This is a genomic window from Thermosynechococcus sp. JY1331, from assembly GCF_031583475.1.
Taxonomy (GTDB): domain Bacteria; phylum Cyanobacteriota; class Cyanobacteriia; order Thermosynechococcales; family Thermosynechococcaceae; genus Thermosynechococcus.
Genome location: NZ_CP134180.1, coordinates 2,565,856 through 2,623,526 on the forward strand (window position 1 = coordinate 2,565,856; position 57,671 = coordinate 2,623,526).

Annotated in this window: 46 protein-coding genes, 1 tRNA gene, 1 other RNA gene and 1 pseudogene (1 of these 49 running past the window's edge); 28 read left to right on the forward strand and 21 right to left on the reverse strand. The window is 53.2% G+C overall.

Annotated features, from left to right (window positions below; translation table 11 throughout):
- Positions 1-58: 58 nt before the first annotated feature.
- Genes pflA through RHJ31_RS12650 form a run of 5 tightly spaced genes read left to right on the forward strand, consistent with a single transcriptional unit; the run spans position 59 to position 5,661 of the window.
- A complete protein-coding gene (pflA, locus tag RHJ31_RS12630; RefSeq protein WP_206201054.1) occupies positions 59-823 on the forward strand; it encodes a pyruvate formate-lyase-activating protein in 765 nt (254 codons plus the stop codon).
- Between the two features lie 39 nt (positions 824-862).
- The gene (gene adhE, locus RHJ31_RS12635) at positions 863-3,520 is read left to right on the forward strand and encodes a bifunctional acetaldehyde-CoA/alcohol dehydrogenase (RefSeq protein WP_302676830.1); all 2,658 of its coding nucleotides are present in this window, start codon (positions 863-865) and stop codon (positions 3,518-3,520) included.
- Entirely contained in the window at positions 3,517-4,230 is a 714-nt protein-coding gene (locus tag RHJ31_RS12640; protein WP_302676831.1) for a lipoate--protein ligase family protein, read from the forward strand. The genes adhE and RHJ31_RS12640 overlap by 4 nt, the downstream gene beginning before the upstream one ends.
- Positions 4,231-4,262: 32 nt before the next feature.
- Positions 4,263-4,763: a hypothetical protein gene (locus RHJ31_RS12645; protein ID WP_302676832.1), complete on the forward strand. Its 501-nt coding sequence runs from the start codon at positions 4,263-4,265 to the stop codon at positions 4,761-4,763.
- A 10-nt stretch (positions 4,764-4,773) separates the two neighbouring features.
- Positions 4,774-5,661, forward strand: coding sequence for a hypothetical protein (locus tag RHJ31_RS12650; protein ID WP_302676834.1), 888 nt, complete (start codon positions 4,774-4,776; stop codon positions 5,659-5,661).
- A gap of 19 nt (positions 5,662-5,680) precedes the next feature.
- On the opposite strand, the gene nadA is transcribed toward RHJ31_RS12650, so the two are convergent.
- From nadA to ffs, 4 genes are all read right to left on the reverse strand, one after another.
- A complete protein-coding gene (gene nadA, locus RHJ31_RS12655; RefSeq protein WP_286625764.1) occupies positions 5,681-6,640 on the reverse strand; it encodes a quinolinate synthase NadA in 960 nt (319 codons plus the stop codon).
- 72 nt (positions 6,641-6,712) lie between these two features.
- On the reverse strand, positions 6,713-8,209 hold the full coding sequence (gene crtD / locus RHJ31_RS12660; protein ID WP_302676835.1) for a C-3',4' desaturase CrtD: 1,497 nt from the start codon (positions 8,207-8,209) through the stop codon (positions 6,713-6,715).
- 78 nt (positions 8,210-8,287) lie between these two features.
- Complete coding sequence (gene hisIE, locus RHJ31_RS12665; RefSeq protein WP_302676836.1) at positions 8,288-8,932, reverse strand: bifunctional phosphoribosyl-AMP cyclohydrolase/phosphoribosyl-ATP diphosphatase HisIE; 645 nt, start codon at positions 8,930-8,932, stop codon at positions 8,288-8,290.
- 23 nt (positions 8,933-8,955) lie between these two features.
- Positions 8,956-9,052, reverse strand: an RNA gene (gene ffs, locus RHJ31_RS12670) — signal recognition particle sRNA small type.
- 120 nt (positions 9,053-9,172) lie between these two features.
- Between ffs and RHJ31_RS12675 the strand changes: the two genes are divergently transcribed.
- The 6 genes from RHJ31_RS12675 to cobS all read left to right on the forward strand — a co-directional run bounded on the left by RHJ31_RS12675 (position 9,173) and on the right by cobS (position 18,428).
- The gene (locus RHJ31_RS12675) at positions 9,173-9,844 is read left to right on the forward strand and encodes a PHP domain-containing protein (RefSeq protein WP_302676837.1); all 672 of its coding nucleotides are present in this window, start codon (positions 9,173-9,175) and stop codon (positions 9,842-9,844) included.
- Entirely contained in the window at positions 9,841-10,080 is a 240-nt protein-coding gene (locus RHJ31_RS12680) for a hypothetical protein (RefSeq protein WP_206201046.1), read from the forward strand. The genes RHJ31_RS12675 and RHJ31_RS12680 overlap by 4 nt, the downstream gene beginning before the upstream one ends.
- Positions 10,081-10,180: 100 nt before the next feature.
- A complete protein-coding gene (locus RHJ31_RS12685; protein ID WP_302676838.1) occupies positions 10,181-13,261 on the forward strand; it encodes an FHA domain-containing protein in 3,081 nt (1,026 codons plus the stop codon).
- Between the two features lie 81 nt (positions 13,262-13,342).
- Positions 13,343-16,180, forward strand: a complete 2,838-nt coding sequence (gene polA, locus RHJ31_RS12690) for a DNA polymerase I (protein ID WP_302676839.1) — start codon at positions 13,343-13,345, stop codon at positions 16,178-16,180.
- Between the two features lie 8 nt (positions 16,181-16,188).
- Positions 16,189-17,700, forward strand: coding sequence for a pitrilysin family protein (locus RHJ31_RS12695; protein WP_225901639.1), 1,512 nt, complete (start codon positions 16,189-16,191; stop codon positions 17,698-17,700).
- Positions 17,697-18,428, forward strand: coding sequence for an adenosylcobinamide-GDP ribazoletransferase (cobS, locus tag RHJ31_RS12700; RefSeq protein ID WP_302676840.1), 732 nt, complete (start codon positions 17,697-17,699; stop codon positions 18,426-18,428). Before RHJ31_RS12695 ends, cobS begins: the two co-directional genes overlap by 4 nt.
- Here the strand turns inward: cobS and RHJ31_RS12705 are convergent.
- Both RHJ31_RS12705 and RHJ31_RS12710 read right to left on the reverse strand, forming a co-directional pair.
- Positions 18,359-19,072, reverse strand: a complete 714-nt coding sequence (locus RHJ31_RS12705) for a ComF family protein (protein WP_302676842.1) — start codon at positions 19,070-19,072, stop codon at positions 18,359-18,361. The genes cobS and RHJ31_RS12705 overlap by 70 nt on opposite strands.
- Positions 19,073-19,090: 18 nt before the next feature.
- On the reverse strand, positions 19,091-19,378 hold the full coding sequence (locus RHJ31_RS12710) for a Mo-dependent nitrogenase C-terminal domain-containing protein (protein WP_149820949.1): 288 nt from the start codon (positions 19,376-19,378) through the stop codon (positions 19,091-19,093).
- A 560-nt stretch (positions 19,379-19,938) separates the two neighbouring features.
- Here RHJ31_RS12710 and RHJ31_RS12715 point away from each other — a divergent pair.
- The gene (locus RHJ31_RS12715; RefSeq protein ID WP_302676844.1) at positions 19,939-20,829 is read left to right on the forward strand and encodes a universal stress protein; all 891 of its coding nucleotides are present in this window, start codon (positions 19,939-19,941) and stop codon (positions 20,827-20,829) included.
- A 56-nt stretch (positions 20,830-20,885) separates the two neighbouring features.
- On the opposite strand, the gene RHJ31_RS12720 is transcribed toward RHJ31_RS12715, so the two are convergent.
- The 4 genes from RHJ31_RS12720 to RHJ31_RS12735 form a co-directional block, all read right to left on the reverse strand.
- Positions 20,886-21,200, reverse strand: a complete 315-nt coding sequence (locus RHJ31_RS12720) for a DUF5132 domain-containing protein (protein WP_190278082.1) — start codon at positions 21,198-21,200, stop codon at positions 20,886-20,888.
- A gap of 131 nt (positions 21,201-21,331) precedes the next feature.
- The gene (locus RHJ31_RS12725) at positions 21,332-21,538 is read right to left on the reverse strand and encodes a glycogen debranching protein (RefSeq protein ID WP_206201038.1); all 207 of its coding nucleotides are present in this window, start codon (positions 21,536-21,538) and stop codon (positions 21,332-21,334) included.
- 81 nt (positions 21,539-21,619) lie between these two features.
- The gene (bioF, locus tag RHJ31_RS12730) at positions 21,620-22,795 is read right to left on the reverse strand and encodes an 8-amino-7-oxononanoate synthase (RefSeq protein ID WP_302676845.1); all 1,176 of its coding nucleotides are present in this window, start codon (positions 22,793-22,795) and stop codon (positions 21,620-21,622) included.
- Between the two features lie 35 nt (positions 22,796-22,830).
- Entirely contained in the window at positions 22,831-23,583 is a 753-nt protein-coding gene (locus RHJ31_RS12735) for a response regulator transcription factor (protein ID WP_206201036.1), read from the reverse strand.
- A gap of 232 nt (positions 23,584-23,815) precedes the next feature.
- Here RHJ31_RS12735 and RHJ31_RS12740 point away from each other — a divergent pair, with 232 nt between their 5' ends.
- Positions 23,816-26,797 (forward strand): FHA domain-containing protein, encoded by a 2,982-nt coding sequence (locus RHJ31_RS12740; protein WP_302676846.1) that lies wholly within the window; start codon positions 23,816-23,818, stop codon positions 26,795-26,797.
- On the opposite strand, the gene RHJ31_RS12745 is transcribed toward RHJ31_RS12740, so the two are convergent.
- On the reverse strand, positions 26,794-28,032 hold the full coding sequence (locus RHJ31_RS12745) for an aspartate aminotransferase family protein (protein WP_302676847.1): 1,239 nt from the start codon (positions 28,030-28,032) through the stop codon (positions 26,794-26,796). The genes RHJ31_RS12740 and RHJ31_RS12745 overlap by 4 nt on opposite strands.
- A gap of 156 nt (positions 28,033-28,188) precedes the next feature.
- On the opposite strand from RHJ31_RS12745, the gene nrdJ reads away from it, so the two are divergent.
- Positions 28,189-32,553 (forward strand): ribonucleoside-triphosphate reductase, adenosylcobalamin-dependent, encoded by a 4,365-nt coding sequence (nrdJ, locus tag RHJ31_RS12750; RefSeq protein WP_302676848.1) that lies wholly within the window; start codon positions 28,189-28,191, stop codon positions 32,551-32,553.
- A 37-nt stretch (positions 32,554-32,590) separates the two neighbouring features.
- On the opposite strand, the gene RHJ31_RS12755 is transcribed toward nrdJ, so the two are convergent.
- Positions 32,591-34,162, reverse strand: coding sequence for a serine/threonine-protein kinase (locus RHJ31_RS12755; protein ID WP_302676850.1), 1,572 nt, complete (start codon positions 34,160-34,162; stop codon positions 32,591-32,593).
- 358 nt (positions 34,163-34,520) lie between these two features.
- Here RHJ31_RS12755 and yqeK point away from each other — a divergent pair, with 358 nt between their 5' ends.
- Together yqeK and RHJ31_RS12765 are read left to right on the forward strand one after the other, a co-directional pair.
- Positions 34,521-35,171, forward strand: coding sequence for a bis(5'-nucleosyl)-tetraphosphatase (symmetrical) YqeK (yqeK, locus tag RHJ31_RS12760; RefSeq protein WP_149820967.1), 651 nt, complete (start codon positions 34,521-34,523; stop codon positions 35,169-35,171).
- Positions 35,172-35,216: 45 nt separating this feature from the next.
- Entirely contained in the window at positions 35,217-36,062 is an 846-nt protein-coding gene (locus RHJ31_RS12765) for an ABC transporter permease (protein WP_302676851.1), read from the forward strand.
- Here the strand turns inward: RHJ31_RS12765 and RHJ31_RS12770 are convergent.
- A complete protein-coding gene (locus RHJ31_RS12770) occupies positions 36,059-37,936 on the reverse strand; it encodes a caspase family protein (protein WP_302676852.1) in 1,878 nt (625 codons plus the stop codon). The two genes, RHJ31_RS12765 and RHJ31_RS12770, sit on opposite strands and share 4 nt — an antisense overlap.
- Positions 37,937-38,068: 132 nt before the next feature.
- Positions 38,069-38,707, reverse strand: a complete 639-nt coding sequence (phoU, locus tag RHJ31_RS12775; RefSeq protein WP_206201030.1) for a phosphate signaling complex protein PhoU — start codon at positions 38,705-38,707, stop codon at positions 38,069-38,071.
- 148 nt (positions 38,708-38,855) lie between these two features.
- Between phoU and RHJ31_RS12780 the strand changes: the two are divergent.
- Positions 38,856-39,662, forward strand: a pseudogene (locus RHJ31_RS12780) (IS630 family transposase).
- Between the two features lie 102 nt (positions 39,663-39,764).
- Here RHJ31_RS12780 and RHJ31_RS12785 read toward each other — a convergent pair.
- Complete coding sequence (locus RHJ31_RS12785) at positions 39,765-40,574, reverse strand: fumarylacetoacetate hydrolase family protein (RefSeq protein ID WP_302676853.1); 810 nt, start codon at positions 40,572-40,574, stop codon at positions 39,765-39,767.
- Between the two features lie 115 nt (positions 40,575-40,689).
- On the opposite strand from RHJ31_RS12785, the gene rpsF reads away from it, so the two are divergent.
- Genes rpsF through RHJ31_RS12800 form a run of 3 tightly spaced genes read left to right on the forward strand, consistent with a single transcriptional unit; the run spans position 40,690 to position 43,624 of the window.
- The gene (gene rpsF / locus RHJ31_RS12790; RefSeq protein WP_206201028.1) at positions 40,690-41,034 is read left to right on the forward strand and encodes a 30S ribosomal protein S6; all 345 of its coding nucleotides are present in this window, start codon (positions 40,690-40,692) and stop codon (positions 41,032-41,034) included.
- A 40-nt stretch (positions 41,035-41,074) separates the two neighbouring features.
- Positions 41,075-42,694, forward strand: a complete 1,620-nt coding sequence (locus RHJ31_RS12795; protein ID WP_206201027.1) for an ABC transporter substrate-binding protein — start codon at positions 41,075-41,077, stop codon at positions 42,692-42,694.
- 60 nt (positions 42,695-42,754) lie between these two features.
- Entirely contained in the window at positions 42,755-43,624 is an 870-nt protein-coding gene (locus RHJ31_RS12800) for an S-methyl-5'-thioadenosine phosphorylase (protein WP_302676854.1), read from the forward strand.
- On the opposite strand, the gene RHJ31_RS12805 is transcribed toward RHJ31_RS12800, so the two are convergent.
- The 5 genes from RHJ31_RS12805 to RHJ31_RS12825 form a co-directional block, all read right to left on the reverse strand.
- Positions 43,621-47,673, reverse strand: a complete 4,053-nt coding sequence (locus tag RHJ31_RS12805; RefSeq protein WP_302676855.1) for a GAF domain-containing protein — start codon at positions 47,671-47,673, stop codon at positions 43,621-43,623. The genes RHJ31_RS12800 and RHJ31_RS12805 overlap by 4 nt on opposite strands.
- A 199-nt stretch (positions 47,674-47,872) precedes the next feature.
- Complete coding sequence (petJ, locus tag RHJ31_RS12810; protein ID WP_302676856.1) at positions 47,873-48,211, reverse strand: cytochrome c6 PetJ; 339 nt, start codon at positions 48,209-48,211, stop codon at positions 47,873-47,875.
- Positions 48,212-48,310: 99 nt separating this feature from the next.
- Positions 48,311-48,838: a photosystem II cytochrome PsbV2 gene (psbV2, locus tag RHJ31_RS12815; RefSeq protein ID WP_206201023.1), complete on the reverse strand. Its 528-nt coding sequence runs from the start codon at positions 48,836-48,838 to the stop codon at positions 48,311-48,313.
- A 29-nt stretch (positions 48,839-48,867) separates the two neighbouring features.
- On the reverse strand, positions 48,868-49,359 hold the full coding sequence (psbV, locus tag RHJ31_RS12820) for a photosystem II cytochrome c-550 (protein ID WP_302676857.1): 492 nt from the start codon (positions 49,357-49,359) through the stop codon (positions 48,868-48,870).
- 21 nt (positions 49,360-49,380) lie between these two features.
- Entirely contained in the window at positions 49,381-49,587 is a 207-nt protein-coding gene (locus RHJ31_RS12825; RefSeq protein WP_206201021.1) for a translation initiation factor IF-2, read from the reverse strand.
- A 143-nt stretch (positions 49,588-49,730) separates the two neighbouring features.
- On the opposite strand from RHJ31_RS12825, the gene RHJ31_RS12830 reads away from it, so the two are divergent.
- The 5 genes from RHJ31_RS12830 (at position 49,731) to RHJ31_RS12850 (ending at position 54,564) form a co-directional block, all read left to right on the forward strand.
- Positions 49,731-51,020: a glucose-1-phosphate adenylyltransferase gene (locus RHJ31_RS12830; protein ID WP_302676858.1), complete on the forward strand. Its 1,290-nt coding sequence runs from the start codon at positions 49,731-49,733 to the stop codon at positions 51,018-51,020.
- Positions 51,021-51,213: 193 nt separating this feature from the next.
- Positions 51,214-52,398 (forward strand): NAD(P)H-quinone oxidoreductase subunit H, encoded by a 1,185-nt coding sequence (locus tag RHJ31_RS12835; RefSeq protein WP_149820368.1) that lies wholly within the window; start codon positions 51,214-51,216, stop codon positions 52,396-52,398.
- Between the two features lie 29 nt (positions 52,399-52,427).
- Positions 52,428-53,012: a peroxiredoxin family protein gene (locus RHJ31_RS12840; RefSeq protein ID WP_302676859.1), complete on the forward strand. Its 585-nt coding sequence runs from the start codon at positions 52,428-52,430 to the stop codon at positions 53,010-53,012.
- Positions 53,013-53,050: 38 nt separating this feature from the next.
- Positions 53,051-53,124: transfer RNA gene (locus tag RHJ31_RS12845), tRNA-Arg, on the forward strand.
- A 51-nt stretch (positions 53,125-53,175) separates the two neighbouring features.
- Positions 53,176-54,564, forward strand: coding sequence for a GTP-binding protein (locus RHJ31_RS12850; RefSeq protein WP_302676860.1), 1,389 nt, complete (start codon positions 53,176-53,178; stop codon positions 54,562-54,564).
- A 1-nt stretch (position 54,565) separates the two neighbouring features.
- Here RHJ31_RS12850 and RHJ31_RS12855 read toward each other — a convergent pair whose 3' ends face one another.
- On the reverse strand, positions 54,566-55,423 hold the full coding sequence (locus tag RHJ31_RS12855; RefSeq protein WP_302676861.1) for a hypothetical protein: 858 nt from the start codon (positions 55,421-55,423) through the stop codon (positions 54,566-54,568).
- Positions 55,424-55,542: 119 nt separating this feature from the next.
- Between RHJ31_RS12855 and RHJ31_RS12860 the strand changes: the two genes are divergently transcribed.
- The 3 genes from RHJ31_RS12860 to RHJ31_RS12870 all read left to right on the forward strand — a co-directional run.
- Positions 55,543-56,505: an IS4 family transposase gene (locus tag RHJ31_RS12860; protein WP_310828478.1), complete on the forward strand. Its 963-nt coding sequence runs from the start codon at positions 55,543-55,545 to the stop codon at positions 56,503-56,505.
- A gap of 11 nt (positions 56,506-56,516) precedes the next feature.
- Complete coding sequence (locus tag RHJ31_RS12865; RefSeq protein ID WP_310445822.1) at positions 56,517-56,726, forward strand: hypothetical protein; 210 nt, start codon at positions 56,517-56,519, stop codon at positions 56,724-56,726.
- A 133-nt stretch (positions 56,727-56,859) separates the two neighbouring features.
- Positions 56,860-57,671 carry the 5' portion of an AAA family ATPase gene (locus RHJ31_RS12870; protein ID WP_302676864.1) on the forward strand. It continues 535 nt past the right edge of the window, so the window shows 812 of its 1,347 coding nt (coding positions 1-812); the start codon lies at positions 56,860-56,862; its stop codon lies off the right edge, out of view.

Below are 57,671 nucleotides of genomic sequence, written 5' to 3' on the forward strand. Positions count from 1 at the left end.
AAGTTCTCTTTAAATCCATAAACGCTATCTCAAGCAATCTGTTGTCACCGAGGTTTCAATGATGGTTTCCATACTCCCTGAAAAACAACCCGAAAAACAAAAGGTGACAGGTTACATTCACTCCGTTGAGACCTGTGGCACGGTAGATGGCCCCGGCATTCGCTATGTGATTTTTACCCAAGGGTGTCCACTGCGCTGTCTGTACTGCCACAATCCCGACTGCCGCGAACCCCATCAGGGCAAGCTCGTAACCGTGGATGAACTGATTGCCGATATTCAGCATTACCAATCCTATCTGCGCCAAGGGGGCGTAACGGTTAGTGGCGGCGAACCACTGATGCAGCCGGAGTTTGTGCGTGAAATTTTTGAGCGCTGCCACGAATTAGGATTGCACACCGCCCTAGATACGTCGGGCTATGTGGTCTTGGAGGCGGCTAAACCGGTTGTGGCGGCAACGGATCTGGTGTTGCTGGACATTAAATCCTTTCTGCCGGAGACCTATCGGCGGGTCACCAGTGTCACGATTACCCCCACCTTGGAGTTGGCCAAGTACCTAGATGAGATCCACAAACCGACGTGGATCCGCTTTGTCTTGGTACCGGGGCTGACGGATGATCCCGAAAATATTCGGGGATTGGCGCAATTTGTGGCGGGTCTGCGTAACGTGGAGAAAGTGGAGGTGTTGCCCTTTCACAAAATGGGGGAATACAAATGGCAGCAATTAGGGCTGCCCTATGAACTGTTTGATACGCCAGCAGCGAGTCCCAAAGATGTCCAACGGGCGATCGCCCTTTTCCGTGAATATGATCTCAACGTTCAATAACTTGCCCATTTAAGAAATTTCTTTCCTCAGGAGTCGCCCATGACTGCCCAAGCCTTAACTCATTCTCAACCCGTTCAAACCATTGCCGATCTCGAAGCACTCATTGAGCGCGTCCAAAGGGCACAAACCCAGTATGCTCAGTTTACCCAAGAGCAGGTGGATCACATTTTCCACCAAGCGGCCATGGCGGCCAACCAAGCGCGGATTCCCCTTGCCAAACAAGCCGTTGCCGAAACGGGCATGGGGGTTGTCGAAGATAAAGTCATTAAAAATCACTTTGCCTCGGAATATATCTACAACAAGTACAAACATGAGAAAACCTGCGGCGTAATTGAGGATGATCCCATTTTTGGCATCCAAAAAATTGCTGAACCCGTGGGGATCATTGCCGGTGTGGTGCCGGTGACGAACCCAACTTCGACGACCATCTTTAAGGCCTTGATTGCCCTGAAAACTCGCAATGGCATTATCTTTTCGCCCCATCCCCGAGCAAAGGGCTGTACGGTGGCCGCAGCCAAGGTGGTGTTGGATGCAGCAGTCGCCGCTGGCGCACCCCGCGATATTATTGGCTGGATTGATGAGCCAACCATTGAACTCTCCCAAGTCCTGATGCAGCATCCCCAAATTAAATTGATTTTGGCCACGGGTGGGCCAGGCATGGTGAAGGCCGCCTATTCCTCTGGTCATCCGGCGATCGGGGTCGGGGCGGGCAATACCCCGGTGCTCATTGATGCCACAGCCAATATTCCCACAGCGGTGAGTTCGATTCTCCTCAGTAAATCCTTTGACAATGGCATGATCTGTGCCTCGGAGCAGGCGGTGATTGTCGTTGATGAGATCTATGATGCGGTCAAGGCCGAGTTTCAACGGCGGGGAGGCTACATTCTCTCCCCTGAGGAACGGCAGCGGGTGGCACAACTGCTCCTGAAGGATGGCCGCCTCAATCCTGCGATTGTCGGTCAATCAGCAGCCACTATTGCTGCAATGGCCAATATCCAAGTGCCGCCAGAAACGCGGGTACTCATTGGTGAAGTGAGTGAAGTGGGGTCGCAGGAGCCATTTTCCTATGAGAAACTCTGTCCCGTCTTGGCCTTGTATCGGGCACCCCAGTTCCATAAAGGGGTGGAAATTGCCGCACAGTTGGTGAATTTTGGCGGCATGGGGCACACCTCTGTGCTCTACACCGATCCCCGCAACCAAGATGACATTGCCTACTTCAAATACCGCATGCAGACGGCACGGGTTTTGATTAACACCCCTTCTTCCCAAGGGGCGATCGGGGATTTGTACAACTTCAAGTTGGATCCCTCGCTGACCTTGGGGTGTGGGACGTGGGGCGGTAATGTCACGTCGGAAAATGTCGGTCCCCATCACCTGTTGAATATCAAAACGGTGAGCGATCGCCGCGAAAATATGCTCTGGTTCCGCGTGCCGCCGAAAATTTACTTCAAACCCGGCTGCCTACCCATTGCCTTGCGAGAGCTAGAAGGGAAAAAACGCGCCTTCTTGGTTACCGATAAACCCCTCTTTGACTTGGGGATCACTGACCCGATTGTGCACACCCTCGAAGAACTGGGCATCAAGCACGACATCTTCCATGAAGTGGAGCCAGACCCGACCCTGAGTACGGTGAATCGCGGCCTAGAACTGCTGCGAGACTATCAGCCCGATGTGATTATTGCCGTGGGGGGTGGCTCACCCATGGATGCGGCCAAGGTGATGTGGCTGTTGTATGAGCATCCAGAGGTGGAGTTTGACGGCTTGGCCATGCGCTTCATGGATATTCGCAAGCGGGTGTATCAACTGCCCCCCTTGGGTCAAAAAGCCATGATGGTGGCAATTCCCACGACCTCGGGGACGGGTTCCGAAGTGACGCCCTTTGCAGTGGTTACCGACGATCGCGTGGGGATTAAATACCCCTTGGCGGACTATGCCCTCACGCCCACCATGGCGATTGTGGATCCCGACTTGGTGCTGCACATGCCCAAGAAACTCACGGCCTATGGCGGCATTGATGCCCTAACCCATGCCTTGGAGTCCTATGTATCGGTGCTCTCGACGGAGTTTACTGAGGGACTGGCATTAGAGGCAATCAAACTGCTGTTTACGTACTTACCCCGTGCCTATCGCTTGGGGGCGGCTGACCCAGAAGCTCGCGAGAAAGTTCACTATGCCGCCACGATCGCCGGCATGGCCTTTGCGAATGCCTTCTTGGGGGTTTGCCACTCGATGGCCCACAAACTTGGCTCCACCTTCCATTTGCCCCACGGCCTTGCCAATGCGCTGATGATTTGCCATGTCATCCGCTATAACGCCACGGATGCCCCCCTGAAACAGGCAATCTTCCCGCAGTACAAGTATCCCCAGGCCAAGGAACGCTATGCCCAAATTGCCGACTTTCTTGAATTGGGTGGTAGCACTCCAGAGGAAAAAGTGGCGCGCCTGATTGCCGCTATTGAAGACCTGAAGGCGCAGTTAGAGATTCCAGCCACCATTAAGGAAGCCCTCAACAGTGAGGATCAAGCCTTTTATGAACAGGTGCAAAGCATGGCCGAACTGGCCTTTGACGATCAGTGCACGGGGGCAAATCCTCGCTATCCGCTGATTCAAGACCTGAAGGAGTTGTATATCCTTGCCTATATGGGGTGTCGGCGGGATGCGGCAGCCTACCATCCAGCAGAAGCAGCTTCTGAATGAAGTGGCGTTATATTCCCCCCTTTGGGGCGCCGGGAAAAGTGCAAATGGCGGTGGATCAGTGGTTGTGGCAGTCTAGCGATCGCCCCTGTCTGCGGTTTTACACTTGGTCACCGCCCGCCATCTCCCTTGGCTACAGTCAGCGGCAAATTCCAGAGCACTGGCAACACCTGCCCTGGCAGGGGCAAGCCATCGAACTGGTGCAGCGACCCACGGGGGGGCGGGCTGTTTTGCACCAAGGGGATCTCACCTACAGTCTAGTGGTGTGGGGGTTGGGGCAACGGCGGCGACAGGTTTATACCGATCTGTGTCAATTCCTGAGGGTGGGGTTTGAGCGCCTAGGGTGGCCTCTGCAGTTGGGACAAGACCCCTATTCCTCTCAAGCGCCGATCAATTGCTTTGCCCGAGCCACCGTGGCCGATTTGGTTTTACCTACGGGCGAGAAAGTCATTGGTAGTGCCCAAGCCTGGCGGGGCGATCGCGTCCTGCAGCATGGTTCAATTGTCCTGACCCCTGACCTCGATCTATGGCAGCAGGTATTTGGCAGTGTTCCCCATCGGCAGTCCCTTCCCCCTTTAGAGGTGGTGCAAACGGCTCTCTTGGACGCCTTTGAGGCGCAGTGGCAAGTGAAACTGACCCCGGAACCCTTGAGCGATCGCGAGTGGCAAGAGATTAAGACAACGTCAAACTTGCCCTATGGCTTCCCCCCCTAGGCTATGATTGGCTTGTTGTCTTGGGGATTCACATGGCACGCTGGCTGACTGCGCTTATTTTAACCCTGACGCTTCTCATTACCGGTTGCGCTCCTACCCCGCCCTCTCCCTATGAGCAGGTGCAACAGGAAAGCACTCAGCGCAATGCACCCCCAGCAGTGAGTCGTGAAGCCACCCAAGGCAGTGAATTTAATCGCTTCTTTCCGCCCGAGGGGAATGGCTTTGAGCGCATCTATGTCCAAGAGAAAAAGGGCTTTGCCGAGGCTAAGCTGAAAAAAGAGGGCAAGGAACTAGCGATGCTGGCCATTTCCGATACGATTAGCACCCCTGAGGCTGCCGCCAAGTTTCAAAACAGTACGATGCAGATTGCCGGCTATCCAGCAGTAGAGGTGGGAACCACACAAACGGCCATTCTGGTGGCCAACCGCTATCAGGTGAAGGTACTCTCCCGTGATCCCAGTTTTACCGCCAGCGATCGCCGCGAATGGATTGAAAAATTTGATCTTGCTGGTTTAGCCCAACTTGCCCCCTAAGGAGACCACCGTGAGCGCAGCTATCTACAAAATTGTTGATCAACTCCCCACTGGGGGCATCACCGTTATGGCCCTCAAGTCCTTGGATTTCATCATTCCCGGCCAGTGGCAAAATATCGTTGGTTTTGATAACACGATCCGCCATGTAACTGGAGAAACGGATCCTGCCTTGATCCGCCAAATTGGCGATCGCGCCGTGCGGCTCTTTAATGACAAATCCCAAGGCTATCAGCGGGCACTGTGGCTCTATCAAACCGTGGACAACACCGATGCTCTCTTAGGAGCGGCTGCCCTTGCCAACAAAGTGGGCGAGAAAATTTCCTTCCTCGGCTTCTTGGATAAAATGACGCCCAAGCCAGAGCGGGCGCAGTCCATTGACCTCAGCATTAAGCTGATTGTGGAAATTCTGGCCTTTTGTCAAATCAATGGCATTCCTGGTGACAGCCTCGGCGACTTCCTGCGTGCCCTTGCCGACTACAGTGGTGAATCCCTGATGCGGATGGCCGCCCTCATCTGCTTTGATGGCCTGATTCCCCTAGGGCCTGACTTTCTGCTCAAATGCTTGGGCACACTGCAAAGCTTGCAACCCAATGATCTACAGGAAAACCCCACCTTCAAAGCAATTGGCAGTGTCGTGCCGGGGGGCAATCCCAGCGGTCAATTGGGCTTTATTGTCGAAAGTTTTAATGCCGTGCAGGGGTGGATGCATCAATTTGTCAGCAGCCACGAGTTAACGCCGCAAAAGGTGATCAATAGTCTGCAAAGCTTTATTGAACTCTCGAAGGATAACCTCGACTACTTGGGAGCCTTTTTGGACATGAGCACCAACTACTACTACCATACGGGCGTTCAGACCCTAGCTCGTCGCCTGATTGAGCGAGCAGTTGCTGAGATTTAAGGGAGCTGACACCCTTGGTTTAGGACATTTCCAGCATGCGTTGGATGGGTTTGAGCGCCGCAAGGCGGATGTCTTCTGGTAGTTCAATCTGGGGCTGGCGATCGCGCATACACCAATAGAGCTTTTCGAGGGTATTCAGGCGCATAAAGGGACACTCATTACAATTGCAGGTCTGATCCTGAGGGGGCGCAGGGATAAAGGTTTTCTCTGGGTTGCGCCGCTGCATCTGGTGGAGAATCCCCGGCTCGGTGACAACGATAAAGGTATCGTGATCTTGGCGTTGGCTATAGTTGAGCAAAGCCGTTGTCGAACCAATAAAATCGGCATGGCGGAGTACGGCTTCTTCGCATTCGGGGTGGGCAATCACCTGGGCCGTGGGGTAGGCGGCCTTGAGTTCGAGGATGCGTCGCTCGGAGAAGGTTTCATGGACAATGCAACTGCCGTCCCACAGCACCATCTGCCGTCCGGTTTGTGCCATGACATAGCGGCCAAGGTTGCGATCGGGGGCAAAAATCAGGGGCTGATCCGCAGGCAACTGCTGCACAATTTTCACTGCATTAGAACTGGTGCAAATAATGTCACTCAGGGCTTTGATTTCAGCAGTGCAGTTAATGTAGGAAATCACCCAATGGTCAGGATACTGCGCCTTAAAAGCAGCAAAGGCGTCCGCAGGACAACTGTCTGCCAAAGAACAGCCCGCCGCCAAATCCGGCAGCAACACCAGCTTATCGGGGTTGAGAATCTTGGCGGTTTCGGCCATGAAATGCACCCCAGCAAAAACAATGACATCGGCATTGGTACTGGCGGCCTGCCGCGACAGCCCAAGGGAATCACCAATGTAATCGGCCACATCTTGAATGGCGGGGTCTTGGTAGTAGTGGGCTAGAATCACTGCATTCAGTTCCCGCTTCAGGTCTTGGATGGCCGCAATTAAATCCAACGGCAGGGACGGTTGGGGGGCAGCGAGAGTCGCAAACACAGGCAGTGGGTTCCTTTCGCAATTGGTAACGAGTCTCTCTATTATAGTGATTTTCACCAAAATAGGAATCCCTTAGGCATCATTGGCAACCACTTGCTGCACAACGGTACGGGCACCATAGCTGACACCGGCCGTACCTTCCCCCGGATGCACGGAATCTCCCACTAACCACAGGTGAGGAATCGGGGTGCGGGTGGCCAAGCCAAAGGGGCCAAAGGTGCTCAGGCGTTGACTAATGCCCCCGACAATGCCATCTAGCCGCGCGGTATAGCGCCAGAAGGTGCGGGGGGTCGCCGCTTCACAGTGGACAATGTGCTCAGGCCGCAGATCAAAGAACTCGCCAAGGTGTTCAAGAGCTGTTTGGGTGTATTGCGCCTTCGTGGCCGCGTAGTCTAAATCAGGCTGACGCCAAAAATTCGGTTCAGTAAAGCTGGAGGCAATCAGGGTACGATAGCCCCTGGGGGCACGCCCATCCTGCGGCTGACTGACGGAGACAAAGAGGGAGTTGTTTTCGCCAATGGGGCCTGCAGGATCGTAGAGAAATTGCAAGTGGGGCGGACAGGCTGTGGGAATGGCGGCCTCTTTAACGCCAAGGTAAATTACAAAGGCACCGGCGGCCGGCGGCAGCGTTTTGAGGCGGCGGGCATAGCCAGCGGGAATGGCATCGCCAAGGAGTTGGGGCAGGTTTTGGGCAGGGACATTGGCCACAATGTGATCCGCTGCAACGCGCTGCAAGGTTTTTGTTTTCAGGTTCTCCACTTGGACAGCGACGGCACGCCCCCGCTCGACTTCAATGTGACGCACCAAATGCCGGGTGTAAATTTGACCGCCATCGCGCTGCAAGGCATTGGCGAGTAAATCACTGAGCACCTGCATGCTGCCGTGGAGATGGTAGAGGCCGTGGGGGTCTTGGGACAGACAGAGGGCGGTGGCGGCATAGAGGAGTGCGGTTTCACTGGCATCTACTTGGGAGTAGAGCTTGAGTTGAAGATCCAGAAATTGCCGCAGCCGGCGATCGCCCCCGACACCGCAAAGACGCATCCAATCGGTCACCGTCATCAGGCTAAAGGGCAACGTGAGAAGCGTCTCCGGACGCAGGGCTTGCACCAATTGCCACAGATCAAAGCCATTGCGCGGGGGTAAAATGGGCTGCCGCTGCTGAAATCGCCAACTAATGGCAAAGAGGTGTTCAAGGCCTTGCCAAAACCGCTCACTGTGGGGAAAGTGGCGTTGACGTTCCAGTTGCCAGCGATCGCGATCGCGCCAAACATTGATGGGCGTCATTTCCTGCGGCAGATACACCGCACAGGCAGGATCGCAGGGGGTTGCTGCCGGCAGAGGCATCTCCAATTCAGCAAAAATCGCCGCGTGAATCCCCCCCGGCTCAAGGCCAGCCACTTGGGTGGCGCCAACATCGAAGGTAAAGCCCCGCCGCTGAAATGTGGAGGCACAGCCCCCCAGTTGGGCTGCCTGCTCAAACAGCTGAACCCGATAGCCCCGTCGTGCCAACAATGCCGCTGTGGTCAGACCCCCAATGCCGCCGCCAATGACGACCACCTGCTTTGCCATTTGTATAGTTATGTAAATTACCTGTATCTAGCACTTTAACGACGTTGAGCCAGTGCTGACAAGGAAAACGGCAAGCAACTAGCGCCGCCGCAGCTGAAGCTGCTCATAGACCTGCCGCAGGGACACCCCATGATAGGCAAGGGCAACTAGCGTGTGGTAAAACAAGTCCGCTACCTCACCGGCGATCGCCTCGGGGTCATCGTCTTTGCAGGCCATCACCACTTCTACGGTTTCTTCGCCCAGCTTCTTGAGAATTTTATTATCACCGGCTGTGAACAGGCTGGAAGTGTAGGACTGTAGCTGCGGAAAGTCGCGCCGCTGACAGACCACGTTATACACTTGCGAAAGGGTATCTGCTGGTGGGTCTTCTACCCGTTGTCCGGCCTCCCCATGGCGGTGGAAACAACTGCGCTGCCCCGTGTGGCAAGCGACTTGGCCCACTTGCTCTACTGTTAACAACAGGGCATCACTATCGCAGTCGTAGCGGATACTTTTGACCCACTGGACATGGCCAGAGGTTTCGCCCTTGGGCCACAGTTCTTGGCGCGAACGACTCCAAAACCACGTACGACCGGTTTCAAGGGTTTTCTGTAGCGATTCCCGATTCATCCACGCCAGCATCAACACGGTGCCGTCCAAATAGTCTTGGACAATTGCTGGCACTAAACCCCGTTCATCGTAGCGAATCTCATCGAGGGGGAGGCTAAGGGTAGTGACAGGCATGAATCGTTCGCAGGTCTCAAGAGGGTGACCCGGAGATCACGCCTACCGCAAGCATCCCGTATTGCTGCTTCCTTCCGGACCTGACAAGGTTGAGGCGTTGCGATCGCATGATTCCGAGCCAACTTGTATCCTAGCACACCCCATCGAGGTACATAAATCGCCCTATTAGGAATCTTTATCTCTCGTTTCTTAAAGAAAGTTTATATTAAAGAGGTAACAGCGTAAGATTTGGTAATGCCTATGACCCTTGCTGCACTGATGGTGACGCAGGCTGAGACTCTCCGTGGTCTCTTTCGGACGTTGACGGCAACCAGTTGTCCCTATCGCTATAACTTTCATCTCCATACCATCTGCTCCGATGGGCAACTGACACCGCAGCAAGTGGCGCAACAGGCAATGATCCATGGCCTCAAGGGATTTGCCATTACCGATCACCATGCCCTAGAGGGCTATTTTCAGGCTCGAACCTACGTAGAAGCCTATCCAGGAACGGATCGCCCCCAAGTTTACACGGGCATTGAAATTACGGCTCAACTCTTGGGTACTGAGGTGCATATTCTGGGCTATGGCTTTGACCCCTATGCGCCGATCCTGCATCTCTATGCAATGGGCACTGCCCCCCAAGGGGACTTGGCACAGGCAGAACGGGTGATTGCCGCACTCCATGAAGCAGGAGGCTTGGCGATTTTGGCACACCCGGCGCGCTATCGTTTGCCTGCTGAACAATTGATTCCTGCAGCTGTGGCGCGGGGGATTGATGGGGTGGAAACCTACTACTGTTACAGCAATCCCGATGTGTGGGAACCCACCCCTGAAACAACAGCCCTTGTGCATGCTTTGGCCGTTGAACACCAGTTGCTGGAGACCTGCGGCACGGATACCCATGGCCAAGATATCTTGGTGCGGCGATGACCGTGACTGAAATCCTGATCACCTTAGGGGCGATCGCCATCAGTTGGTTCGTGCTCCGCTGGCTGATCACTGTCCTCAAGGTCACTCTCGGTACGGCGATTAAAATTGCCCTGATTGTTTTCCTGTTGCAACTCTTTTTTGGGATTGGTCCCGATCGCCTGTGGGAGCAAGCACAGTTTCTATGGTCACAGGTGGCGAGTTATTTGCCGATGCCTTCTTTGCCCTCCTCGCAATAATGATAGGTTTCTGCGCCGGTTGAGCTTTGGCGGGCGTCTTTTGTCAGATCGGCCAGAATCCAGTAAACTGACCGGCATCAAGCCCCTTTGCCCCAAGGTCATGACTCAAACAGCATGGTTAGAACTTGTCAAATCCGTCAGTGAGCAGGGGGTTCAGCTACCCGCCAGCGGCCTCAAAATTGGCCGTGCCCCCGATAATGACATTGTCCTCAATGATCTTTCCGTCTCCCGCTACCACGCTTTCTTGGAGTGGCAAGAAGGGAAAGTTCACCTCGTAGATCTCGGCAGTAAAGCGGGCACCCATCTCAATGGCCAACCGGTTGTGCCCAATACCCCCATTCCCCTTGAAGATGGCGACTTGATAACGCTGGGCAACTCTGCTGTGCGCTTTCGCCTCATCTGGCACTACCACGACTATCAACCCCGTACCACTGAGGTCAGCAAAGAGACTGAAGTCCCTGTGATTGAAGTGCGCACCAAAACATGGCAGCAACGCTGGGGGCTACAGGAGCAAACGACGCTTTTAGGCACCCATCCCGCCTGCGATGTGGTGGTGGATACCCCTGAACTTTTGCCCTGCCACTTGAAATTACGCTTTGCGGATCAGCATTTGCAGGTGGTAGATCTCAGTGACCCGCAGCCGGCAATGAATGTGCATTTGGGAATCGGGGAGAGTTATGCCCTGATGGAATTTGTGACGCTGACCTATGTGGGGCAGGAGTTGCCCGATCGCATTGACACAGAGCGTCATGCCGTTGTCTTTAGCCCCGCGACGGAGTTGAGCACAGCAACAGTACTGGCGATTCCTGAGGCCGATGCGACATCCACTGTCCCCGTGAAGACGATTTCGCTGGTGGGATACAACACGTTCACGATTGGCCGCGATCCAAGCAATGATCTGGTGATTGAGCATCCAACGGTGTCCCGTCACCACGCCAAAATTGAGCGCCGCAATGGCGATTTCCTGCTCACGGATCTGGGGTCGAGTAATGGCACGTTTGTCAATGGCCGCGAGGTAGAAGAACCCACACTGCTGCGGGTGGGGGACAGTATTCGCATTGGTAGCGATCGCCTTGTCCTCAATGTTGATGAAACCCTGACCCAATATGCCGAATCGGGTCACATGCGCCTAGATGCCATCAACCTCAGTAAGGTGGTGGGCAAGGGAACGCAAATTCTCCACGATATTTCGCTATCGATCATGCCCAAGGAGTTTGTGGCCATCTTGGGGCCTAGTGGTAGCGGCAAGTCAACGCTCCTCGATGCCCTCAATGGACTGCGGCCAGCAACAACGGGCACGGTACTGGTCAATGGCACAAATTTCTACCGCAACTATCAGGCCTTTCAAGCGCAATTGGGCTATGTACCGCAGAAGAATATCATCCACGAGGAACTGACGATCGCCCAAGCCTTGGAATACGCGGCAAAACTACGCATGCCCCCCGATACAACCCCAGCGGAACGCCAACAGCGGGTGACCGAGGTGTTAACAGAATTGGGACTGAACCATCGTCGCGATGTGCCCATTTCCCGCCTCAGTGGCGGTCAGCAGCGGCGGGTGTGTATTGGTGCCGAATTGCTCACGCAACCCAGTCTCTTCTTCCTCGATGAGGCCACCTCTGGCTTAGATCCGGGCACGGAAGCCGACCTGATGTTTTTGCTGCGGCAGTTGGCGGATCAGGGGCGAACGATTCTGATCATTACCCACGCCACCCAAAATATTCGGGAGTGTGATCTGGTGATCTATCTAGCGGAGGGCGGCCGGCTGGCCTACTTTGGTCCTCCTGATCAACTGCTGCCCTATTTCCGAGCTACCTTTGGCGATCGCTTTAGTGGCATTAAGCTCGAGGATTTTTCTGGCATCTATCGTGCCCTAGACAAAGAGAAAAACCCCAATGCCCCCACTTCGGCAGAACTAGAGGAAGCCTACCGGCGATCGCGCCTCTATCAGGAATATGTGGTCGGGCGACAGCAGGTGCTAGCTCACATGCCCGATGAAAGTCAACGGCGCACCAAGGGCAAATCCCGTCGCAGCAGTGAACCCAAGTCGAAAATCTCCCCTTGGCAACAATTTCTCATTCTCACCCGCCGCAATCTCACAATTCTTGGCCAAGATCGCAGTAACCTGCTGCTGACCCTCTTAATAGCCCCCCTCTTGGGGAGTTTGAGTTTTGTTTCTTGGCAGCGGGATCTCTTTAATCCGGAAACGGGGAATGCGGGTCAAGCCCTGACGATGATTTTTGTCACCAGTCTGATTGCCGTCATGATTGGCGCAATGACAACGATGCGGGAATTGGTTAAGGAGGTGGAGGTTTATCGGCGGGAGCGGATGATTGGCCTGCGGCTGTTGCCCTACATTGGCTCCAAGGGGGCGATCGCCCTTGGGCTAGCTCTTTATCAAGCGGCCACTTACCTTGCGGTGACAAAGCTGGCGGTGGATTTACCGGGAGATTGGGGGGTTACTTTTGCCATGTACGTCACCCTTGCCCTTGCCATTTTTGGCGGTATGGCGATGGGTCTTTTGGTCTCTGCCTTTGCCCCTAGCCAGAACATTGTGCCGCTGCTGGTGCTGATGTTTTTAGTGCCCCAAATTATCTTTAGTGGCGGGATTCAGCCCGTTTCTTCCTTCGGGTTACCGGGGCAGATTATTAACCATCTGACGGTCATTAAGTGGCCCTTTGAGGCGATGGTCAAGCTCACAGGCATCGGGGATGACATTGCCAATGACCCCTGTTGGCGCGAACCAGAGGAGGAACGGGAAAAAATGACCGAGGAGATGCAGCGGGATTTTTGTCTGTGCTATGGTCCCGGTCTCTTTAAGACCTGTAACTTCCCCGGTATCCGCGCCAAGTATGTCCCCGAAGTGGATGAACCCGCACCGCCGCGGCCAGAGTCTCCGGGCGATCCCCCCAATGATCCAGCAGCGCTCCAAGACTATCTGCAACGGCTGCAAGCCTATCAGGCAGCCATGGATGAGTGGGAACTAAAATATTCTGAGTGGAACCGCCAACGCAGTCGTGCCATCAATGAAGCCCAAGGAATTATCAGCCGCTTCCAACGAGATCAAGGCTACATGTTTACCGTAGATGTGCAACGCCATTGGCGCAATCAAGGAATTGTCATTCTAGCGATGCTGGTGGCTTTACCCTTCTGCCAAAAACGCCGTGACTTTAGCCGTTGAGACTCTGCCATTTTCAGGGGTGGGGTTTTAGACCAATTTTTTGAATAATGGAAAAGTTATCCCCCGCCGTTTCCTGTCCCCATGCCTTCTGCCAATCTCTTACTCATTGATGGTCATTCCTTGGCCTTTCGTGCCTACTACGCCTTTAGTAAGGGGCGAGAGGGGGGGTTGCGTACCTCCACGGGGATTCCCACTAGTGTGTGTTTTGGCTTTCTTAAGACGCTCTTGGAGATTCTGGAGCAGCAGCAGCCGGATCATGTGGCCATTGCTTTTGACTTGGGGGAGCCGACATTTCGCCACACAGCCGACGAAAACTACAAGGCGGGGCGGGCAGAAACGCCCGAGGACTTTATTACCGATATTGCCAATTTGCAGGCGTTGCTGCGGGCACTGCGTCTACCCCTGTTGAGTCAGCCGGGCTATGAAGCCGATGATGTGATTGGTACGGTGGCCCATCGCTTGCGACCCCAAGGATGGCGGGTGTCCATTGTCAGTGGCGATCGCGACCTCTTTCAATTGATTGATCGCGAAGGTCAAGTACAGGTCTTGTATCTGGGGAATACCCTTGGCCAACGCAAGCAGGGTCTGGAGGTCTTTGATGCCCTCAAGGTCAAGGAAAAAATGGGGGTTTGGCCCGAGCAAATTGTGGACTATAAAGCCCTCTGTGGCGATGCCAGCGATCGCATTCCCGGTATTAAGGGGATTGGCCCAAAAACAGCGGTGCAGTTACTCAATCAGTACCCCACGCTAGAGGAAATCTACGCCCACATTAATGAGATTACGCCCCCTAGCCTAAGAACGAAGCTGATCAATGGGGAGGCCGATGCCCGCCATTCCCGCACCCTAGCTCAAATTATCCTCGATGTCCCCTTGGAACTGCCCCTAGAGGAACTGCATCTGAGTCCCTTTGAGTGGCTAACGCTGGATCAGCTATTGGATCACTTGGAATTTCGTGCCCTGCGGATGCAACTTCAGGACTGGCACCTCCGCTTGGGGGGGACACTGCCGGATGTAGAGAGCGATGCGGATGCAACATGGTTTTTTGCGCCGACGGATACCCCTGACCCCTTGAATGTGCAACTCATTGAGACGCCAGAGCAACTGCAATGGCTGATCGCCCAGTTAGAAACCTGTACCGATGCGAACCATCCCGTGGCTTGGGACACGGAAACCACGGCCTTGAACCCCCGCGATGCTGCCTTGGTGGGCTTGGGCTGCTGTTGGGGCGCAGCGCCTGATCAGGTGGCCTATCTACCGTTGGGGCACAAAGAGGGGCAGAACCTACCCCTACCAGAGACCCTCGCCGCTTTGCGACCGATTCTTGAGGGCGATCGCTACCCCAAAGTCTTGCAAAATGCCAAGTTTGACCGCTTGGTGCTGCGGTTTCAGGGGATTCAATTACAGGGTGTCGTATTTGACACGATGCTGGCGAGCTATGTGATTAATCCCGAAGCCAGTCACAACCTCAAGGATCTGTGTCAACGCTATCTGCCCCTTCAAGCCCAAACCTACCGTAGTCTGGTGGGCAAAGATCAAACCCTTGCGGATCTCCCCCCTGCGGTGGTAGCGCAATACTGTGGCCTCGATGTCTATACCACCTATCTTCTCAAGGACAAACTAGAGGCCGACTTGCCCCCCCGCCTGCGCCAACTCCTCCTAGAGGTGGAATTGCCCCTCGAACCCATTCTGGCGGAAATGGAAGCCACGGGGATTCGCATTGACAGTGACTATTTGCGGCAACTCTCCCAAGAACTCGAACAGCAACTGGCAGCACTGCAACAACAAGCATGGGATGCCGTGGGACAACCCTTTAACTTGGCCTCCCCCAAGCAACTGAGTGAACTGCTCTTTGGCATTTTGGGGTTAGATACGAAAAAGACCCATAAAACAAAACTGGGCTACTCCACCGATGCCGCAACCCTCGAAAAACTGCGGGGAGATCATCCTGTGATTGAACTCATTTTGAACCATCGCACCCTCGCCAAGCTCAAATCCACCTATGTGGATGTGTTGCCAACCTTGGTGCGTCCGGACACAGGCCGTGTACATACGGAATTCAACCAAGCGGTGACCGCTACGGGGCGCCTTTCCTCCTCTAATCCCAATCTGCAAAATATCCCCATTCGCACCGAGTTTAGTCGGCAAATTCGCCGCGCCTTTATTCCCGAGCCGGGCTGGTTGCTGGTGGCAGCGGACTATTCCCAAATTGAGTTGCGCATCCTTGCTCATCTGAGTCAAGAGCCGGCCCTGCTAGAGGCCTACCAAAAAGGGGAGGATGTCCATCATCTCACAGCTCAGTTTCTCTTAGAAAAAACCGACATTAGTTCCAGCGAGCGACGCTTGGGCAAAATTATTAACTTTGGCGTCATTTACGGGATGGGAGCGCAGCGGTTTGCCCGTGAGGCCGGGGTGAGTGTGGCCGATGCTAAGGTGTTTATTCAGCGGTTTTACGATCGCTATCCACGCGTCTTTGACTATTTGCGGCAAATGGAACGGCTTGCCCTCAGCCAAGGCTATGTGGAAACCATTTTGGGACGGCGGCGCTATTTTGAATTTCAGAGTTCTGAACTGCAAGCCCTGCGGCGCAAGCCTTTAGAGGCGCTAGCCGATGTCGATCCCAGTAAACTAAAAATGAGCAATTACGAGCGGGGACTATTGCGGGCGGCAGCCAATGCCCCGATTCAAGGTTCCAGTGCCGATATTATTAAGTGTGCGATGGTGAAACTGGCTCCCCTACTTTCCCCTGAAGAAGTCCGCCTGCTGCTCCAAGTCCACGATGAATTGGTGTTGGAGATGACCCCTGAGGCGTGGGAACAACTGCAAACTACAATTCCCGAAGTCATGAGTACAGCAGTACCCCTGAGTGTGCCCCTTGCGGTGGACATTTACGCGGCGGCCAACTGGCTGGAGGCCAACTAGGTTTGTTGATGCGGCAGCAACGCCACTGGCAAGTTTATTTCTGGCAAATTCTCCTCTGCCTTGTTTTGGGGGCGATCGCCCTCTCCTTGCCGGCCGACGCCCAAACGATTCGCCCCTACATTGACCGTGCCATGGATCAAATCAGTGAATTCTATCTTGACAATGGGATGCACTTCATTGTCATGGAGCAACACCAAGCCCCGATAGTGTCATTTCTCACCTACGTGGATGTGGGGGGCGTTGATGAACCGGAAGGCCAGACCGGTGTGGCGCACTATCTGGAACACTTGGCCTTTAAGGGCACCCGCCGCATTGGGACGACGGATTATGCCGCTGAAAAAGAAAAACTTGCCCAACTGGATCGCCTCTTTGAGCAACTGCAAGCCACGACGGATGAGCGGCAACGTCAGGCATTGATTACAGAATTTGCCGCTGTGCAGCAGGCTGCCGATCGCTATGTGATTCGCAATCAATATGGCCAAATTGTCCAGCAGGCCGGGGGCGTGGGTCTCAATGCAACCACATCTGCCGATGCCACCCGTTACTTCTACAGTTTTCCCGCCAACAAATTGGAACTGTGGATGTCCCTAGAGTCGGAACGCTTTTTGGAACCCGTCTTTCGCGACTTCTATCAAGAAAAGGAAGTCATCCTTGAGGAGCGGCGGCTACGCACTGAAAATTCCCCCACTGGCCAACTCTTTGAGGCCTTTTTGGCCACCAGCTTTCGTCAGCATCCCTACCGCCGACCCGTCATTGGCTACCGTGAGGATATTCAAAACCTGCGCCGCGCCGATGTGGAACGGTTTTTTCGCCAGTATTACACACCTGACAAAATGACCATGGTGCTTGTCGGAGATGTTGATCCCCAGAAGGTGAAGGAATTGGCCAAGGTTTATTTTAGTCGCTATCCCAAGGGCACGGGCAAAACCACAGCCATTCCCCCCGAACCGCCGCAAACGGAACCTCGGCAGATTACCCTCGAATTGGCCAGTCAACCCCTCTATATTGAAGCCTATCCCTGTCCACCTTTGAGGGATCCCGCGTACCTCACCTATGAAATTTTGACACGTCTCCTCAGTGGCGGTCGCACCTCCCGTCTCTACCGTTCCCTTGTCCTAGAGCAAAAATTAGCCCTCAACGTGCAAGCCTACGTGGGGTTTCCCGGCAATAAATACCCCAATCGCTTTCTCATCTACGGGGCACCGGCACCGGGTCAAACGACGGCTGCCCTTGCGGCAGGTATTGCCCAAGAACTCAAGGCACTGCAAACAACACCCGTGACGGCGGCAGAGCTGGATCGGGTAAAAGCGCAACTGCGGATGGAACTGCTGCAAAACCTAATGTCCAATGAGGGGATGGCCAAACTCTTGGCGGAGTATGCTGTAAAAGGCGGCGGCTGGCAGCAACTCTTTGCCCGTTTAGAGGCCATTAATGACATTACCCCTGCGGACATTCAGCGGGTGGCTCAATCCCTGCAACCCCAGCAGCGGACAGTGGCGCAAATTCAAACCCGTTCATGAAGACCCTTTGGATGGAATGGTTGGGGGCGATCGCCTTCTATACCTGTTTGCCCATTCCCCCTAACTGCCCCATGCAATTGGCGGGAGCTGCCAAGTGGTGTCCTTGGGTCGGGCTATTGCTGGCCGTACTCCTTTGGGGAACCCACCAGTTGCTGGCATTTTTGCACGTTCCCCCCCTCGTGGCCAGTGTCTTGGTTGTGGCACTTTGGCTAGGATTAACTGGGGGATTGCACTTGGATGGTGCCATGGACACGGCCGATGGTTTAGCCGTCAGGGATCAACAACGGCGCCTTGAGGTGATGGCGGACAGCCGCACGGGTGCCTTTGGCGTCATGGCAGGACTCGTCATTTTGCTCTTAAAAGTAGCGGCCTTGAGCAGTTTAGAGAGGGGTCAGGTCTTGGTGTGGGTATTGGTGATCGGGCGCCTTGCTCAGGTGTGGGCGATCGCCCGCTATCCCTATTTGAAACCCCAAGGCACGGGTCAGATCCATAAAGCCAGTTGTACCTTTCCCCGCGATTTTTGGCCGAGTGGTTTACTGGTGCTATTACTCAGCTTCCTGCTGCCGCTTCCCCTCGGGCAATTACTTTTTGGTTTGCTCTTGATTCTCTTGATCCCTGCATGGTTTCAGTGGCAGTTGGGCGGTCACACGGGGGATACTTATGGTGCGGTTGTTGAGTGGACAGAAGCCTTGATGTTGGTTGCCTTCACGGTGGAATCGACCAGTTGATCCGGCAGCGCCACGGCCACGGTGATGATCCCCAAGACCTTGTAGCCAGCCCCCCGTAATACTGCGGCTGCAGTTCGTGCCGTTGTCCCCGTGGTATAAATGTCATCGCACAAAAGGAGCCAGCGCCGTCGCTGCAGCCCCTGCCCTAGGCGAAAGGCATTCTCAAGATTGGCTTGGCGTTCTGTGAGTGAAAGCTGAAACATGGACTGGGTTGCTCTTTGGCGGATTAATCCCACTGGGGCAAGGGGTAGCTCAAGGGCACGGCAAAACCCCTCAGCAATGAGCGCTGCTTGATTAAAGCCCCGGCTCTGCAATTTATGGCGATGGAGGGGAATAGGCACAATCTGCAACGGGAGGCGTTGGGCGATCTTCGCTTCCAACCAACTCAGGGCTAACCATTGGCCAAAGAGGGTACCTAGTTCGGGGTGATTGTTGTATTTCATGGTGGCGATCGCCCGCTTGAGGTCTTGCTGATAATACCCCCAGGGAAAAAGGGGGAGACTGCCCCGCCAGTAGCGTTGGCGTTGGCGCACTTCCCATGACCTCAGCCGCCGTTCACAATCCCTACAGATGGTTTGGGGACTGGCTCGACCACAACAGGGACAGGGCTGCTGAAATAGGAAGGAGGCTAGCGATCGCCACACCAGCACACCCCCTAGGTGCTAACAGTAGGCACTAATATCCTCATGGCACTCATCCGCCAAATAGCAGAGGGCACGGTAGCGCAACAGCATGAGCTCCTCGTAAAGGGGATTGAGGTGGCACAAAGGCGGAATGTGAATATGCCATTTTGCAACCACAATATCGCGTTCAAAGGGACACTGGGCGGGGATCAAGCGGCATAGACGATGCGCTAGCTGGCGATCGTGCACTTCTAGATGCTCTAGCCACTGCCGGACAGGCCACAAAATTGTGCGGAGCATGCGTTGCCCCAACGTCAAAATTGTCATCAACTCAACACCTCAACTCAATCATTGAAGTTGGCAGCGAAAGCTCCCCTTCCTCAACTGTTTAAGAAGGCAATTTCAGTTACTTAAAACCCTCTCTTGAGAAGGGGAAATGTGTCGCTGCATTCGATGGGAAAAAAGTCGTTGCGATTCTGATTTAACAGCTCTTAGCGAGGGGCGAAATCCCAGAAAAATCTCAATGAAAATCGCATCACGATAGACAATCTCCTTGTTTCACAGGGATTTAGTAGTAATGGATACATTATTGAATTTAATGATGACTCTGTACCCATCCCTATTTTAGTGACTCCTGTTGAAGTTGACGATGGGGTTTTCCGAAAAGTTGCCCCTAAGCAACCGTTTTCTTCTCTATCAGTTGTCTGTATAGGATCGCGCAACTGCCCCCAAGACTTTGGCAGTGCCCTTGCCATTTGCCAGCAGCGACCCCTGCGGCTTGCGAGGGGGTAATTATTTTATTACTTAAAAAGAGAAAAGAACTGAGTAGCGCGCCTCCCCCTTCTAAGGTAATCTGCAATTAGAGTTTGGCATTGGGGAGCAACAGCATGTTCAAGAACATATTGATTCCAACAGATCTCCATGATGGTCTCCCCAAACTGACCCACTACCTTGAGGCACTGAAAACAGCGGGTGCTCGCAGGTTGATCTTCTTCCATGCCCGCCCCATTGACGAGGATGGCGATAAGCCTCGGCTGCGGGAAAAAAAGCTGCAACAGGCACGCGAATTACTCAAAATCGATGCCGCAAAAGTTCCAGCGGATCTTAAAGCAGAGGTGATCATCGAAAACCGTCGCCCCGCCGATGCCATTCTGGACACCGTTGAAAAGCATCAAATTGACTTGGTGCTGGCCAGCCGTCCCATTCGCAATCTCTTGGACGAGAAGCTCTTCGGCAGTACAACCATTGAGGTGCTGCAACGGATTAAAGTGCCAGTGATGATTATGCGCCCGCAACTGTTGTGGGTGATGACAACCGCAGAACTGAATCTCCGCTGTCAAAATCTCTTTCGCCACCTACTAGTGCCCTACGACCACAGCCCCTCTGCCCAACACCTTGTTCAAAAACTGCGGGAAGGCGTGCAAAAGCGCGATCAAACGAGCATTGCTGCACTGACCTTCTGCTGGATTATCAGCGATGCCGGCAAAGGGGAACTGGGAGTTGGCGAGCAACGTCCGAAGGCTGAAAAAATTCTTGCCGAGCTAAAGCAAGAATTCACTGGCTATGGCCTGAGCATTGAAACCGAGATTCGCTTTGGTAGTCCGGTGGTCGAAGCACAATTGGCAGCCCACGATCGCGACATCTATGGGATTGCCGTTTCCTCTGGTTCCGTCGGTAAAATTTGGGAATTATCAATCCCTAGCTTTGCCGGAGAGATCATTCGCCGTTGCGTCTTTCCCGTGATCTATTTCCCGCCCGCTGGTCGCTCATTAAAATAAAGATGGGGCAGCAGAACTACCCCAAAGGCATTTCAATTAGGCACTAAAAGTAAAACTTAGCTAATCGTCACTTGGCGGGGTTCCTCAGGCGCGGCGGCCTTTGCTGCTTTTTGCTCCATCATTTCTGAGCGGGCTTCGGCAACCAAGTCTTGGAAAGACTCACTGGCTTCAGCGACAGCCGTCTGTGCCTTTTCATAGGCTTCAAACGCCCACATCAAGCCTGATTTTGCCGCATTGCGAGCTTGCTCTGCCAAGTTGTGACCAGTCATTGAGTCAACGGCACCCACAACGGGGGCAACAGCAACAGCACCCACCCCAAGGGCAAGCACGGTAAGTGGTTCTAAACCAAGTAACAGGGCTTCAAACTCCATTCTGCGGCATCCTCCAAAGGAAAAGCAATGATGAGCACATCGCACCCATGATAGCAAAGGTGCAGGGAGGGCAACGTCCCCACTGGCTTAATCGCTCCACTGAGATTCTTATGCAGGGCTGAGCCAAAAGATTAGCAGAGCTTGAGGGCAGTACTGGGAACCTCATCCCAAGAGGCCACCGTACGCAGACGCACTTGCCAACCGGCGGCTTTTTGTTCTGTTGTTAAGTTTTTCTCAAAAGACTGCACACACTCCCTCGCCTGAGCTTCATCACGACAGGCAATACAGGCATAAAGCAGGCCAGAGGGATCAATTTGCTCGCTTACCCAAATCCTCATCGCTCACTCCTTGGCGCAGTTTGCCGATTTCACAGAACTATCTCCAGCCTAGGCGAAATACACCGAGACCGTCAGCCCTTCTTAACAGCACTTTAACAACTCAGCCAATGCTGCCAGCAATTGCGCAATGTGCTCAGGGGTGTGATCGGCTCTTAGGGTGATGCGCAGCCGACTAAAGGGCACGGTCGGTGGCCGTACCGCCGCCACCCAACATCCAGCCTCTTGTAATTTCTGACCCCATTGGAGAACAGTGGCTGGATCGGGAGCAGGCAGGCAAAAGATGGGGGTGGGAAGGGAGCGGGGTAACACAGGGCAGCCCAAGGCCTGCAGCCCCTGTTCCAGTTGTTGAATGCGCTCCTCTAGAGCTTGGCGCAGGCAAGGCTCTGTTTGTAGTTGCTCAAGGGCAGCAAGGGCAGCAGCAGTGTCCGCTGGTGAAAGTCCAGTGCTATAGATCCATGTGCTGGCACGGTGTTGCAGATAGGAGATCAGAGCTTGGGAGCCAGCAATGTATCCCCCTAAACTGCCAAGGGCTTTGCTGAGGGTACCCATTTGAATGACGGTCGGACTCGATTGCCCCAAGGCGACTAAGGTACCGGCACCGTTGGTTCCCAAGACCCCTGTGCCGTGGGCATCGTCCACTAGCACCATGGCTGTGTAGGTCTCGGCTAGCGCCAATATCTCCTCTAGGGGGGCGACATCCCCATCCATACTGAAGACACCATCCGTGAGGATCAGACAACGGCGGTATTGGCAGCGATGGGTTTCTAGGAGTTGGACAAGGGCAGCGACAGCGTTGTGGGGGTATTCATAGAACGTCGCATGACTGAGGCGGGCACCTTTTTTGAGACAAGCATGGTTGTAGGCATCCCCAAGCACCAAGTCCCGCTGATCCACAAGGGCAGCAATGGTACCGAGATTGGCGGCAGTACCCGAACTAAAGACTAAGGCAGCCTCTGTGCCTTTCCACTGGGCGATCGCCCGCTCTAGTTGTTCATGAAGACAACGTTGACCACTCAGAAGGCGAGACCCGGTCGCCCCAGTACCCCATTCGTCAATCGCCTTAATGGCGGCTGCTTTCACCTGCGGATGGTTGGCCAGACCCAGATAGTCATTGCTGCAAAAGTTAATCAATGGTCGGGGCGGCTCGCCAACACTCACCACTGCCCCCGGTGCGCTACTGAGAAGGGGTTGGCGATACCAATGGGCACGGTGCAGGGCATCTAGGGCAGGTTCTAGCCACGCAAAGGGATCGCTCATTTGAGAGAGAATATTTTAGGAAGACTGGACAAAGTCTAAACCAATACGTGGCGGGGCGATCGCGGGGGACGGGAATGGGGTTTATTGCCATTCTGCTGGTAGCGCCCATTCAATGGCTCAAGGTGCAGTCGATAACCGACATTGCGCACGGTTTGAATTAGGCGCGGCTGCTGCGGATCCACTTCGATTTTCTTACGCAAAGATAAGATATGCGTATCCACGGTGCGGGGGTTGTCAATGCTCTCTGGCCAAGCTCGCCGCAGCAATTCCTGACGACTCAAAGGTGTGCCCCCCATTTGCGTCAGAACATAGAGTAGGCTAAATTCCTGCGGTGTCAAATCCACTGGCACATTGCGTACCACCACTCGCCGCTGCACTAAATCGACTTGTAACTCACCCAAGTTCAGGACACTGGGTAAACAGGGGCGTGCTCGCCGTGCCAAGGCCTCGACTCGGGCAAGAAATTCCTGCATCCCAAAGGGTTTGGCCAAGTAATCATCGGCACCCGCCCGCAGCGCCGTCACCACATCCGCTTCATCCTCATGGCCAGAAAGAACTAAAATCAAAACAGTGTTTTGGTAGTGAAGCCAGCGGCATAATTCCAAACCATTGCCCTCATTCAAGTCCAGATCGAGAACAACCAAATCGGGATGTCGCAGTTGAAATACTTCCTGCCCCTGTTGACAACCACTGGCAAGATGAACGATGTGCCCCACTTGCTGTAGGTGCCAGCCAAGGAGGGAACGCAGGTGGGGGTTACTTTCAATAATTTCAACGTGCATCAACATCAATACATCCCCACAACAACGGCGGAGTACAGGAAAAAGAGATTTCTTCTACATGTCTGGGAGAAGGTGCAACAGAGTGGCAATGTCTGGATGAATTGGATGCTAATTTAGCAAATTTAATCCCAATGATTTCGTAACGACTAATACTTTAGGGTTTTTTCTTGTTCCTGTAATAGAAAATTCTTACTCTGGCTCTAGTGACAAAATGAAGTGGGGTTTCTAAACAAGCGGTATGGCAGTGCCCATTCTCAACCTTTTAGCGGCTGATGGTTCACGACAGCAAATTCAACTGGGGCGCGATCGCCTGCTTATCGGTACCGACCCCCAAAGCCAAGTGATTCTCGTCGGTGAGGGGATTTCCCGCCACCATGCCTTGATTATTCCCACGGAGACGGGTTATCAAGTGGCGGATCTCGGGAGCGCCAGCGGCACTTTTTTGAATGGTACAAAGCTGCGGCCACGCACCCCTGTGGCTCTAAAGGCGGGCGATCGCCTACAAATCGGTGACTTTGAAGCCATTTTTGATCCAGATGGCATAGCAACAACGGAACTGCCGGGCACGGTGGTGATGGGGGCTGCCAGTACGCCGATCTTTCAGGTGGCGACGCCCCAGTGGTTGCAGGAGTTTCCGCTGCTGAAGGAGGAACTGGTTCTCGGTCGGGATCCGAAGGCGGACATCACCATTGACCATCCCTTTGTGTCCTTTCACCATGCCAAACTGGTGCGATCGGGAGAGCATTACAAAATTATTGACTTGGGCAGCAAAAATGGTCTCCACTGGCGCGGAAAAACGATTAGCGAACATGCCTTGGCACCGGGGGATGTGATCCATGTGGGGGAATTCCTGCGGCTGACCTACTTGTTGATGCCCGCCACGGAGGTTGTGGAGCAAACGCGCCCCCTCCAACTGCGCGATCGCCAGCAGATTCGGATTGGCCGTGACCCCAGTAACGATATGGTGCTGGATCATCCGGTCGTCTCGCGATTTCATGCCCGCCTCTACCTTCAGGAAGGACAGTGGTACATTGTCGATCTCGACTCTGCCAACGGCACCTTCATCAATAACCAGCGCCTTGAACCCCGCAAACCAGTGCCCTTACCCACGGGGGCCTTGGTGCGCATTGGCCCCTATAGCTCGCTGTTTACCCCCGATGAAACCATTGTTCCCCACAACGACAGTGGCAATCTGCGCCTCGATGCCATCCACCTCAGCAAAACCACCGCCAAGGGGGCGAAGCTGCTGCAAGATATTTCCCTTTCAATTTTGCCCCGCGAGTTTGTCGCGATTGTTGGCGGCAGTGGTGCCGGTAAATCAACACTCCTCGATGCCCTCAACGGCTTTCGTCCTGCTACGGGAGGTACGGTACTCGTCAACGGCTATGATCTGTACCGCTACTTTGGCACCTATCGCACCCAGATTGGCTATGTGCCTCAGGATGACATTATCCACAGCGAGCTAACGGTGGCTCAGGCCTTGGACTATGCGGCACGACTGCGCTTACCTGCTGATTTTAGCGATCAAGAGCGACAGGAACAGGTGAACCGCGTCCTTGCAGAATTGGAGTTAACATCTCGCCGCAATGTACTGGTGAAACAACTGAGTGGCGGTCAGCGCAAACGAGTGTCGATTGGTGTGGAATTGCTCACCCGCCCCAGTTTATTTTTCTTGGATGAGGCCACTTCTGGCTTGGATCCGGGTACGGAAACCCAGATGATGCGGCTGTTGCGGCAGTTGGCAGATCAGGGGCGAACAATTTTGCTGATTACCCATGCCACTAAAAATGTGATGCTCTGCGATTTGGTGGTGTTTTTAGCACGGGGCGGCCACCTTGCCTATTTTGGGCCACCAGATCAAGCCCTCAACTATTTTGATGTCCAAGATTTTGATGAAATTTACCTCAAGATTGAGAGCGAACCTAATCCAGCCGTATGGCAGCAGCGCTATCGCCAGTCTCATCTGTATCAAACCTATGTGGTGGAGCGGCAGCGTCCCCTCAACGTGGATACGGGGGCAACCCGACAAGTCCAACCCCAACGCCAAAAAGCAACGATTCCCCAAGTGGCACCGTGGCGGCAGTGGTGGATTCTCACCCAGCGAAACTTGGCCATTTTGCGACAGGATCGGGCGGCACTCATTCTCATGCTCTCCCTCGCGCCGATTTTGGGAGCCTTGGATTTTGTCCTCTGGAAGCCAACGATTCTCGATCCAGATCAGGGGGATGCGGGGCAGGCATTTACGATGGCCTTTGTTACTGTGCTGATTGCGGTGATGGTGGGCAGCCTAGCGACGATGCGGGAAATTGTTAAGGAACTGGAGATCTATCGCCGCGAACGGATGGTGGGGTTGGGGCTGTGGCCCTATATCTTCTCGAAGCTTGGATCAGCGGTGGTATTGGCACTGTACCAAGCAGCCGTCTTTTTGGTAATGAAGTTTTTGGCCATTGATCTCAGCCTCAGTGTTGGGGCGATCGCCGGCCTTTACGCAACGCTGTTTCTGGCCACCTTTGGTGGCATGGTGATGGGGTTATTGGTCTCTGCCCTCTCGCCGACGCAAACCGTGGCTCCCTTGTTAACGATTCTCTTTTTGGTACCGCAGATTACCTTTGCTGGAGCAATTATTCCTCTGAAGGATCTAGGGGGCGTGGGCAATCTAATCAGCGATGTCACCCTGACCCGCTGGAGTTATGCCAATGTGGTGTCCCTCTTGGGCTTTGGTCAGGATGTGGCGCGGGATGCCTGCTGGCAGCAATCCAAATCTGAACGGGAGAAACTCAGTCCTGAAGCCCTAGAGCAATGTCCGTGTTTTGATGATAACCTCTTTCAACGTTGCCGCTTTCCCGGCGTGCGCAAGGAGTACCACCCCGCTGTAGATGAACCCGAACCCCCACAACCTCCGGAACCGGGTGATCCACCGCCACTGCCCAATTCGGTCTTAGAGTTTGATCAGGCCTATCGCGATCGCGTCGAGGAATACAATCAACGGGTCAAAGACTATCAGGCGGCCATGGAGCGCTGGCAAGACCAATTTGCCCTCTGGAAAGAGCAGCGGGGGCGGGCGATCGCCAGCGGTGAAGCTCTTATTGATCGCTTTTGGAGTCTTCAGGGGCACACGTTCAACGCCAATGTCACCGTCAATAACCTGCGCTTAGGGGGCATTATTGCCCTCATGCTGGGACTAGTGGGGGTCTTTCAAAAACGCAAGGATGTGCTTTAGGCTGCTAAGTGGGCAAAGGCTCGGCTCACTGCCCCTAAGGCCATATCAATCTCGGCAGCACTGACAATGAGAGGAGGGACAAAGCGCACCACCTGCGGCCCCGCCGGCACCAGCAATAGCCCCTCAGCAAGGGCAGCTTTGACGACTTCAGCAGCGGTGAGGGGGGTGTCGGGTTGCAGTTCCAGACCGTTGATCAGTCCCCAGCCGCGCACCTCAGCAATGAGCTGGGGATAGGTTGCTGCTAGTTCGCGTAGTCCTGTCCGCAGTTGCTGCCCGCGATCGCGCACATTTTCGAGGAGATTCTCTTTTTCAAGGGTTTCACAAACCGTGAGCGCTGCTGCCGTGGCCAAGGGGTTACCACCAAAGGTACTGGCATGATCCCCCGGCTGAAAGACGGCACAAAACTCCTTGGCAATCATGGCACCAATGGGAACTCCCCCCGCTAGGCCTTTGGCCAAGGTGAAAATATCGGGTTCGACACCGAGGGTTTCATAGCCCCACAGGGATCCCGTGCGCCCCATGCCCACTTGCACTTCATCAAAAATCAGGAGAATGCCTTTTTCGGTACAGAGTTGGCGTACCTGCTCAAAGTAGGGGCGATCGCCAGGACGGACTCCCCCTTCTCCCTGTAACGGTTCCAACAGAATAGCGGCCACTTGGGGCTGGGACTGATCTAGTTGCTCAACAAGAGTCTGCAATGCCGCAAAATCGTTGTAGGGAACATAGGCGAAGCCGGGCACTAGGGGGTCAAAGTGTTGTTGGTATTTGGGTTGACCCGTAGCAGTAATCGTGGCGAGGGTGCGTCCGTGGAAGCTAGCCTGTGCCGTAATGATGATCGGGTTGGCAATGTGGCGAACGGTATGGGCATATTTGCGCGCCAGTTTAATGGCTGCTTCGTTGGCTTCGGCACCGGAATTGCAGAAAAACACGCGATCGCCACAGGAGTGATCCACCAGCCACTGCGCTAGCGCCCCCTGCTGCGGAATGTAATAGAGATTGGAAACATGGTGCAGGGTTTGCATTTGCCGACTGACCGCCTCCACCAAAGCCGGATGGGCATGACCGAGGGTACAGGTGGCAATTCCCGCCACAAAGTCCAGATAGCTGCGGCCTTGATCATCCCAAACACGGCAGCCTTCGCCGCGCACGAGCGTAATGGGAAAACGACCATAGGTGGTCATCACCACTTGGTCAAAGGCATCGGTACTGAAGGGCGTTGGGGGAGCAGCAACCATTGACTCTGGACTCAAAGCAAAAACTTCCTGCTATCTTAGCATCTCCCTCTCGCTGTGGCAGGGGAGTTACGGGTCGCTCTAGAATTAGTGCTTATTGACCCCCAAGGATTGCTTCGGTACACTACACCTAGTATTCCGCCATTGAGTCCTGCCCCTATGGTGCAAAATCCTCCCCGTCCTCAAACTAGCTTCCCCGCTACGGCTCCCACCGCCTATCCCGTGTTTTACCGCACCTACAGCCGCCAAAATGAAGCGGGTGAGCGGGAGAGTTGGCAACAGGTGTGCGATCGCACCCTGCAAGGACTACAGGAAGTGGGGCACCTCACTGCAGCAGAAGTTGCCCTTCTTCGGGAAATGCAGCAGGCGCTAAAGGCGTTGCCCTCTGGGCGCTGGCTGTGGGTGGGAGGAACGGATTGGGTGCGCCAGCCCGAGAACTTTTCCGGTGCCTACAACTGCACCAGCACCAATGTCGTGGATTGGGATTCCTTTGGCCTGATGATGGATCTGGCCATGCAGGGCTGTGGCACAGGGGCGATCTTAGAGCAGAAATACATCTCCCAGTTGCCGCCGATTTGCAATCGCCTTGAGGTGACTGTCATTGGTCAAATTGGTCAAACCCCCAAGGAAGCGCGTCAAGAGCAAACAACTGTAATACTCACGGGGCAGACCTGTCAAATCAAAGTGGGGGATAGCCGCCAAGGGTGGGTGAAGTCCTACCAAACGCTGCTTGAACTCGCCAGCAACCCTCAACTCGGTGGTTTAGTTCAGGTGACGATTGACATTAGTGATGTGCGTCCCACCGGTGAGCGTCTCAAGGGGTTTGGGGGAGTTGCCAATCCAGTAAAGCTGCCAGACCTCTACCATCGCTGCGCGGCACTGTTGAATGCGGCGGTGGGTCGCCAGTTGACCTCTGTGGAGTGTTGTCTGCTGATTGATGAGGCAGCCGTTGTGGTTGTTGCTGGCAATGTGAGGCGTTGTTTGCCTGAGGATGCTTTGGTACACACAAGCAAGGGACTGATCCCGATCAAAGACATCCAAGTGGGGGACTGGGTGCAAACGCCCTTAGGGTTTCGGCAAGTAACCCAGAAATTTGACCAAGGCTACCAAGAGGCTTATGAAGTAATAACCAATGGTCCCTTGCTGCGAGCTACCCTAAACCATCGGATTGCAACTCTTGCGGATGTTTCAGGGGGAATTCACTGGAAATTTGTCAATGCCTTAAACCCGGGCGATCGCCTGCTTCACAATACTCAAGTTTTACCCGGCACAGTTACTCATTTGCCATCAGACTTGACTGATTCTCGACCACGCGGTAGTCATACTTCTCAAGCAATCACTATTCCAGAACTGACGGCTGATGTTGCTTGGTTAATTGGCTTTACCCACGGGGATGGTTATGTTAGCTTGGGACGCAATAAGTACAACAAACCCTTTGGTAGCATTTGTTGGGTTTACAACAGTTTAGATTCCAAGCTTGCTCAGCAGATTCATACTAAAATCAACTGTGCTCTTACTCTCTTCGGTGTACAAGCCAGACAAGAGTGTGTTGAAGGTGAGAATACCTTGCGATCGCGAGTAACCTCTATTCATCTTGCAGAATACTTTCACCGCTATATTAAGCAACCTAAACAACCGTTAGAAGTCCCTAGCTTTATCTTGCAGGGAACGGTTGAGGTGCGTTGCGCTTACTTAGCAGGTCTAGTGGATAGTGACGGTTCTGCCTGTGGGCGGCCACCTTACCTATTAACGACTGTATATCCTAAATTTGCTCGTCAAGTTAGCGCTCTTTTATCTAGTTTGGGAATTGCTACTCGAATCGGTGTCACACTCTCCCAAAAAGAGCATTGGCAACTCAAATATCACCTTAAACTACCGGCTTTTAAGGCTCGCTACAACAGTCTCATTGCACCGTATTCCTTGAAAGGCCAAATTCATCAAGGACAGGAAGCCCATGGCTTTACAATTCCTGCAACTATGATGCGGGAAACCTATACCTATAGCCAAATGCGGGAAATGGGTTTTGAAGGTTCCCGAAGCGTGGATACCAATTACAAGAGGTATATTGCTGAAGCTGAAGTTAGTCTTGATATTCCCGTAACAGTAAAAGAACTAGGCAGCTATGACTATGTTCAGACCTATGATATTGAGGTCGAAGATGCCCACTGTTTTTACTGTGATGGTTATCTGATGCACAACAGCGCTGGTATGCGTCAGGGGGCAAGTGAGGATGAGGCTTTTGCCCAAGCTAAACAAAATCTCTGGCAACAGGATGAGCAAGGCAATTGGCGAATTGATCCGAAGCGGGATGCCCTGCGGATGGCCAACCACACCCGTGTCTTTCACACCAAGCCTAGCCTCGAGGAATGTATCAATGCCGTGCGCAGTCAGTTCTATTCAGGAGAAGGTGCCATTCAATGGGCCGGGGAGGCGATCGCCCGCGCCAATGCCGATCTTTTGACTACAGCGGATCTCAAGCAGGCCTTCCTCCGTGCCTATGAAAATCAACAGGGGGAGGCGTTTTTGCGGCAACTGTTGCCCACTATCGATCAGCGGGAGCTGGCTCACCGCTTGGGTCGTTATGGCCTCAATCCCTGTGTTACAAGCGATACGTGGGTACTCACAGAAGCAGGGCCGCGCCAAGTCAAAGATTTGATCGGCCAACAGCACGGCACCTATGTCAATGGCGAATTGTTTAGTACCACCGCCGCTGGCTTTTTCCTGAGTGGTATCCAGCCAGTTCTCAAACTTACCACCCGTGAAGGCTATACCCTACGGCTCACCGCGAACCATCGTTTGCTGAAAGTGACCGCCCAAACCCCGAAAAGACAATACACGGAATGGGTAGAAGCAGGTCAATTGCACGCGGGCGATCGCCTTCTTTTGCACAATCACCGTGATCTAACCCCTTGGGGTGGTAAGGGAACTTGGGAAGAAGGCCGTTACGCCGCTCAAGCCCTTTATCAAGTTGCCATAGGAAGCACTGCTGTGCAAACCCAAGCAGCAGGCTGTTTCACAGGGATTAAACACCGCCAAAACGACTGGATAGCTGTACTCCCCCATAGCTTAGAAAAGAACTTTCGCCTAATCACGATCGAAGAAGGCAGCTATGCATTCTACTGCGGGTTCCTCCGAGAGATTTTCGTGACGACTCAGTTAACATCAATACCACGGCTGCATGTCACACTGGGGGATCGACAACTAGCCTCACTTATTCAGCGCATGCTACTGCGTTTGGGAATCGTTTCGGTGGTTGCAGAATCATCCCTAGTTATCCAAGGGGATAATCTCACAACGCTGGCTCGGGTTCTGGAATTGGGGGCGATCGCCCATCATGACTCCTTACCTCCCGAACGCTTTACAGTTGTCGTTGAGTCAATTACTCCCGATGGCATTGAGCCAGTGTATGACTGTACCGTGCCCGGCCCGAATTGCTTTGATGCCAATGGCTTTGTTGCTCACAATTGCGGTGAAATTATTGGTGCTGATTTCCACTGCAACCTTGCGGAAATCCACCTGAATCAAATTGATCCAGCAGATACGATCACACAGGAAAAAGCCTTCAAGGCTGGTGCGGTCTCAGTGGCAGCGCTGTTGAACCATCGCTTTGTTGTCGATCGCTATCAATACTCCCGCGCGATTGATCCCATTGTTGGCGTCAGTTTTACGGGGCTATTTGACTTCTGTGTTCATGCCTTTGGTGTGCCTTGGCTGGAATGGTGGGCCGCAGGACGACCGGATACCCCCCAAGGGCGCGAATTCAAAGCCCAAGAGGCAGCCTTCCTACAACACTGGCGGCAAATTGTCCATGAGACCGTCTGGGAGTATTGCGATCGCCACGGCCTCAAGCGCCCCAATCGCTGTACCACTGTCCAACCCTCCGGTACCAAATCCCTGTTGACGGGTGCCTCTCCCGGCTGGCATCCCCCCAAAGCCCAACGCTTTATTCGACGGATTACCTTCCGCAAGGGCGACCCCGTGGCCATGGCCTGCTATGACTTTGGCTACAATATCATTCCCTCCCAGTCCGATAAGGATGAGACAGGGAAACTTCTTGATGATCCCTTTGATCCACGGTGTACCGAGTGGCTCGTGGAAATTCCCGTTGCCGTCTCTTGGGCAGATCTGCCGGGGGCAGACACGATTGATATTAGCCAGTTTTCGGCCTTGGCGCAGTTTGACTTCTATATGCAGGTGCAGCAGCACTACACCACCCACAACACCAGTGCCACCATTGAGCTACGGGAACCTGAAGTCGAACCCCTTGCCACGGCAATTTACACGGCGATTCAGCAGGATCAAGGGTATATCTCTGCGGCGCTCTTGGCACGCTTTGATGCCCATGAAACATTCCCGCGTCTGCCCTTTGAACCCATTAGCAAAGAACGGTACGAGCAAGAAGTCGCTGCGGTTGCTCGGCGCCGGCGGGTCAATGATTTCCATGCAGCCCTTTCCCGCTATACCCAGCCCGTGATGGAAGCAGGGCCTGCCGGCTGTGACTCCGACAAGTGTCTCACATCCTAGGACAGCTGGGGGGATGCCCCCCTGATTGAGTTCGGGTTTAGTATTTAGGCAATTTTGTAAACCAATTCTTTTTGGCGCGATCGAGTTGGCCTTGAACCATTCCAGAGACCATACTGAAGTCTGCCCCAGAAATATCGGCACCGGTAAAGTTGGCTCCTGAGATCGAGGCATCCTGCAATTTTGCTCCCTTCAAATTTGCCCGCTCAAAGTTGGCTTGCACCAGATAGGCACCGCAGAGATTGGCATCACTCAGGTTGGCCCCCTGAAGATTGGCTTCCCGCAAGACCACATTGGTGAGGATACAACCCTTCAAATCAGCATTGGTAAAATTGGCATTGGCAAAATTGGCACCGGAGAGATCGGCATTGCGCAATACCACATTGGAGAGATCGACATCCACAAAATCCCGTTCTCCCCGCTTATAGGCCGTTAGCACTTGGGCAGCCGTCATCCGTACGGTGACTTTGGGGCGCAGATGCTGACCCGAGCCTACCCCCACAACTGGCGGCCCACCCCATGGAGATCCTGTCATCCGCGATTGGCGCAACCGAGCTGCTGCAGCATTTTGACGCACAGAGGAGGCATAACTAGAGGACTGAGCTGATCCACGGGGTCGGCCTTGGCTGGGAGGGGCTGCAAGGGCATTACTGAGGTCATCATCCTCTGCTGTAACGGTAGGGGCAGCCAGCGCAGGTGTTTCTTGGCAATCAAGGAGCTGGAGATCGGCTAGGACATCCATGGCGCCTTGGTAACGGTTTTTAACGCTATCCTCCAGCATTTTGTCGAGGAGAGCGGCAAACTCAGGGGAGATATTTTTGACGTAGCGCTTCCAATGCCATTCGCCGGTGCGCGGATCCCGCTCAATCTCTTTGGGTGATTTACCAGTGAGCAGATAAACACAGGTGACACCCAGAGCGTAAATATCGCTGGCATAGATGGGACGCATGGCCATTTGCTCTGGCGGCGCATACATCGGTGTTCCCACAGCAAAGCTAGTGAATGTAGAGAGTTCTGGGGCATTTTCCACCATCGCCTGGGTGACTTTGTCTTTGACTGCACCAAAGTCAATGAGCACTAGCTTGTTGTCAATATCACGGCGGATCAAGTTGGCAGGCTTAATGTCACGGTGGATCACACCATTTTTGTGTAGGTAATCAAGGATGGGCAGCACTTCCTGCAAAACCTGCTTCACCTCTTCTTCGCTTTTGGGGCCAAAGCGTTTGACCTCCTGTTGCAGGGTGAGGCCACCCACATATTCTTGGATGAGATAGAACTCATTTTCATTTTCAAAGTAGCCAAGCAGACGCGGCAGTTGGGGGTGATTGCCAACTTTGCCGAGGGTGGTCGCTTCCCGCAAAAAGAGTTCCCGCGCCATAGCCAAGATATGGGGGGCGGTGGCGGCTGGCCGTAATTGTTTAATCACACAACTGGGATTGCCGGGCAACTTTGTATCAATCGCCAAGAAGGTCGTGCCAAACCCCCCTCGCCCCAGCACTTTAATGGCTTTGTATTGATCGTTGAGCAACAATTTGCTGCCACAGGATTGGCAAACCTCTAAATCATCGGGGTTTTCTGGCTTGACACAGTTTGGGTTTAGGCAGTAACTCATAGGCAGCCAAGGGGATGAACAGCACGTTTAACAGGGAGGGAAGGGTGATAGGGTGACCTGTTTTCAAGTCACAGCTCACAGGAATGTGCCCCCACCGCTAGTATGATTCAGTAGTTTCCACAGGACGACTCCGTACTTTTACGATACTCTTTTTTCTTTGCCTCACCCTATCCGTGAAATTACGGAAGTTGGACAAAACGCTTACAGCCTTTTCTTAAAAAAATATGGGATGCATAAGGAGAAAGTTTATCCTGCTCTACAGTTGCTTTGACGGTTTCAAGAGTTTCCCAACCTTGTGAAAAGAGCCTTCGGTATGATACAAGGGTAGCACTTCATCATCCCTGCTGTGGCTTTGGCTATGACCCCGCTTGTGACAACTGATGCTAAAGATTCGCTGTGCGATCGCCAGCAGGTTTTGGCGTGGTTGACGGAGAATGTGCCTGCACCCCGACTCCAACATATCCTGCGGGTAGAAACGATGGCGGCGGAGCTGGCTCTCCACCATGGCTTGGATGTGGATCGGGCGGCGTGGGCGGGGTTATTACACGATTTGGCAAAGTACTTTCCGCCGGAGCGGCTATTGAGCATGGCACGGGAGGCGGGGCTGCCAATTACGGAGGTGGATGAGGCGGATCCCCACCTGCTTCACGCGGATGTGAGTGCCCTTGTGGCGCGACAGCAATTTGGCATTACCGATGAACAGGTCTTAGCAGCCGTCGCCAACCATACCTTGGGTCAACCGGGAATGGATGCCTTGAGTTGTGTTGTGTTTCTCGCGGATAGCTTGGAGCCGGGGCGAGGCCAGACAGTGGAGCTAGAGGAATTGCGCAAGGTGGCTCACCAAAATTTACAGGAGGCAGTGTGGCGGGTGTGCGATCGCACGCTGTTGTGGTTGGTTGACCAGCACCGCTTAATTCACCCCCGCATGATCCTCACCCGCAACTGGGCAATGCAGGTGGCACCAGCAAAACCGAAAAAGAGCGAAAAGAAAGGCGCCGCCAAGGTTTAGAGGCCTTGCTACCCTAGAAAACAGGTTTGATCTCGGAGTTGCGTTATGACCACCGCTTCAGCAAGGGCTGTTCCCGGTATCTTTTCAGGGGAATTTGTTCAGGAAACGCTCGCTTTAACCCGTCGCCTATTTATCCAACTACAGCGCCGCCCCTCAACCCTAGTGGCCGGGGTGGTACAACCCTTGATTTGGCTGATCCTCTTTGGGGCTCTCTTCCAGAATGTGCCGCAGGGGTTGTTTGGCGAGAGTACCAATTACGGTCAGTTTCTCTGTGCCGGTATTATTGTCTTTACCGCCTTTAGTGGTGCCCTCAATGCGGGGCTGCCGGTGATGTTTGACCGTGAGTTTGGCTTTTTGAATCGGCTGTTGGTGGCGCCATTGGCTTCGCGGTTTTCAATTGTGTTGGCCTCGGCTTTGTTCATCACAACCCTGAGTTTGATTCAGGTGGTGGCGATCGCCAGCCTAGGGGTGCTGCTAGGAACGGGGCTACCGAATTTAGCGGGCATTGGAGTTGTCTTGGCCACCGTACTAATCTTGGTTTTTGGTGTGACAGCCCTAAGTCTGGGACTCACCTTTGCCTTGCCCGGTCACATTGAACTGTTGGCGGTGATTTTTGTGATCAACCTGCCGTTACTCTTTGCCAGTACTGCCTTGGTGCCCCTGTCGTTTATGCCGCGCTGGTTGCAGTGGATTGCCAGCCTCAACCCCCTCAGTTTGGCGATTGAACCGATTCGCTATGTCTATTTACATCCTGACTGGCAGTTTAGTGATGTGGTCATGGTGGCGCCTTGGGGATCCCTAAGCTTGGGAGCAGCGCTGCTGATTCTTTTGGCGGTTGCCGTGGGGATGAGCCTACTCATTCAACCCCTGTTGCGGCGGCGCTTGGCCTAGACCACCCGCAGCGTGAAGCCTTGGGTACACCACTCCCGCACATCCAAGCAAAACTCATTCCCTTCCGGTTCACTGCTGAGATCCCCTAGCAGACCGAGAACCAAGGCAAGACTATCCTCACCAGAAATTAGCAATGGCTCTGAATGGCTAGGGTGGCTACTCAGTTGACTAAAACGAGTCAGGGGGCGGTGGCTGCTGATGATAAAAACCTTCAGCCATTGGCAAGGGCGATTCAGCGTCCACGTATAAAGGGGAATATTCAAGCCCGGCGCAACCGCCAACTGCCACGACTGTGTTTGCAGCGGCAGGAGGAGAATGCCCTGACTGCTATCCCATGCAAAGGCGACAATGTTGAGGGGGCGATCGCCATAGTTGTAGAGGCTCCAGCGGCAAGTATCCCCCTTGGCCAAGGTGAGGGGCGTGTCTAAGTTCGTGGCTGGCAGCTTGGTGCTCAGGACATCTGGCAGGGGATTGGGGCTGCGGGGTGGGGATTGGCGGCTTAAGAGTTTTGCCATTGGCGATAGTTGCTCAAGGGTTGTACACACGGCCACCTGACTAGAGGTGGGGTTCAAGGTCAGTGTCAGCCATTTTTGAGCTAGCAGGGCATTCAGCAGGGGGTTCAAGCGGCGGATGCCGGCTTTAGCAGCTTCATTGGTACCACTACAACTGTGTTGAAGCAATGTTCCCACCGGCCATTCCAATCCATAGCTACCCCCTGTGGCACTTCTGGTGAGAACCACATCTGGCAGCGACTCACTGCCGTTGAGCACAGCAACGTTCTCTTCGTTGGTCAGGGCATTGATGGCATCTACGCGCTCAATTTTGCTCAGCTTGGGGTCTAGTGCCACTTGTACCTGCAGATTTTTCCCTAGGCGCCGTTGTTGCTCATAGAGGCGATCGCCCACTTGCAGGGGCTGACCACTTACCCCCTGAGCCATGATGCCATTAAAACTAACCATGTCAACGACCGTGGCACCGTCAGCAGTGCTCCAACGACTGTGGGGATGACAATGGGCTAATAGCCAAGGACTGAGGCCGCCACACCAAACCTGAAGGGCGCGATCGTGACCGCTACTTTGCACCACACCATCAAAGCCGTGGGATAGGGGGACATTCCCCGCCAATCCATCGCTGACGAGATGAATTTCTGCCCCGGTTTGCCAGCGCAGTTCATCGGCGGTGTACATCAGGCTCGTCGCCAAAGGGCGATCGCCCCCCAAAGCCGCTAGATAATGGCTCAAACTAGCAGTAAAGAGTCCCATAGGAACGCCATTCAGGTGCGTTTCTACCCCCAAATCGGCCCAAAGCAGATGATCCTTGGGAACTCGGCCTGCGCCACGGCTCTCTACAGGCTGCAACGGCACAAATCGCCAGCGCAACATCTCCCCCTCAATGGGTGGCGGGCTAAAGCGGGTGTCGAGCCATACCTGTACCCCTTTGGTACGCAGTAATTCAGCAAGCGGTAAGATGCCCTCACCTGCTGCTGTGGCATCGGCGAAAACCAGTGCTGGTTGTTGCTGCCAAAGCGTGCCGTAGCCACTAAAGTAAACTAACAGGGGCTGACCCGCGTGCTCCAGCACCCCTAGGGTTTCTTGAACCGCATCGAGGGTTGCCGCCTGTTCCGTCAGTAGCGTAATGTCACTGTCCGCTAGCCCCCAGCCATCTAGCAATAGGTTTTTCACTAGCTCAACATCCGTTAGACAACCGCCTAAAGGGGGCACACCCACCAACTGGGGATAGTGGTTAATGCCAATCAGGAGTGCTCGCCACGGACGAAGAGAGTCTGCCAAGGAGCCGCCTGCCGTTTGCCAGACCCACGGCATCAGTGTCAGTGCCGCAGCACCGTACAAAAAAGAACGACGGCTTAACCTCATGCCTTACCTCCCAACAGGCCCATCCTCAGATTCGAGCACAGGCACGACAACACTTATGAATTAGGACTAGTTCTATTCTCAAAGGTTGTGGACGCAATTCAGCGCACAGCGATCATAAAACGTCAATTTTTCCTAGGGGTCTTCCCCCCGCACAATGAAGCAGACGCGCTGGCCAATGGTTACCGCATGATCACCAATGCGCTCTAGGTTGCGAATCAGCAGCAGGAGGATTAAGCGCAATTCCACTGGTTCTTGCGGATCCAAAGGGGTGCAGAGTCGCTCATAAAGACGTTGATAGTCGGCATCGACGGCATCATCGCAGTTGGCAAGGGCTAGCCCGACCTCAGGATCCAAATTGGCAATGGCGGATAGGGCTTCCGATAGTAACAGTTGCGATCGCTGGAACATCAAGCGGATGTCCTCAAGGTAGGGTGGGGGTGGATAGCGCAGCAGCGTTTGACCCGCACGGCCAATTTCAAGGGCATAATCGCCGATCCGCTCTAGATCGCGGCAGAGGTGCGAGAGCATGACCAAAAATCGGAGATCCTCGGCCACAGGAGCTTGCAATGTCAGCAGGGCGATCGCCTCACGATTGAGTTCTTGGGCGCTGCGGTCAATGTCCCGCTCCCTTTGGATCAACTGCTCGACACTGAGGAGATGTCGCTCAATCAAGACACCATAGGCCAACTGACAGGCACTTTCCACCAGTGTTCCCAGTCGCAGCAAGTCACTGCGCAGACGTTGTAATTGCCGTTCAAAATGGGTGGCCACGGCCTCAGACCAGCTCTTTGTAACATTATAGCTATTTCGAAAGGGAGTGAGATATTTTCAAGAGGGATAGGCTATACTCAAAGCGTCATGAATGTTACTCAAGAATATGAGCTATAGCTTGGACTGACGAGAGCGGGTTGTCTCCTACATCAAGCAAGGTGGCAAAATCAGTGAAGCCACTCAAATTTTTCAGGTGAGCCGCGCCACCATCCATCGCTGGCTGAAGCGAGAGGACTTAGCGCCCACGGTTGTCCCCCGTCGTCCTTGGAAGTTGGATTGGGCGGCCTTAGCAGCCGATGTTGCTGCCCATCCTGATGACCGTTTAATCGACCGTGCCCAGCGATTTGGCGTTCAAGTTTCCACCATTAGTTATGCCCTCGCCCAGATGGGCATCACCCGAAAAAAAAAACAGATGCGTTACCAAGAACGGTGTGAAGAAGAGCGGCAAGCGTATCAACAACAGCTCGACACATGGGTAGAGAGCCATGGGGAGGAAACGGTAGTCTATATCGATGAGACGGGGTTTGACTCTCGAGTAGAGTGTGAGTATAGGTGGTCAGCACGAGGCGAACGAATTGATGGAGAGCGAGCGGGGAAGCGTCAGGAAAGAGAGAGTTGAGTCGCAGGACGGTATAGATACCAGAAAGACTTCATCGCCCCAATGCTGTTTTCAGGATATTTGAATGCGTTAGGGTTTGTGAGCTGGCTGAGTCAATACTGTTTGCCGACATTAAAGAGACCGTCGTTGTTGATGATGGATAATGCACCGATTCATCCGAAAGGGGCGATTCAGGAAGCGGTCAAAGCGGCGGGTCACGAGGTGTTATTTTTACCGAAATACTCTCCTGATTTGAATGTGATTGAGCACGACTTCAGTGCGTTGAAGCGATCGCGGATGTATGCAGGGTCAAACAGTTCGATTGATGAAGTGATTCGCAAGTATTGTGCTGGATGATATCTCATTCCTTATTGGAATAGCTATATCTGTCCACTGGTGCATCAATGGAGCCGACAATGTGTCTTTTCATCCGCCTAAAGTCATTAAAGAGGGATATTCCTAATAGGCGCGACCTAAGGGGGGTGTCCAAGGGGTCTCCGGTGTTGTGACTACCGACAGGAGGCTGCCAATGCCTTCAATTTCGACGCGCACGCGATCGCCCACCTGTAATGCACCAATTCCTGCGGGTGTCCCCGTCAATACCACATCCCCCGGCAGCAGTGTCATCACATAGCTAATGAAACTCACCAACTTGGCGGGTGAGAAAACCATTTGATCAATCGTTGCTGATTGGACGGGTTGCGCGGCCTCATTAATAAAGGTTTGCAACCGCGCATCGCTAGGAACCTCTCGCACAATCCAAGGCCCTAGGGGGCAAAAGGTGTCAAACCCCTTGGCCCGCGTCCATTGCTGCTCCTGTTGCTGCAGATCCCGAGCCGTGACATCGTTGGCGATCGTGTAACCCCAAATATGCTCAAGAGCTTCATTTTCAGGGCAGGCACGGGTACGACGACCAATGACCACCGCCAATTCCCCCTCATAGTCCACCCGCTTTACTTGGGGCGGATACCAAATGGGACAGCCGGGGGCTTGAACCGTTGTCGGCGGTTTTAGAAAAATTAATGGCTCAGGGGGCACGCTATCGCCCATTTCGGCAGCGTGCTTCACATAGTTGCGTCCGACAGCAACAATTTTTGAGGGGGAGCAGGGAGCCAAGAGTTGATAGCTATCGGGACTGAGGACTTGGTTCGTGGGTTGGCCGTGGAGCCACGGTGCCGCATCCCAAATCATCACTTCGCGGTTGAGTTGCAGTGTGCCGTAATGAATCTGTCCCCCCGTGGTCTGTACCCGCACAAACCGTTCCACCATAGTGAATTAGTCCCCTCTCTTCCTTGCCAAGAATGGCAAACTGCGGTGCTAAAATTATAAAGCCTTGCTTTTTGCATCCGTCAAAAGGCCATTTGTCCAAAGGGAGTTGACCTCAATGATTACACGGAACTACGAAACGCTCTATATTGTTCGTCCTGATGTGGGCGAAGAACAACTGGAACAAACCATTAGCCAATTTCGCACTTTTTTAGAAGAACAGGGTGCGACAAAGCTTAAGGTGCAAAATCGCGGCAAGCGTCGGTTTGCCTACCCGATCAAGAAACTGCGGGAGGGCTACTACATTCTGATGACCTATACCGCTGCTGGGACGGCGATCGCCCCCTTGGAACGCGCTATGCGCCTCAATGAAAACATCCTCCGCTTCATGACGATTGTCCTTGAAGAAGAGGCCGACACCGAAGACGCCGAAGACGACAATCCTGTTCTTGCCCGTGCTTAGGACAGTACACTGATCCAAATTCACTTGAAAGGGGGGCATCATGGCACCATCTCCCGGTTCTTGGAAGTGCGATGGCGTACCTAAAAACGGTAAATCCTACCCCAATGCCAGCGGTGCCCACCCCCCCTATGAAAACTTTGGCCCCGACTGTGACATCTGTGGACTACCCCGTGAGGCCATGAATCCTGCCAGTGGTAATAGTGCTGCTGGGGCTGGAAAGTGGAAACTACCGCTAGTTGCTGCTGCCCTTGGGGTGGTTCTATTACTCGCGGGTGGTATTGGTTTCCTTGGCTATCGAATCTTTATTGCCAACCGCAACGGTACTACGCCACTGCCGATAGGAGGGACAACCAGTGGCAACCACTTGGTGAGCAAAACCACTGCCCGCAACACAGCCTATATTAGCCAAGGGGAGCGCATCCTGATCAGTGAACCCAATCCGCAGCGAGCAGCCCTGAAGCAAGAAGCCGCCCTTGCCTTTGATCAGGGAGATTGGGCACAGGCGATCGCCAAGTATCAAGAACTCGTCACCCTCGATCCCAATGATCCAGAGGCGCGCATTTATCTTAACAATGCCCGTGCCCGCCAAGCCGGCAACCCGATGACGATGGCCACCGTTGTTCCCATTGGTACTAGCCCCGATACTGCCAAGGAAATTCTGCGGGGGGTCGCTCAGTACCAAGAGCGCTTTAATGCCAGTGGCCCCAGTCGTGCCCTTGAAGTCGCCATTGTCAATGAAAACAGCCCCAATGGTGTAACCAGTTTGGCCGAAGATTTGATCAACAGTTCAATCCAAGGGGTACTGGGTCATGGCACCGACGCCAATAGTCGTGCCGCTCTACAGGTTTATGAGCAAGCGGGGATTGCGGCCCTTTCTCCCCTGACCACGAATGTCATCCCCCAAGACAACGGCACGGTTCAAGTGCAAACCCTATCTCTGAGTGAAAAGGGGCAACAACTCCTCAATACCTACCTTGACAATGCCGCCAATACCCTCGCCCAAGCCGCTGCGAAAAAAGTCCCTAATGCCAAAGTGGCTGTTCTCTACAACAGCGATAGTCCCTACAGTGATGAACTGAAAACTAAATTAGTCGCTGCTCTGCCTCGGTTTGGTGCGCAAGTGGTGCAACAGATGGATGTGGCCGCCCCCGGCTTTAATGCCAATACAGCAATGACCACAGCACAGCAAGCGGGAGCCAATGTGGTCATTTTGGCCATGAGTCGCGCTCGGGTGAATGATGCCGTTGCCCTTGCTATTGCCAATCAAACCCAAACTACCCCCGTGCAGTTGTTTGGTAGTGATCAACTCTACAGCCCTGATTTACTGATCAAGGGGGATAGCGCCATCAATGGCATGATTCTAGCAGTTCCTTGGAGTACTAACCCCAATGATCCCTTTGCGCAGCAGGCCGCACAAGCGTGGCGGGGGCAAATTAGTTGGCGCACCACAACTGCCTACGATGCAACTCAAGCCCTTGCCCAAGCGATGGTTCAAGGGGGCGATCGCGCCAGCACCCAACAACTGCTCCGCCAAGGGGTACAAATTCAGGGGCAAACCGCCAGTGGTACCTTTGATCGAGTTCCTCTGGTGCAAGCAGCACCGGGACCCAATGGCCCTAAAGGCTCCAACTACCAGTTCAACCCCCTCGGTAGCCTCTAAACCATCAAAATTGGGGCAACTAGTGCTAAGCTATTGCCGATTGGTGTTTTAGGAATCTCCATGACTGCAAAAATTGGCATTATTGGCGGTAGTGGTCTCTACAAGATGGAGGCCCTCACCGATGTCGAAGAGGTACGTCTGACTACGCCCTTTGGTGATCCTTCCGATGCCTTTATTTGCGGCAAGATTGCTGGGGTTCCAGTCGTCTTTTTGGCACGTCATGGCCGCGATCACCATCTACTGCCGACGGAGATTCCCTTTCGTGCCAACATCTATGGCTTCAAATCCCTTGGGGTCGAGTACCTGCTTTCTGCGTCTGCGGTGGGTTCCCTACAGGAACAGGTGAAACCCCTTGATATGGTGGTGCCCGATCAGTTTATTGACCGTACCCGTAACCGCATTTCCACCTTCTTTGGTGAGGGTATTGTGGCGCACATTGGCTTTGCCGATCCGGTGTGTCCTGCCCTTGCTGCTGTTCTTGCTGATGCGATCGCCGATCTCAACCTGCCCGATGTCACCCTGCACCGTCAAGGTACCTATGTGTGTATGGAAGGCCCTGCTTTCTCAACGCTGGCAGAGTCCAACCTGTACCGCTCGTGGGGCGGCACCGTAATTGGCATGACGAATCTACCGGAGGCCAAACTGGCTCGTGAAGCGGAGATTGCCTATGCAACGCTGGCGCTCGTTACCGATTACGACTGCTGGCACCCCGAGCATGACTCAGTCACAGTGGAGATGATTATTGACAACTTACAGCGCAATGTCAAAAATGCCCAAGCCATTATTTGTGAAACCGTCAAACGCCTCCATGCCAATCCACCAGCCTCTAAAGCCCACCGTGCCTTAAAGAATGCTATTCTCACTCCCCTTGACAAGGTACCCGCAGCCACCAAGGAGAAACTGCATCTGCTCTTGGCTAAGTATCTCTAGGTCATAGACTCTGCTGTATTCTGATCACCCTCAAAGCTGATCTGCTCACACAGTTGCGGATAGGTGGTCTTGGGACTGAGGCAGCGACAGCGGTTGAGAGCCGCGGCAAGGGCTTCAATTTTAATCGGTTTACTGATGTAGTCATCCATCCCCGCCGCAAAGCAGCGTTCGCGATCGCCAGCTAGGGCATTTGCCGTCATGGCAATAATCCAAGGACGCTGGCTGGGAGGCCATTGGGCACAGATGCGTTCGGTGGTCTCAAGGCCATCCATCTTTGGCATTTGCACATCCATGAGCACCACATCGTAGGGGCGTTGTTGCAGCGCTTCAAGTACCTCTAGGCCATTGGCCGCCACATCAGCGCGGTACCCCATCCGCTTGAGAATATGCAACGCCACCTTTTGGTTCACCGCATTGTCCTCGGCAAGCAAGATGCGTAGGGGAAAACGGCTGCCCAAGTTCAGATCAATACCAGTTCTTGTCAGTGCTGGTTGGGTCGCTGACTCACTGCTGAGTACTCTAATCAGCGTTTGCCGGAGGGTGAGGGGGCGAATCGGTTTGGGAATATGCGTTGTAATCAGCTCTTTGCGACTGGTGGTTTCCAGCCAACTCAGGGGTGTGAGCAGAATAATCGGCTGTTGATTGAAGTGCGGCTCTGATTGCAACCGCTCTGCTAACTGAAGCCCAGTCATCTCGGGCATATTCAAATCAATGACTGCCAAATCCCACTGGGGAGCGGCCTCTAGAACCAGTTGGGGATTGCCATACCCGATAGGCACCATCCCCCAGTTTTGCAGTAATGTACAGAGATTATCGCGGCTGGCGGCATTGTCGTCCACTACAAGAACCCGCTTGTCTGCCAAAGCAGCATGGATTGTCGGCGGCACATAGGGTTTTTGTCCTTCAGCGAGGATCGTAAATGTAAATGTGGTGCCCTGCCCCTCGACACTTTCAACGGACATATTGCCGCCCATCAACTCACAGAGGCGTTTGCTGATCACAAGGCCTAGGCCGGTACCGCCATACTCGCGCGTCGTCGAGGCATCCACTTGACTAAAGGGCTTGAAGAGCCGATCCAAGCGATCGCTGGGAATGCCAATGCCCGTATCCTGAACTTGAAATTGGAGAAAATCCTTGCCCTCGTGCTTGACCGCGCTCACATGGACGAGCACTTGACCTTGGTGGGTAAACTTAATCCCATTGCCTACTAAGTTAACGAGGATCTGCCGTAGCCGGGTCACGTCCCCTTTAACTTGGGCAGGGGTTTCGGGGGTGCAGGTGTAGAGCAACTCTAGGTCTTTCTCCTCAGCTTTGCTGGCCAGTAGGCTCAGGACATCCTCCACGCACTCACGCACATCAAAGGGCTGCTGCTCTAGCACCAGTTTGCCCGATTCAATTTTCGAGAAGTCAAGAATGTCGTTAATAATTGTCAGGAGTGCCTCGCCGGCTTGGTGTAGAGTTTGCAAAAAATCCCGCTGCTGCTCATTGAGGGGCGTATCCAAGAGCAAATTCGTAAAGCCCAAAACCGCATTCATGGGGGTGCGGATCTCATGGCTCATGGTGGCCAAAAACTCACTCTTGGCTCGGTTGGCCAGTTCTGCTTGCAGGCGGGCTTGTTCGAGTTCGTGGTTTTGCTGAGCCAATAATTGGCGCTGCTGCTGTTCATGGCGCAGGAGTTCCGCTTGGGCGATCGCAATCCCCACTTGCGCGGCCACTGCTTCCAGAAGTTCAATCTCATCGGGAGTCCACTGCCGCTGGCGATCGCACTGATGCAGGCCAATAACGCCATTGGGTACGCCTTTATAGGAGGTGCGAATAGCCAGCATTGACTTGATTTGAAGTTGATGACACAGCTCAATGGCATTGCCCAGTAGGGGGTCTTGAGTCACATCGTGGGAAACAACAGCGGCATCACTCCTGAGAACCTCCAAGGCGTGGGGGTTGTTTTCCACGGGCACACTGACCCCCCTCATTGAGGGGTAGCCCGGTTGCAGGTATTCAGCCACATCGGGAATACGCGGCGGTGGCCCCGGCTCGTAGCGGTGAATTAAACAGCGACTGACCCCAAAGGCCTGCCCAATTTGGGTGACGGTTGTTTCAAACACCGTTTCCGTATCGAGGCTCTGGCGAACCTGTTCAGTAATTTGATTCAGAAGCAACGCCCGCTGCATTTGCTGTTGCAGTTGCTGACGTTGGCGGGTTTCCTGTTCCAAAAGTTGTACTTGGGCAAGGCCAATCCCCACCTGTGCCGCCACACTCTTGAGCAAACTTTTAATCGCCTCCGTCCACCGCCGCTGGCGATCGCACTGGTGCAAAATGAGTAAACCATTGGCTTGATTGCGATAGGCCGTGCGCACAATCACCGCAGATTTCACACTCAGGGCTTCGCAGTACTCATGAAGTGAGGTTAGACGACTGTCTGTTGTCACATCCTCGCAGCTAAACACCTCATCGGAGGCAAAAACCGATTCCAAAAACGCTCCCCGCATCTGGCTCAAATCGAGAGGGCATTCCTTGACGGAGGACACCCCCGGCGCACAATACTCTGCCACCAATTCCATCGGCGAAGGGGCATTCTCCTGATAGACAAATAAGAGGCAACGACTGACATTGAGGGTTGCTCCCACCTGCTGCACTGCTGTACGACAGATGTGTTCCCGTTCAATTTGCTGGCGAATTTCCTCAGTAATGCGATTGAGCAGGAGCGTGCGCTTCACCTGCTGCTGTAAAAACAGTTGTGCCCGTTGCCGTTCGGTGACATCACTTTGAATGCCAATGTAGTGGGTAATTTCACCAAATTCGTTATAAATCGGCGAGATGGCCAGTTCGTTCCAGAAGGGTTGGCCGTTTTTGCGGTAGTTGCGCAGCACCACCCGGCAGGATTGGCCTTTTTTAATGGCATTACGAATGGCTTCAGCCCCCGGTTGATGGCGATCGCGCCCCTGCAAAAAGCGGCAATTTTTGCCAATCACCTCCGCTGCTCGGTATCCTGTCATCCGCTCAAAGGCGGGGTTCACATAGATAATTGGATTATCGGGTTGGCGGTAGTCGGTAATCACAATGCCATTAGTACTGGCAATGATCGCTCGCTCCCGCAGTCGCAGCTCTGCCTCAATTTGCTTCTTGTCGGTAATATCAACCGCTAACTCCAAAAAGCCAATCAGTTGCTCTTGGCTATCATGAATCGGGGTGACTGACAGAGACACAGGGAAGCGAGAGCCATCCCGCCGTACAAATGTCCACTCCTGCTCATCGGCCAAGCCCCGCCGCGCCCGAGCCACGAGAGTCTCAAACCCCGCAGGAATGGGTTCTCCCAATTGCGCACTGAGGATCTGGGCATAGCCCTCCACCTCTTGAGGATCATGGAAACGTTCTGGCGTTGCTTTACCCACCAGTTCTGAGGCAGAATATCCTAGCCATTCCTCAGCGGCTCGATTCAGCAGCGTGATAATGCCATCGGTACGGGTGGCAATGATGGCGTGATTACTACTATTGAAGACCGCCTCTTGGAGGCTGCTCATCTGCTGAATGTAGGCCAGTTGTTGCTGGGTGACCTCTAAGTGATGGCGGATTTCCAGTTCACTAATGACTTGGCGAGCAAGGGTGCGCAGGGTTTGCTGTTGAACGGGGTTTAGCTCACGCGGCTTATAGTCCACTACGCAGAGGGTACCAATGCCATAGCCATCAGGCGTCATCAAGGGCATCCCCGCATAGAAGCGGATATAGGGCGGCCCTGTAACAACGGGATTATCGGCAAAGCGGGGATCCAGCCGAGCATCCGGTACCACCACCAGTTCTGGCTGAAGGATCACATGGGCACAAAAGGCAATATTGCGTGGGGTTTCACAGGCATCTAGCCCCACCTTGGACTTAAACCACTGCCGCTGGCGATCGATGAGACTAATCAAAGCAATGGGGGTTTCGCAAATGGCTGCCGCTAAATTCGTAATTTCATCAAAGATCGGTTCCGGAGGCGTATCTAAGACTCGATACTGCTCAAGGGCACGTTGCCGTTCCGGTTCATTTGCTGGCAATGGGGCAGCAGGCATAGCCCAAGTGTACCGCCTTTTTGTAGGAGCAAGTCTTTCATCATTATATGAATTGCACTGATTCTAGAGAGGATTCCCTAGGGGATGCAGAACACAACATCTATCTTTGCAGGACTTGGAGGGCAGTCACAGAATAAAAAAAGGATGTAGCACCTACGCCTACACCCTTCATCAATCGTTTTTTCAGACGGTGGCAATCTTAGCCTGCCCAACCCTTGGCGGCTTGATCGAGCACGTAGGCAGCCACATCTTGAATTTGTTCATCGGTGAGACGACCAGCAAAAGCGGGCATGGCATTTTTGCCGTGCTGCACTTGGTAGATAATGGCATCCTCGGAGTACATGCCAAATTGCTCAAGGGCTTCTTTTTTCAGGGTTTTGTTGGCCATCACCACATTGCCACCCCCCATGTGACAGGCTGCACAGTTGCCGCTAAAGACTTTGGCACCATTGGCTAAATCTGCTGCAAAGGCCGCAGGGGTGAGGCTGACAAACAGCGCGATCGCGATCGCGCAAACACAAATGAATAGCTTTTTCAAGGGAGTTCTCCTTTCATGGAATGCGTCAGGGTATGGATAAAGCCCCAAAAATCAAGGGGTGCAAGGTTCACCAAAGGTCAGTGTAGCAAAGTTCCCAACCTAGGGGACACTGTCCGGAAAGCTTTCTACGCCCCAACCGGGCGCCACGGCTGCCGCTCGCAAAATAAAGGCAGCTAAGGTCTCAAGCTGTTCCGTGGTCAACCAGTCCTCACTCACGCGGCGGCAGGAATAACTCTCTTCGCTGCCATCGTAGGATCTCGGCGATCGCTGGAAGGCCACCAGACTGGTAATTGTATCCCGTGGGGGGGTGGCTCCCTTGAGATCCTTCAGGGAGAGGGAGACCAACGGATTGGGGAGTGTACTGCCGCCAACGTGGCAGTTTTTGCAGTTTTCCTCAAAGAGCCGTTTCCCACGGGTCAAGTCCACGGCTGTAAAGGTTTTGGTCTCACCGCCGTCATTGAGGGGCAGTTCCACCGTATCTGTGACCTTCAGGTATTGGATCACATAGTTATCTACCCCAGAGGCCGCCAGCGCCGTTGCCGGGGCGATCGCCCAGCCCAGCAGCAAGAACAGTAGGCCACTGCAGAGCCAGACAACAGGCCGAAGCCGAGAGTGAGGTTGGTGCATGAGTTGGGAAGATCCTTCTTGAGTTGTGACTAGTAGTAAATTTTACCGCCTCCCCATTTATCCCCAAGAATCTTGGGTTCGACGAGGATGTGACCGGCGATCGCCACCAGATCTTTTTCGTTCAAATTCCGCATTTTGGGAAAAATGTCGGCACTGCGCAGACTGGGGTGCACCTCAGCAATTTCTTGCTCACCATCGTAGGTGGTGGGGTTTTTCATATAGTCCACCAAGCTTTCGATGTTATCCCGTGGCGGTGTGGCCAAAGCCAGGGTTTCAGTGCGCAAATCCAAATTGGGGTTGGTTTTGGTGATCCCCCCCACATGGCAGGAGGCGCAAGCATACTGGAAGAGACGCTTACCCTCAAAGTATTGCTTTTCCGTCAGGGTAATGGTTTTTCCTTCACTGTTGAGGGGAACGGTCAGGACGTCAGGGGTCAGTTCAGCGGCCAGTGCTGTACCTAGGGTCAGTTGCCAGAGGCAGAGGCAAAGGGCGACCGCAAGCCAAATGGATTTTCTTAACATAGTTCTCCCAATAAGCAGGTCTTACGAGTGCGGTGATGTGTCCCGTTGATCGGTCGGTGTAGCAGAGTCCGTCAAAGCCAAAATGATTGCTTTGGCATCTTCAAGGGGCAGGCGCGTTTGCGGACTGGTATAGCGAATACCCAAGCGATCGCACAACCCACAGACGGTTTCGACCGAGACGCCGTAGTCCGCTGCCAAATCAGCGATCGCAATATCCACAAATCCCATGCTGCTACTCTCCGCTTGGGATCAACGACCAAGTATCATTATCATGCCATTGCGCGGCTTCTTTACCAAAAAGCGTCCCCTTCGCAAAGAGAAGTGCCACCACAGCGTACACTGTTGATGTGGCCGTTCAGATGGAGTTTTCAATGAAACGAGTCTTGGCGATTATCCTTGGGGGCGGTGCCGGCACACGTCTCTATCCCTTGACCAAGCGTCGAGCCAAGCCTGCGGTTCCCCTTGCTGGAAAATATCGCCTCATTGATATTCCTGTGAGCAATTGCATCAACTCCGAAATCAATAACATTTACGTCCTTACCCAATTCAACTCGGCCTCCCTCAACCGTCATATTGCTCGTACCTATACCTTCCCCGGCTTGACGGGCGGCTTTGTCGAAGTGTTAGCAGCGCAACAAACCCCAGAAAATCCCAACTGGTTTCAGGGCACTGCCGATGCGGTGCGTCAATACCTGTGGCTGTTAGCCGATTGGGACGTGGATGAATACCTGATTCTTTCAGGAGATCACCTCTACCGCATGGACTATCGCCTTTTTGTGCAGCGCCATCGCGAAACGGGCGCCGATATTACCCTCTCTGTCTTGCCCGTCGATGAAAAAGCCGCCTCTGGCTTTGGCTTGATTAAGGTAGATGGCACAGGGCGAGTTATTGAATTCCGCGAAAAACCCAGCGGTGATGCCCTACGGGATATGCGCGTGGACACAACCCGCTATGGCCTTAGTGCCGAGGAAGCCCATCGCAAACCCTACATTGCCTCAATGGGGATTTATGTCTTTAAGCGGCAAGTGCTGATTGATCTGCTGCAACAGATGGCCGATGCCACGGACTTTGGCAAGGAAATCATTCCCGCTGCGACCCGTTCTCATCTTGTCCAAACCTACGTCTTTAATGGCTACTGGGAAGATATTGGCACGATTGGATCCTTCTACGAGGCTAACCTTGCCCTCACCCAACAACCCCAACCACCCTTTAGCTTCTACGACGAAAACGCCCCCATCTACACCCGTCCCCGCTATTTACCCCCCAGTAAGATTCTCAGTTGCACGATCACCGAGTCAATCATTAGCGAGGGCTGCATTCTTAAGGAATGCCAAGTTCACCATTCCGTTTTGGGGGTGAGATCGCGCGTAGAATCCGGTTGTGTCATTGATCATTCCCTGCTGATGGGCGCCGACTACTACCAAGACTCGGCGCAGCGCAGCCAGCTCCTGTTGCAACATAAAATTCCCATCGGCATTGGTGCCAACAGTGTCATTCGCGGGGCAATTGTCGATAAAAATGCCTCCATTGGCCACGATGTCAAAATCATCAACAAAGACCATGTTGAAGAATCCAACCGTGAAGATCAAGGATTTTATATCCGCAGCGGGGTGGTGGTGATTATCAAAAATGCCATGATCCCCGATGGCACCGTTATCTAAGCCATAAGCAAATTTGAATTGGCAAGCGGGGAAAACCTGTGTAGCATATCAAAAGAACAGCCCTTTTCACAGATGGAACAGGCTTAAAACCGCGAAAGCCACTATGGGAGGAAACTGCACTCCCTTCATGTATGCCACATTTTAGAAAAGGGCTGTAAAGTAAGCGTCCAACCCTCTAGCGGAACTGCCATCTATGCCCACGATAGAGACTCGCACAGAACCCATGGTCATCAACATGGGGCCGCACCATCCCTCAATGCACGGGGTCTTGCGGTTAATGGTGACCCTTGATGGCGAAGATGTCATTGACTGCGAGCCGGTGATTGGCTACCTCCATCGCGGCATGGAGAAAATTGCTGAAAACCGCACCAACATTATGTTCATCCCCTACGTGAGTCGTTGGGACTACGCCGCCGGGATGTTTAACGAAGCGGTTACCGTCAACGCTCCCGAAAAGTTGGCTGGTATTCCTGTGCCCAAACGCGCCAGCTATATCCGCGTGATCATGCTGGAGTTGAACCGCATTGCCAATCACCTGCTGTGGTTAGGCCCCTTCTTGGCGGATGTCGGTGCCCAGACACCCTTTTTCTACATCTTCCGTGAGCGGGAATACATCTACGATCTCTTTGAAGCTGCCACAGGCATGCGCTTCATCAACAACAACTACTTCCGCATGGGGGGAGTGGCTGCCGACCTCACCTATGGCTGGGTAACCAAGTGCCGCGACTTTTGCGATTACTTCCTGCCCAAAGTGGATGAGTACGAGCGCCTGATCACCAACAACCCCATCTTTGTGCGTCGCTTACAGGGGGTGGGCAAAATTAGCCGTGAGGATGCCATCAACTGGGGGCTATCGGGGCCGATGCTCCGTGCTTCTGGGGTGAAGTGGGATCTGCGCAAGGTGGATCACTACGAGTGCTATGACGACTTTGACTGGGATGTACCCGTGGCCACAGAAGGTGATTGCCTTGCCCGCTACATTGTCCGTATTCAAGAAATGCGCGAATCGGTGAAAATCATTCGCCAAGCCTTGGATGGTTTGCCCGGTGGTCCCTACGAAAACCTCGAAGCCAAGCGGATGCTCGAGGGTGCCAAGTCGGAGTGGAATGGCTTTGACTACCAATACATCGGCAAGAAGCTGGCTCCCACCTTCAAAATTCCCAAAGGCGAACACTATGTGCGGGTTGAATCGGGGAAAGGGGAGCTAGGGATTTACCTGATTGGCGATGATAATGTTTTCCCTTGGCGCTGGAAGATTCGTCCACCGGATTTCAATAACCTGCAAGTCCTGCCCCAGTTGCTCAAGGGGATGAAAGTGGCGGATATTGTTGCTATCCTTGGCAGTATCGATGTGATTATGGGATCTGTCGATCGCTAGGAAAATGTTGAGCCACCAGCGAGGGCGCCATGGCTGTTCAATTACCGTTTTTTACCTCCACCAACTTCAGTGGCCTCTTTAATGAGCGGTTTTGGCAGAACGCGTGGCCACTGCCACCCCAAAATCAACTACAGCGGGGTGCAGTGGTTCCTGATTGGGAGCTACCCGGCGTAGGGCTAACCGTGCCCGTGCGCTTCTCAACGGTGTGGCAAGAGCAGCCGCTCCTACTGGTGTTTACTCGTATCTTTACGGAGCATCAATACTGTCCGCTGTGCTACCCCTATCTCAAGGCCTTGAATGAACACTATGAAACATTCCAAGGCAAGGGAGTAGCCGTTCTTGTGATCACCAGTACCGATGCCCAGCAAAGTCAAAAGGTCAAGGACGATATGGGCTTGAAGATGCCCCTGCTCTATGACCCCAGTTGCCAAGTCTTTCGCAAATACCGCACGGGTCAAGCCTTGGGGGCACCACTGCCCGCACAGTTTCTCATTGATCAGGAAGGTAAGCTGCGCTACAAGCATCTCTTCTCGTTTTTAGAACCCAATGCACCCCTAGAGCGCTTGTTTCAGGAAATTGATGCCCTGAGGGCAACAGTGGCGACAGCAGCTTAGGGGCGATCAAAACTCGCTAGGATAGAAGGTATCTCTTTGGGGCTGTAGCTCAGTCGGATAGAGCGAGCGCCTCCTAAGCGCTAGGTCGTGCGTTCAAATCGCACCAGTCCCGTTCTTGCCCTTAGAATAAAAAGCGAATCTTTGTAACGTCAGTGTTGCATCTGTGATAGAGCGATCGCCAGCGAATTCTCTGCTGAAGGAACTTCAAGGCACGATTGATGACCTTGATGATTATCAAAGCGCCCGCAGCTATGAAGCGGCCAAAAGTGCCCTTGAAAAACTCCTGTTCGAGTGCAAAGCGACTGGCAGCGAAAAAGCCTCCCTCGCCCGCGCGATCGCTGACCTCGAAGCAATGCTCGACAAGCTCCACTATGGTGTCGTGCAAATTGCCGTCTTTGGTATGGTGGGGCGGGGAAAGTCCTCTCTACTAAATGCGCTGCTAGGGGAACCCTACTTTGCGACTGGGCCGATTCATGGCGTCACTCAAGAGGAAGCCAGTGCCCTGTGGCAAATTTCGGAAGCCCAGCGGGGTAATCCCATCCGCCTCATTGATACACCGGGGTTAGACGAAGTCAATGGCGCCGCACGGGAGCAACTGGCACGGGAGGTAGCAGCCCAAGCGGATTTGATTCTCTTTGTCATTGGCGGGGATTTGACCCGTCTTGAGTACCAAGCCCTCAGTGAGTTGCGGCAGGCAGGCAAGCCGATGATTCTAGTGTTTAACAAAGTGGATCAGTATCCAGAGGCGGATCGCGAGGCCATCTATAACAAAATCCGCGATGAGCGCGTCAAAGAACTCCTCTCCCCCGAAGAGATTGTCATGGTAGCAGCAGCGCCCCTTGTCCCCCAAGTGAATCGCGATCGCCAAGGACGAGTACAGGTGAAAATGACCGTCGGTGCTCCCCAAGTGGAACCCCTGAAGCAAAAGATCTTGGAGGTGCTCAACCGCGAAGGGAAGGCCCTGATTGCCCTCAACTCAATGCTTTTTGCCAATAAAGTCAGTGAGGAATTAACCCGCTACAAGCTGGAACTGCGGGATCAGGAGGCCAACCAACTGATTTGGAAAGGAGCTGTCGCCAAGGCGCTGGCGATCGCCCTCAACCCTGTTACCGTGCTCGATATGGTCAGCAGTGCCGTCATTGACTTGACCACGATTCAACTACTCTCGCGCCTCTACGGCATTGAACTCACAGAAGCAGGCGCCAAGGAGCTATTACAAACAATCGCCCTCGCCATGGGCAGCATCAGTTTAGGGGAATTTGCTGTCAACTTAGGACTCAGTTCCCTCAAGGGACTGTTGGGATTAGCTACGCCCATGAGTGGCGGCATTGCCCTTGCTCCCTATCTCTCCGTGGCCATGACCCAAGCGGGGATTGCTGGCCTTGCCTCCTATACGATGGGACAAGTAGCCAAAACCTACTTTGCCAACGGCGCAGGCTGGGGAACTGCTGGGCCGAAAACCGTAGTGCAACAAATCCTCAGCCAGTTGGATCAGCGCCATATCCTCAATCGGCTGAAGTCAGAAATTCAGGCTCATTTGAATTTAGCTTAGTCTAGTGTTTAGTGCATTCTTGCAAGCGTTTGGTGGCTGCTCGCTTTACTTCTGCGTGAATATCCTGACTGAGAGCCTGCAAAAGATGGCTAGGGCATTGGGGGTTATTCACTATGGCTAATCGTACTTGCCAGTCTTGGTCATTAGCCAAAGTCTCTAGCAGGTGGGGTAAGAATCCTACTCGTTCTGCGATTGCTCGCCTTACCTGACTTTCCTTATCTTGGGTAAGAGTAGCTAAAATTTGAGGAGGACACTTCGGGTTTTTCACTACAAGTTCGCGCACAACCACATCTGGATGTTTAGCAAAAGAGCATAAAATCTGCTCAGAACACTCCGGATTGCTAATGACTGCTCGCCAAACTTCACGACAGCTATCTTGGGCTAGGGCTAACAAAATGTTGGCAGGACAATCGAGTCGGTTAGCTACTGCGACGCGCACTTCAGATACTGGATCCTGAGATAGTAGCTCTATTGAGGAAAAAGATAAAGTACTTTTACTTAATGCTACTGCAAGTCTTACTTGGGCATATGTATCTTTGGCTAGAATTTCCAGTACTTGGGAAGGACATTTTGGATTTTTGGCAACAGTTTCGCGGACACTAGCCTCTTGATCTTGAGAAAGGATAGTTAAGACTTCAGAAGAAACGTTCAGTGTACTAGCTAACTTTTGCCGTTGGGGATTCTTGGCGACTGCTTTCCGCACCAGTGTATCTGTATCCTTCAGTAGGCTTTGGAGAACAGGTAAGGGACAATCCTGACGTATAGCTACTGCTGCTCGAACATGGGCATCCTGATCTACCGCTAGCTTCTCTATAAGTGATAAGGGACAATTCAAACTGCTAGCAACTGCTTGGCGCACGTGCCAATTAGTATTCTGAGATAAACCCAGAAGTGTTGAAAGATAGTTTGAGAGGCTAGAAAAAAGGGAAGAAATGTCATATTCTTCCCTTAAAAGAAGAAAAAAACAATCAACTTACTATGGCATCTTTTGCAACTCTTGTCAAGTCCATTCTCAACCGGCTCAGCCCCTGTGACTACCCCGTGCTGAACTCTCAATTGTTCTTCAAAATCTGGTTGACCTACGTTCTCGACCAAGGGTTAACCAGTATGAGAGCCTTATTTTATCGCTTGAATCATGCAGGGATTACAGTGGATATGTCCACTTTTTCCAAAGCCAACAAAACTCGGACAACCCGCTTATTGGAGGGGATTTACACTCAACTGATGTCTCAAGCTCAAAAGAGACATCGTACTTCAAGCATGACGCTGTTTCCTATCGATTCAACCATCATTACCCTGACCAGTAAACTCTTTTGGTTCTATAAATATCATCAAGTGAAGTTACTTACGGGATTTGATTTAACAGAGAACATCATAGGTAAAGCGGTGATTTCTTTTGGGGAGAGACATGACTTGAGCTTTCAAGAGGAGATTCTAGAAATGATCCCTGAGAATGCTGTTGTAATCATGGATAGAGGGTTTGCGAGCTGGCAATTTTTAGAGCGACTGAGTGAGAGGAAGTGCTCATTTGTTGTACGTATCAAGAATAACATGAGAATGAAGCTCAATCATGAGAGATATCGCGTGGTTCAATTTTTTGACGAGAATCAAACGGAGTTTCGTATAGCGACAAATCTAAAGGAGCTGAGTGATGAGGAAGTGAGTGAGTTATATCGGCATCGGTGGGCGATTGAGAACCTATGGAAATTTCTGAAGATGCATTTATCATTAGACAAGTTGATTACGAAGAGTTTGAACGGGGTGATAAATCAGATTTATATGGTTTTAATTACCTATTTAATTTTAGAGCTGGTGGAGATACCTGAATACTTTGGGAAGAAGCTATTAGACAAATTGCGATATTTGCAACTGGAACTCAGTCGTCGCTGCTCGATAGTGCATTGGAGCTTTGATTGGCAGCCAGAGCTACTGGTCACTTAAAATGTTAAGTTTTGTTGCAGGATTCAACACTTCTGGTTTGTGACGAAAACTCTAGCTATGAAGTTCTTGCTAATTCCTTTGAAGAGCTACTCAGTCACGATGCTCAGCAGTTGATCGCAGGCGACTATCAATTCAATCCAGAGTATGAAGAAATCATGCTTCAAACCCCCAAAAATATACTGGAGTGGGAAATGCCAGACTGGCTGGCACGCTTGGCTTAAGGGAGAATCACCATGCACTTGTCATATTTAGATTACATTATAAAGATTTGTTAACAAATTGAATTGCTTATTGTTGTCAAGGATAATTTTGTTGGATGTGCCTCTGAGCGCGCTCCCTGCATAGCGGCTTCCCATGGGCAATGAAGCAAATACGGAACAGAAAATTATCCTACCGTTACTCAAGCAGTGGGGCTATCAGTCTTCTGAGTATCAAGCCAAACCTCGAATTGGAAAGGGCTACCCTGATTTTTTGGTGACCTTACCGATGGCGGGCGATCGCCCCCTGAACTATCTGATCATTGAGGTGAAAACCCCAGTGCAGTCCCGGCTGACGGGTGGCCAGCAATTGAGGTACTACATGGAAGCAGCGCAGGCTGTTTTTGGGTTACTCACCAATGGCCGAGAATACCACCTTTTGTATCAAAATCCCCTTAGAGAACCACTTCAACCGGTGACATGTGCTTCAGGGATCCTCGATAAACAAACCATTCAGAAACTGACTAAAATTTTACACCGCTCTGCAGCCGCTGCTCTAGTGACTGCCTTAACCCAGCAAAGGCTCAAAGTCTATCATTATTTTGAAAAGGCACTTGCAAAGAGTTTTTCTATCTCCTCAACTGCTCCTCAGGAGTCACCCATGATCATTACCGTCTTTAATCACAAGGGGGGCGTTGGCAAAACAACGCTAACCCTCAATCTTGGTGCTGCCTTTGCCACGATGGGTAAGCGAGTTCTCTTGATTGATATTGACCCACAGTCCAACTTAACCATTGGCGTCGGCATTAACCCCCTCAAAGATGTAGAAGAGCAAGGCAAGAAGGATATTGCTGACCTATTGCTAGAGCCAAAGGTTGGCCTAGAAGATGTGGTCTATCAAAGAGCTTGGGGCAACCTACACCTTGACATTGTTCCCGCCCACATTCGCCTAGCTGACAAGGAACCCGC

Bases quoted from the DNA above. Each gene is read 5' to 3' on its own strand.
- adhE (WP_302676830.1), top strand. From the start codon at position 863: ATGACTGCCCAAGCCTTAACTCATTCTCAACCCGTTCAAACCATTGCC.
- psbV2 (WP_206201023.1), bottom strand. From the start codon at position 48,838: ATGCACCAACCTCACTCTCGGCTTCGGCCTGTTGTCTGGCTCTGCAGT.
- RHJ31_RS12740 (WP_302676846.1), top strand. From the start codon at position 23,816: ATGGCAGTGCCCATTCTCAACCTTTTAGCGGCTGATGGTTCACGACAG.
- cobS (WP_302676840.1), top strand. From the start codon at position 17,697: ATGAAGACCCTTTGGATGGAATGGTTGGGGGCGATCGCCTTCTATACC.
- psbV (WP_302676857.1), bottom strand. From the start codon at position 49,359: ATGTTAAGAAAATCCATTTGGCTTGCGGTCGCCCTTTGCCTCTGCCTC.
- RHJ31_RS12675 (WP_302676837.1), top strand. From the start codon at position 9,173: ATGACCCTTGCTGCACTGATGGTGACGCAGGCTGAGACTCTCCGTGGT.
- yqeK (WP_149820967.1), top strand. From the start codon at position 34,521: ATGACCCCGCTTGTGACAACTGATGCTAAAGATTCGCTGTGCGATCGC.
- crtD (WP_302676835.1), bottom strand. From the start codon at position 8,209: ATGGCAAAGCAGGTGGTCGTCATTGGCGGCGGCATTGGGGGTCTGACC.
- RHJ31_RS12795 (WP_206201027.1), top strand. From the start codon at position 41,075: ATGGCACCATCTCCCGGTTCTTGGAAGTGCGATGGCGTACCTAAAAAC.
- RHJ31_RS12830 (WP_302676858.1), top strand. From the start codon at position 49,731: ATGAAACGAGTCTTGGCGATTATCCTTGGGGGCGGTGCCGGCACACGT.
- RHJ31_RS12735 (WP_206201036.1), bottom strand. From the start codon at position 23,583: ATGTTGATGCACGTTGAAATTATTGAAAGTAACCCCCACCTGCGTTCC.
- hisIE (WP_302676836.1), bottom strand. From the start codon at position 8,932: ATGCCTGTCACTACCCTTAGCCTCCCCCTCGATGAGATTCGCTACGAT.
- nrdJ (WP_302676848.1), top strand. From the start codon at position 28,189: ATGGTGCAAAATCCTCCCCGTCCTCAAACTAGCTTCCCCGCTACGGCT.
- RHJ31_RS12770 (WP_302676852.1), bottom strand. From the start codon at position 37,936: ATGAGGTTAAGCCGTCGTTCTTTTTTGTACGGTGCTGCGGCACTGACA.
- RHJ31_RS12805 (WP_302676855.1), bottom strand. From the start codon at position 47,673: ATGCCTGCTGCCCCATTGCCAGCAAATGAACCGGAACGGCAACGTGCC.
- RHJ31_RS12800 (WP_302676854.1), top strand. From the start codon at position 42,755: ATGACTGCAAAAATTGGCATTATTGGCGGTAGTGGTCTCTACAAGATG.
- pflA (WP_206201054.1), top strand. From the start codon at position 59: ATGATGGTTTCCATACTCCCTGAAAAACAACCCGAAAAACAAAAGGTG.
- RHJ31_RS12755 (WP_302676850.1), bottom strand. From the start codon at position 34,162: ATGAGTTACTGCCTAAACCCAAACTGTGTCAAGCCAGAAAACCCCGAT.
- RHJ31_RS12840 (WP_302676859.1), top strand. From the start codon at position 52,428: ATGGCTGTTCAATTACCGTTTTTTACCTCCACCAACTTCAGTGGCCTC.
- RHJ31_RS12835 (WP_149820368.1), top strand. From the start codon at position 51,214: ATGCCCACGATAGAGACTCGCACAGAACCCATGGTCATCAACATGGGG.
- RHJ31_RS12715 (WP_302676844.1), top strand. From the start codon at position 19,939: ATGTTCAAGAACATATTGATTCCAACAGATCTCCATGATGGTCTCCCC.
- RHJ31_RS12640 (WP_302676831.1), top strand. From the start codon at position 3,517: ATGAAGTGGCGTTATATTCCCCCCTTTGGGGCGCCGGGAAAAGTGCAA.
- RHJ31_RS12745 (WP_302676847.1), bottom strand. From the start codon at position 28,032: ATGGTTGCTGCTCCCCCAACGCCCTTCAGTACCGATGCCTTTGACCAA.
- RHJ31_RS12695 (WP_225901639.1), top strand. From the start codon at position 16,189: ATGCGGCAGCAACGCCACTGGCAAGTTTATTTCTGGCAAATTCTCCTC.
- bioF (WP_302676845.1), bottom strand. From the start codon at position 22,795: ATGAGCGATCCCTTTGCGTGGCTAGAACCTGCCCTAGATGCCCTGCAC.
- RHJ31_RS12765 (WP_302676851.1), top strand. From the start codon at position 35,217: ATGACCACCGCTTCAGCAAGGGCTGTTCCCGGTATCTTTTCAGGGGAA.
- RHJ31_RS12860 (WP_310828478.1), top strand. From the start codon at position 55,543: ATGGCATCTTTTGCAACTCTTGTCAAGTCCATTCTCAACCGGCTCAGC.
- rpsF (WP_206201028.1), top strand. From the start codon at position 40,690: ATGATTACACGGAACTACGAAACGCTCTATATTGTTCGTCCTGATGTG.
- RHJ31_RS12680 (WP_206201046.1), top strand. From the start codon at position 9,841: ATGACCGTGACTGAAATCCTGATCACCTTAGGGGCGATCGCCATCAGT.
- RHJ31_RS12710 (WP_149820949.1), bottom strand. From the start codon at position 19,378: ATGACAATTTTGACGTTGGGGCAACGCATGCTCCGCACAATTTTGTGG.
- RHJ31_RS12720 (WP_190278082.1), bottom strand. From the start codon at position 21,200: ATGGAGTTTGAAGCCCTGTTACTTGGTTTAGAACCACTTACCGTGCTT.
- RHJ31_RS12785 (WP_302676853.1), bottom strand. From the start codon at position 40,574: ATGGTGGAACGGTTTGTGCGGGTACAGACCACGGGGGGACAGATTCAT.
- RHJ31_RS12685 (WP_302676838.1), top strand. From the start codon at position 10,181: ATGACTCAAACAGCATGGTTAGAACTTGTCAAATCCGTCAGTGAGCAG.
- RHJ31_RS12825 (WP_206201021.1), bottom strand. From the start codon at position 49,587: ATGGGATTTGTGGATATTGCGATCGCTGATTTGGCAGCGGACTACGGC.
- RHJ31_RS12725 (WP_206201038.1), bottom strand. From the start codon at position 21,538: ATGAGGATTTGGGTAAGCGAGCAAATTGATCCCTCTGGCCTGCTTTAT.
- RHJ31_RS12645 (WP_302676832.1), top strand. From the start codon at position 4,263: ATGGCACGCTGGCTGACTGCGCTTATTTTAACCCTGACGCTTCTCATT.
- polA (WP_302676839.1), top strand. From the start codon at position 13,343: ATGCCTTCTGCCAATCTCTTACTCATTGATGGTCATTCCTTGGCCTTT.